The organism is Paenibacillus sp. FSL L8-0644 (assembly GCF_038008165.1).
GTDB lineage: Bacteria > Bacillota > Bacilli > Paenibacillales > Paenibacillaceae > Paenibacillus > Paenibacillus polymyxa_D.
The window spans coordinates 2,363,429-2,421,099 of record NZ_JBBOYN010000001.1 but is presented as its reverse complement, the minus strand read 5'-3'; the positions used below and the strand labels follow the sequence as shown (position 1 = coordinate 2,421,099).

Sequence of the window (57,671 nt, the reverse complement as noted above, 5' to 3'; positions counted from 1 at the left end):
AACGCAACACACGACCCGGACCATTGGAGATTATAACGCATCATCGAGCCAAGGGAGGTAAGGGCATCCGACAGCGGATACTGCCGTTCTATCTCCGCCATCATTTTTAAATTTTCCAATGTATTATAGAGAAAGTGGGAATCAATCTGATGCTTGAGCGCTAGCAGTTCAGCTTCTTGAGCAGTGGCCTGCTTGTGTACTGCCTCGGCAATGAGCCCGTTAATTCGACTCAGCAGACTGCGAAAATATAAAGCCAGCTCAGCCACTTCTCCCCGTCCATATACTGGAATCTTAAGCTGAAAGTCACCCTCCTGCTCTACTTTTTTCATGGATTCACGCAGGGTATGTAGCTGCTTGAGAATGAAGGCATGCAAGGTATAGGAAATGACGGACATAAACAAAATCAGCATACTAATAATGAGCAGCATGGCATTGCGTTTCTGACGGAGATCACCTAGCGGACCGTCCAGCGCCACCACATTTAGCAGGTAGGCGTCCAACCCTTCTATATAACGGTACAAACCAAGATAAGGCTTATTCCCATAGGTAAAGTCAAAAACACCACCCTGTCCCTGAACGCGGGACTGTAACAGATGGTGCACATGGGACAGAGGGATCGAAATTGAATCTGATAGAGAGGAAGCTGTAGCTATTTCGGTAGAATACATTGGTTTGTCAGCGTTCCTTGAGCTGTAATCGTCGCCGTCCAGAATGAACATTTGCCATGCGCGATTACGTTGCGGGATTCCAAATACCCTAGGTGAAAATAGCTCCAGCCTCATATTTGTTTCTACCAACCCCGCGTGTCTTCCTCCAGTAGACTGAATTTCACGTAGCAGTGCCATATACTGCACTGTCTCACTTTCCTGGCGGGATTGTCCCCCAAGTAAGCTTTTCGGCCCCTTGTACATATCCCACCATATTTTCCCTTGTCGGAGTTGAGCCGCTTTCAGCCAGGAAGCCTTAGGCAATCGTGATTCTTTGAAAATCATCGGCCATATTTCATGCGTCTGGGGATTATTGGTATACAGTCGAATGTTCTCTACATTGGGATTACTGTACAGCAAGTGCTGTAAATTTGGAAACACATTCAAGTTGAATTGGACTAGCTCATCGCTGCTTATTTCACGTTCCTCGGTTAGATAATGAAGCACGTTGCGATCTGAGATCGCAAGCTGTGCGGTTCGCTCCATAATTTCCATATTGCTATGAATATGGGCCAGCTCTGTATCCAACACATACTGATTTTGTACGGTAATGTCTTTCATTGTATTCTCGTACAGTTGGTGAAAGGTATATAGCGAGAACAATACCACCGGGATTAAAATGACGCCGATATACGCGACAATGAGCTTAACTTGAAGGGAACAACCGCCAAGCCGATCGGTCGTTCCCGTCATCCACTGCCATATCGTGCGGCGCAGCAGGCTCTTCATCTGTGAACGTGCACGGCCTGGCATGTAATCACATCCTTAGGGGTTCAATAGATTAAGTTATTGAATTAAATCATTTGGTGAACTGTTCAATTTTCTTAAGGTTTTCCTCATAGGCTTTTTGCTGATAAGCCAATACCTTGTCATAGCCTGCTTTTCTGCGGTCTTCCAAAAAGCGGGCAAACAGCCGATCGAACTCCTCATCCGAGGAAGCCAGCAACAGTTTCGGTAATGCCTTGCCCCAAATTTTGTCTATCTGGCCTGACGCAATGCCTTCTGCCGAGGTTCCGGTCGGTTTGATATTCTCATATTGAGAGAAGCTGTGGGTCTTGCCTTTCGTCCAATCTTCAGGCTGCTTATACGGCTCGACACTGGGCGGCGCCCACTGCAAATTCATATTTGTATCCATCAGCATCCAGAAAGTGAAGGAGGCGCCATACTTTTTGTCAAATGCAGACCGATCCTTGTTCAGCAGCTCCAGTACCTCCGGCTTGAAGGCTGGCTTACCGTTAACTGTGTCCCACAGCTTTCCCTGCTCCCCTAGATACAGATCACGATTCCCTTCCTCGCTAATCAGATAAGTCAGAAATTCAATAGCCCGCTCCTTGTCTTTGACATCCTTCGAAATAAGCGTCACCGTCCACCCGGAAATGCCCGGCCCGGCCAGCGTCGGCGGGTCCAGCTTACTGTTGGAAGGTCCATCCACCGCAATGTAGACGGAGTTGGGATCTTTCGCATGCAACGTCACCTGTTGTGTAGCAAAATCAGAGCGCTGATATAGCATGGCAAAATACCGTCCCTGTGCCACCTTCTCCTCCATTTGCGGACGTTTGTCGATAAATACGTCCTTGGCGATCAGACCCTGCTCATTGGCTTGACGGAATGTTTTGAGCCAGCGAATGTACTCTTCGTCCGATCGACGGTCGTACAGCTTTCCGTCCTTCTCATGTGGAACGGCTAAAAAATTAAGTAAATAGTCTTCAAAAGAATAATTTCCGTTATCCGTAAATTCGTGGAACCCTATCGGGATCAGCGGTTGACCGTTTATCTCCGGGAATTTCTCCTTTGCTTTTTGAAGCGCTTTCAGGAATCCCTCTGGTGTTCTCATATCCGGCTTGCCAATCGCCTCGTACATATCCTTCCGAACCATAAACGTTTGATTGGAGACAAAATTTTGGCCGTATTTTTGGTAATCCTGTGGTGAAGAGGACGCGTTAGGATACCCATATACATTCCCGTCCGTTTGACGATACCATGACATTTTAGCTGGGTCTGCCACTTTAATCAGATATGGATCATATTTCTCAGCCAACTTGTTAAGTGGGAGCACCATCTTGCCCTCGATCATTTTTTTGATCGCATCTTCCCCCCAACTGAGCGTGACAAAATCAGGCAGTTTGCCCGAGGCGAGCATGGTATTCAGTTTTTCATTTTCATTCCCTGCGGGTACGATAAAATTAACGCTGACCCCAGTCTTTTGCGTCACATACTTCGAGGTCATATCCGTTCCCCACTTGTTCGGGAACCAGGAAAAATTCAAATACCAGTCAAACGTAATCGGCTCTGTATCCGCCTTCCAGCCTGGCGTATCTGCCGAAGCCTTAGTTTTCTCGTCCTTCAATTCCGTGACAGCGCCACTTCCACCGGACGTACACCCCGCGAGCGGTCCTATCAGCAGCACGACGGCCAACAGCCCTTTCTGCCATTTGCGAATGTTCATCATAAATCTCCCCCTTGGATGATGTGCTAACCCTTGATCGATCCGATCATCAGACCCTTGACAAAATACTTCTGCAGAAAAGGATATACCAGTACAATGGGCAGTGTCGTCACGACCATCGTCGCCAGCTTGATCGATTGCGAAGTGACGGACTGGGCAACGCCCCCCGGTGCAGCAGCCATCATTTGATTAGAGCTGGATTGGGCAACAACCCGGTACAAATACGTCTGAATCGGCTGAAGATCCGTATTATTAATATAGATCATTCCAGTAAAATAATCGTTCCACTGGTATACCCCATGAAACAACGCAATCGTCGCTACTACCGGCATGGATACAGGGAGCACGATTCGGCAGAAGATACCGAAATCATTCGCACCGTCTATTTTCGCCGCCTCTTCCAGTGCATCCGGCAGTTCTCGGAAAAAAGCCATAAAAATAATAAGATCAAAAAAGCTGAACATCGCAGGAATGATGTACACCCAAAAGCTGTCCAGCAGTCCGAGATCACGAATCAGCAAATACGTTGGAATCAATCCCCCACCGAAAAACAGGGTAATGGTACCAATCAGCATATACAGTTTGCGCCCGATCAGCTCCTTACGGGAATATGCATATGCAATCATAGCGGTAAAAAACACATGAACAATCGTGCCGATAAGCGTCTTGGCAATAGTCACTCCCATCGCAGTCATAATACCGTTGTTAGCAAATACGGCCTGATAGCTGCCCAGACTGAAGACTCTCGGCCACCAGTAAATGCCACCCCGCATAGCGTCTGCTCCTTCGTTAAAGGAGTTCACCAGCACATACCACACGGGATACAATGTCACAAAACAAATAATCAGCATGAAGACGTTGTTCATGAAATCGAATATCGCTTCGCCTGCTGTTCTACGTTGCAATAGCTGCATGCACCCGTCCTCCTTCAAAATAGGGATGTATTATTCACCCGTTTGGTCACCGAATTGGCAATTAGCAGCAAAATGAGAGCAAGAACCGATTTCAGCAAACCCACCGCGGTAGAATACGAGAAACGGCCCTGCTGAATGCCCACCTGATATACATAAATATCAACTACATTACTTGCACTTTCATTCAGCGAGTTACGCAGGACGAGAATTTGATCGAAGTTGGAGTTCAATATGCCGCTGACCGCCAAAATAAACAAAATGGATATGGTCCCCTTGATAGCGGGAAGTGTGACGTACCACATTTTCTGAAACCGTCCGGCCCCGTCAATGGTGGCCGCTTCGTACATGTCCGTAGATACCCCCGCCATGGCTGCCAAATAGATAATAGCTGACCATCCAAGCTCTTTCCAGATATCCGAGCTAACGACGATAGCCCAAAAATAGCTCGGCTCTGCCAAATAACTGATCGGCTGGTCAATCCACCCCCAGGCTAGCAACAGTTGATTGATCATCCCGGTATCTGCCAGCCACGTCGTTAAGATCCCGCCAAGAATGACCCAAGATAAAAAGTGCGGAAGGTACGAAATGGTCTGTATAGATTTTTTGAACCGTGTAGACCGAATCTCATTCAGAAACAGAGCAAATACAATAGGTAACGGAAACCCGATCGCCAGCTTGAGCAGGCTAATACCCAGTGTGTTTTTGACAATGTACCAAAAGTTATCATCCTCCAAAAAGGCCCGAAAATGCTCTAATCCCGCCCAAGGTGCGCTTGATATGGTTCCAATGATGTCAAAATGTTTGAACGCAATTAAAATACCGTACATCGGAATGTAATGGAAAATAATCATCCATACCACCCCAAGCAGCGCCATAGTCTGCAAATGTCTTTGTTGAACCCATTTGCGCGCTAGTGATGCTCCTCTTCCCGATCGAACCGGCGGCTGTGGCTGCGGATTCTTCCCTCCTGTACTCATACGAAGACCTCCTTTCTTTGTAATGTAAGCACTTACATTTATTATTTTAAAGGCTTCTGCTTCGTATGAGTAGTACTGGATTTTTTGATTTTGGTATCTAAAGTTCAGGTGGGGATCTGACTATAGGCGAGAATTTTCTTCCATACTTTGGATTTTCATATCTATTAGTTTACGAAAAAGACTATCAGATGGTACGATAAGACTATATGTGATTCCAATCATTACCTATATACCTAGATCAGGAGGATTAAGAATGGAAGAATTGGTTCGTTCGATTCAGAAACAGGTTCGAATTAAAAAGTTTGCTTGCTGGGCGGGGCTCATCATGTTTGGTCTGTGTACTTTAGTTGGCATTGCAGCTCAGGAATGGCTTATGACGCTCCTGTCACTCGGGATGACAGTCTTATCAATCTATGGGTTAACCATGATGCGTGGTATGACGAAGTTTACTAAAGAGTATCAACCGGGAAAGGGCTACGGTTATTATCGCCGTACGGTACAACAAAAGCTGCGCTATCTAACTTGGGGACAGTGGTTAGTAGGCGGCCTTATTGTCCTGATGTTCTTTATATTTAACGTCCGACTTAGTGCTTTTCTCATTGCTATCTTGGGTATCCTGACTATTCAGTTCAGTATCAAAAAACGAATTAAAAATCATCAGGAACCCGATGTCACTGAGCTGGAGGAGTTTGTACGGATGGGGATTGTTTCTCCGCATGAGCAGACTATTGGTGTATATAAAGATTTTCTACACCTGAGTCATACATTTCGGGGTAACCAAATTGTTATCGTTACAGACAAACGCCTGATTTCTGTATTTGTGGAGGAACAGGGGCGTGCGGTGAAGACGGAAATGTTACTCTCGGGTATAAACAAAATACGCGCCATCGGTACGGGTTTTCAAGGTCAAGGTATATTGCTGTCCGTAAGCAACCGTGACCATAACGAGCTTCACATTCATATGGTCGGAAAAAGCATTTTCTTTTCTCCAGAGCAATTTATAGGTTCCTTGCTACGGGCACTGGATGCAGCGTTAAAAAGCAGATCATACAGTACGGAAGAACCATTCCCGGTTTACCAACAGACAAGGATTTCATTGCATCCATCAGAACAGGGTTTACTACATAAACCTACGACAGCTTAAATATTGTTGGGACATGTACCGCGTTATATATACGGTATGATCGGTCTTCATCATACGCCAAATAGCAAGTAAGCCCTGACCTTAATGAGCTTACTTGCTATTGGGTGTACTTCCACATCATATTTTCCAATCAACTACCTACCTGTTAAAACAACTAATTTTCTACTGTACTTCTGCCTTCTTAATGATTGGCTCCATGATAAAACACCGTGATGAGATCATGACTTGTAACAAACACTAGCAAACTAAACAGACTGAGCGACAGAGGGCGTGAAATCAATTTTTTCATCCTTTAACACTCCTTTTAAAATAGTTATATATTGGTCTTGCTGTGTTGCTGTAGCTTGGGATCTGAAAATTTCAAATACAGCGGTACATTTCCTAAACTCATGTTCATGTTCCATACCCAGGGTATCGGACAGCATGAGAGATTGCAGGATATAGCCCAACGCAACCGTAAACTGTTGTTGCTTGATATAGTAAAGAGCCAGTTGATAGCAGAAGCGAAAATAATAAGATACATTCACAGGCTCTTCAAAATATTTAAAACCTTCAATTTGTTCGGCAAATGATTCCAGCACAGCCTCTAAAGAATAGTCGTATCTCGACGCTCCCTCAACGATGGAAAGAAGCCCCGGTAACAGCTCTTCCGGATTGTTACGAAGAAATTGGATATATTCCTGCAACACTTCGGCATGGCCTGACAAAATATCAAGGGCATACAAATTAGCTCTGGCAGCATAGCGGTAATATTCCACCTCTGCTTCCCCATATTGATCAAGACCATTAAACCAGCCCAATTCTGCATATTTTTCGATGCAATCGCGAGCGGCCTCATACTTGCCCTGTTTTTGGAAAGCCATGCCTTTCATGAGATGACTGTAGCCGTAGTAGTAGACTAGCGGCCGTTTGGTATGTATGGGTTGTATAGGTTTCTTGCGCGCTTTGTAGAGCTGCAATTCCTGATACTTTTGGTTGACATGGCTATACAGCCGGTCGCATAAAGCAATCATATTGGCACCGTCCGCAAATGAAAAAGACAGCTTAATCATGTTGACAAGTGTGTCTAGATCTGTGATGTCGGAGTGAACAAGATCATCCACTATTCCCGCCTCCTTGTCTGACTTTTTATATTCACCAAACAAAAGCAAGCTCTAAACCTTAACTAAAAATAACTTAATTACGTATTTATTACGTAATTAAGTTATAACATGAATTCAAACATATGACAAGTGCATTATGATAATATATTCCATTTTTAAAATACCAACGAAAGTAGATCGTTCACTTGTTCAATTCCATGTGAAGCAAAGGAAATGCCCTACCTGATCCATCCAGTGCAGAACGCGCCGTTTGTACAAAGCCGTAATGTCTGTAGAAAGCATACGCTTTCTCGTTCTGCTCATTCACGTCCACTTTGAGGTGTTTCCCTTTTATTTTTTCAGCATGCTGGATGAGTCGGCTGCCTATGCCCTGCCCATGGTGTTCAGGGTCCACAAACAGCATCTCTATTTTTAATCCGTCCAGCCCGATAAAACCTGTTGGTTCTTGACTTGTATTCCATTCCATCCAAACTTCAAGTTCTCTTAAAACACCATTGCGTACGATATGATGATAAAATTGAATGTCCTCTTCCGCCAAAAATGTGTGCGTCCGGCGTACAGCCCGCTGCCAAATATCAACGAGTTGATCATGATTTTCTTCCCGATAAGCAACAATTTCATTTTGCACGGTACTTCCCCCTTATTTAAATATCGATATTGCATGTTTTGCAGTAAGTCTAACATGCCTATTTAGAAGCATACAAACACAAAAAAGGAAGCGGAGTAATTCCGCCTCCCTTAGACTACAGCCTTTTACAACGTAACACCGTTTTTAAAAATAGCGAGCTCCCTGAAATTGTTTTTCTCATTGTTCACCCATGTTCCGCTGGCTACATCGACGATGTAATCGACAAAGTTGCGGAGCGCATCTTCCATACTGACATCCTCCACCAATGAACCGGCGTTATAGTCGATCCAATGAGGTTTAGCCTTATATAACGGCGAGTTGGTTGATACCTTCATCGTCGGAACAAAGGAGCCAAACGGCGTACCGCGTCCAGTTGTGAAAATGACGAGTTGGCAGCCCGCTGCGGCGAGAGCTGAAGATGCCACTAGATCATTGCCCGGCGCGCTGAGCAGGTTGAGTCCCTTGGTCTTGAGACGTTCCCCGTACTGAATGACATCAGTGACCGTGGAAGACCCGGATTTTTGCGTACAGCCCAGTGATTTATCCTCCAGCGTCGTAATGCCCCCTGCTTTATTGCCCGGTGACGGATTTTCGTATACTGGCTGCTTGTAATCCAGAAAATATTGTTTGAAATCGTTAATCAGATGTACGATCTTACCAAATACTTGCTCATCGGCAGCGCGCTCCATTAAAATCGTTTCCGCGCCGAACATTTCAGGTACTTCTGTCAATACCGTTGTTCCACCTTGCGCTGCCATATAATCCGACAATCGTCCGAGTAGTGGGTTGGCAGTAATACCCGATAAGCCATCAGATCCACCGCATTTCAAGCCGATGTTCAGCTCAGACAATGGTACAGGTTCCCGCCGATCTTCTTGCACGGCCGCAAAAATTTCATGAAGCAACCTTACCCCTTCCTCTACTTCATCCGACACATCTTGGGAAAGCAAAAACTTTACCCGCTCCGAATCATATTCCCCGATGGCTTCCTTAAATTCTTTCATTTCATTGTTTTCACAGCCCAAACCCAGTACAAGTACGCCACCTGCGTTCGCATGTTTCACGGCATCGATCAAAATCGTGCGCGTATGTGCATGATCGTCACCCAACTGAGAACAACCATAGTTATGCTTGAGCACAAGTGCATTTTCAAAAGGTGAAATATCTCCCACTTCCTGCTTGAAACGGTTTAAAATAAGTTCAGCGATCCCGTTCACACAGCCGACCGTCGGCACAATCCACAACTCATTGCGAATCCCCACACGACCGTCCTTTCGCCGAAAACCTTGAAACGTACGACTCTCCTGTTCATATAAATGAGGAGCTGGCTTAGGCTTATAAGTGTACTCTTCTACGCCTGTCAGGTTCGTCTTCGTATTATGCGTATGCACATGCTGACCTGCCTGAATGGGCTGAATGGCATGACCGATGGGATATCCGTATTTCAGAACATGCCCACCTACAGGTACATCCTGCAAGGCGATTTTATGCCCACGTGCTACATCCTCGGCTAGCTCCACCCGTTGTTCTTCTTGTGCTCCCCATGCCAGTGTTTCTCCCTGCTTGTAATCACGCAAGGCGACAGCCACGTTATCTTGATTATGAATTTGAATGAATTCCAGCATTCCGGTCTCCTCCTTGCTTATGCTCTGGGCACGCTGTTCCCGGTTAGAGAATCGAGCGTCTCCTTCATTCCTCTGCTTGTAATTTCATACACGTGCTGTGCCGTTTGTTCAGCCAGCCCTTCGATCTGGTTCAAATCTTGACCCCACCATGTTTGCTTGCCGAGTACCCGCTCAGTCAATTGCTTCGCCCCGGCGAGAGTACCGTCATATTTACTCCACAGTTCACCAAACGTGCTCAACACTTCAGCTTCGTCTGCCAACGCAATCGACTCGCCATTTCTATCACCCCGGTAAAATACAAGTAAGGACGCCAGTGAAAACACGATTTTGGCAGGCAGCTCCTTACGTTGTTCCACATACTGGAGCAAGGATGGCAAGTTCCGTGTCTTGAACTTGGACACTGAATTCAGTGCGATACTCATAACATAATGATTTACATATGGATTACGGAACCGCTCAATAACATCGTCGGCATATACATTCAATTCCGCTTCTGGCGAATCCAGCGTCGGTATAATTTCTTCTCGAATCAGCGACTGGATAAAATTGCCCATAATATCATGCTCAACCGCCTGCCCCACTGTGTCCAGGCCATATAAATAAGCTACAGGTGTAAGCGCCGTATGTGCTCCATTCAAAATACGCACTTTCCGTGTACGATATGGCGCCATATCGTCGACAATCAGGACATTCAATCCGGCCAAATGAGCAGGTAATTCCTCTTTAAGCCACTGTGGCCCTTCAATAACCCATAAATGATACTGTTCGCCCACAACAACCAAATCGTCCTTGTAACCCAATTCCGCTTGGATTTCATGAATTCGGTCTTTGGGATAACCAGGTACAATTCGATCCACCAAACTGTTGCAGAACGTATTTGCTTCCTCTATCCATGCAATAAACTCAGCTCCAAGCTTCCATTGGTCCGCATATTTCAGTACGATTTCCTTGAGAGCGTCTCCATTACGGTCGATGAGCTCGCATGGAATGATGACCAATCCCTTGCTCTGATCGCCCCCAAAAAATTGAAAGCGCTTATACAGAAAGGCAGCCAGTTTGCCCGGGAAGCTCTTTTGCGGACGATCTTCTAGCTGATCGTCTGGGGCATAAGCGATCCCCGCTTCCGTCGTATTCGACACAACAAAACGCAGCTCCGGCTTTTGGGATAGTGCTTCATACTCCAAAAAGTCCGAGCCGTACGGATTAATCCCACGAGAGACGCACTCCACAACGGTATGCTCCTTCATGGCCTTCCCATCCTTAATCCCTTCAAGAATAACCGTATACAGGTCATCCTGCTCGTTAAGCTTCTCCACGAGGCCTCCTGGCTGCGGTTGTACAATCACAACTCCCGTATTCCATTCTGCCAGCTTATTCATTTTGTCAAATTGCCAGTCTACAAAAGCACGCAGAAAGTTCCCTTCCCCGAATTGCATCACCCTCACAGGATGCGGGTCTGTAACGATAAAGCTTTTTCTGTTTAATTGATCTAATGCATCTACTTTTTTCATCCGGAGTATCCTCCCACTATTACCATAATGATTTCAACGTTATTTTAGCATAATGCACACGTTAACAAAATAGTTTTCTCAACATTTTTACTTTATAAAAATAATAATGACAATAATATGAACACGTTAACATAAGAGTTTTGCATAACAACCGGCAAGTATATGGACCTCTTTCTGTTGTTTCGCTGCTGAGCCAAGACGGTTAAGGCTAACTATCACCCTATCCGAGACCTTGTCCTTATATACTTTTCAGGAGAATAGACGCAAGAAAGCACGGGCAGGATAACACTACTTACTAGGCAGGAGGAACATCTATGAAGACAATTGCAGATACTATTGTACAAGTTTTGGTCAATGCAGGGGTCAAGCGGATTTATGGCATTGTTGGAGATTCTCTAAATAATATGGTGGATTCCATTCGCAGCAATGGTCAAATCGAATGGATTCATGTAAGGCACGAAGAAGTGGCTGCCTTTGCAGCCGGAGCGGATGCTGACCTTAGTGGCAGCATTGCTGTATGTGCCGGAAGCAGTGGTCCCGGAAATTTGCATCTGATTAATGGTTTATATGATTGTCACCGCAATCGTGTGCCTGTACTGGCTATTGCCGCTCACATTCCAAGCGACGAAATCGGAAGTGAATATTTTCAAGCGACGCATCCTGAACATCTTTTCGGAGAATGCAGTCACTTCTGTGAAGTTATTACGACACCGCGTCAAATTCCCAGAACGGTGACCATGGCCATTCAACAGGCAGTTTCACGTTCAGGTGTCTCCGTCATTGTTCTTCCCGGTGATGTAGCAGCATTGGGGGCGGAAAAGGTACCCGTCCCTGAACATGTCTACCATCCCACTACACCTGTAGTGCATCCGTCAGCTTCCGAAATTTCCCGACTGGCCGAATATTTGAATCAAGGCAAACGAATTACGCTACTATGCGGCGCCGGCTGTTCACAATCTCATGAATTGCTCATGCAGCTATGTGACAAGTTAAAATCCCCCATGGTATCCGCTCTGCGAGGCAAGGAATATCTGGAGTATGACAACCCTTATTATGCTGGATTAACGGGACTGATCGGGTATTCTTCCGGGTACCATGCGATGATGGATTGTGACGTCCTACTTATGCTCGGAACAGACTTCCCTTACAGACAATTTTACCCTGAAGATGCGATTGTCCTACAGGTAGATATAGAGCCAGCCCATCTTGGCAGACGTACTCCGTTAACGTATGGTTTATGTGGGGATGTAAAAGCCACGTTGGAAATGCTGCTACCGCATTTAACATCAGAGCATGATTCCAAGCATCTAGAGAAAACCGTCTCCCACTATACCAAGGTACGCCAGGAGTTGGATGACCTTGCTGTCGGTAAACCAGGTCATACGCCGATCCATCCGCAATATCTCGCCAAGGTCATCAGTGACGCCGCGCAGGAAAATGCTATTTTCACCTGTGATGTCGGTACTCCCACTGTATGGGCGGCGCGTTATTTGCAGATGAACGGTCAGCGCCGGCTTCTCGGATCGTTCAACCATGGTACGATGGCAAATGCGTTACCACAAGCGATTGGAGCACAGGCCACTGAGCCTGACCGACAAGTGATTGCCCTCTCAGGCGATGGCGGACTCACGATGCTGATGGGCGACCTGCTCACCCTGAAGCAGCATCATCTGCCTATCAAAGTCATTGTTTTCAATAATGGCGCTCTCGGTTTTGTCGAGCTGGAAATGAAAGCGGCCGGATTTCTGGAAAACGGTACTGAACTGGTGAATCCTGATTTTGGTGCTGTAGCGCAAGCCATGGGACTCAAGGGCATCCGGGTTGAAGATCCGACCATGCTGGAAGATGCCATTCAGCAAGCATTGGCTCATGATGGCCCTGTTGTGGTAGACGTGGTGGTGAACCGCCAGGAGCTATCCATGCCACCCAAAATTAATCTTAAACAAGCAGAAGGATTTACACTGTGGATGATGAAAGCGATGCTAAACGGACGTGGTGACGAGATTGTAGAACTGGCTAAAACCAATCTCTTTCGTTAAATATAGACGAAGCAGAACGCATTTCAGCCTAAAAGGGGCAGAAACCATATATCTAGCATGGTTTCTGCCCCTTTGGCCTGCCTGTTAATCAAACGAAACTTAGTGTGGTTTGCCTGCCGTTGATTTCCGCTTCATGAGCGCGGTCTCCATAAATATAAGCTCGCCCTCATTGGACGGTGACTGAATTCGTTCCAGAATGCAGGCGGCTCCGCGCTCGCTAATCTGCTCAATCGGTCTTTTGACTGTTGTTAACGGTGGAGTCGTATACATTGAGAACCCGATATCGTCAAAACCAATGACAGAAATATCCTCTGGTACCTTCAAGCCGTTTTCGAATACCGCATTCATTGCCCCAATAGCCATATCATCGTTAGAGCAAAATACCGCTGTCGGCGGCTCCTGCAAGGAAAGCAATTGCTTCATTGCCTGGCTACCACTTTCAGTATCATAATGACCTTGCACGATATATTCATGTCGAATGGGCTTACCACTATCAATCAACGCATTCATAAAACCCTCGCGGCGTTGCTGGGTAGACTTGAAGCCTTCTACCCCTTCGATGATCGCAATGCGTTCATGCCCACTTTCAACGAGAAAGGAGACCGCTTCATAGGACCCTTCTTTATCATTAGAAATCACGTTTACAATCCCCGCCCCGGACACCTGCCGATTCAGAACAACAAGCGGAATGCCTTGACCGAGCACATGATAAATAAAAGGGTTGTCCGCCTCGCTCTGGCTCATCAGAATGATACCATCAAAACGCTTGCGGTGTATGGCCGAAAAATCAGCGTAATCGTCAATTCCTCGCACAAACAGATTGTAATCTACCCCAATGACATGATTAACACCGCGGATGGTATCGGCAAAAAAACTGGAGCTGGTGCCTTCTGAAATACTGGTGAAAAACAGGCCAATCGTATGCGAGCGCTGGAGAACTAGGCTTTTGGCATTAAAATTTGGAATGTAATTGAGTTGCTCTGCCAACTCCATAATTTTGCGTTTCGTATCTTCTTTAATCAGCGGGCTGTTATTGAGCGCCCGGGAGACGGTTGTATGGGAAACATTAGCCAATTTGGCAATGTCTTTAATGGTAGCTGCCATATACGTATCCTTTCCTTAGTGAGGCTCTAAAAAAATTATATACCCACCATACCACAGGAGCCGCCCGGAAAAGAAGACTTTCACAAATTATACGCGGTTGTCCGCATGTCGACGCTGTAATTCTTGAACCATTTCTGCATGTCTGCTGTCCGTCAGCTTGTACATTTTACCGATGACCAGCATGGCCAAAGCCAGGGCAACAGCCGGATAGAGACAAAGTAATGCTTTGATCCCAAGCAGGGTTCCAGAGGACTGAACCACATTCGGAACATACCCGATGAGCGCTAGTCCAATACCCGATAGAAAGCCAGACAAGGATTGAGCCAACTTACGTGAAAAGTTAAATAACGAGTAAGTAATCCCTTCCTTACGCTCCCCGGATGACCATTCGCCATAATCAATAATATCGGACACGAATGCCCAGGTCACCCCGTTAGGAATACTAATACCAATGAACGAAATACTGGCCAGGATTGTGAAAATGTATACATTTGAAGGCATAAAAAAGTTAATGGAGTCGGCAATGACACTAACCAGCATCCCCAGTATGGCTGTTTTTCGTTTACCGAAACGCCGTACCAGCTTGGGCAGGAACAATACACCCAGTAGCGACGAACCGATAATAATAAAATTCATATAAGCCATTAACTCTACATGCCCCAAGTTATATTCGGCAAAATAGATCAGCAGAGCGGACTTAATATTGTACGCGGATATAGTGAAAATCGTCATCAAAACGAGCACCAGCAAAGGCTTGTTATTCGTAAAAGTATGCACAATAACGCCTATAGATAGCTTCTCTTTTGGCCCGGACTGGCTAATAATACGTTCTTTCGTTCCTCGGTAACATATGATGAAAGCGATCACACCAATGAGTGACATAATCCCCATCACAACCGGATAGCCAACATGGTGGTTAGGAAATAGTAAAATAAGCGGCATGACAACGACACTGGTGACGAATAATGCGCCCAGCGATCCCGCCTGACGGAAAGATGACAATGAAGCACGCTGATGAGTATCCTGTGTAATAGCGGCACCTAGCGAGCCGTATGGAATGTTTACAATAGAGTAGCCGATCCCCCAGATCATATAGGACGCATAGGCGTAAATGAGTTTTCCTGTGGGTGTAATATTCGGCGATATAAAGGTTAGAACCGTAAGAATTGCAAGGATAACGCTTCCAACAATAAGAAAAGGTCTAAATTTTCCACGTGTACCGATATGTTTGCGATAATCAACAAAGGACCCGACAATGGGATCACAGACGGCGGCAAATAGCTTGCTGACCAAGAAAATGCCTGCGGCGGCTCCTGCAGAAACCCCTGCTACATCTGTAAAAAATTTCAGCAAATACAACTGCCCCAAATCAAACATGAATCCGTTTCCAAAGTCACCCATACCATACGAAATCTTTTCTTTCAGGCTAATATGCTCGCCTGTCTTGTTGTCAGTTTGGACGTTCTCCTGCACGATAGGCACTCCCATACCTACACACTCCTCTTTGTTTGTAATTAATTTCACAAAAATAGTTCTGGATTTTGCAAAATCCTCAGTTGATAACTATTTTATTTTTAATTGCTCTTACCGGGAGTTTTGAAACAAGCTCCCGGTAAGAGCCCTTTCTTATGAAGTTAGTGAGTCCTCGCCTTAGGGCGTAGTTTCACTTACTATGAACAACCGTTGGGAAATTAAAATATTGCTCGGCGTTGTTGTAGCAAATGTTTTGTACCATGGCTCCGAGCAGCTCCAGATCCTCAGGCGCCTTACCCTCCTGAACCCACGTTCCAATTAAGTCACAGAGTATACGGCGGAAATATTCATGGCGTGTGTAGGAGAGGAAGCTGCGGGAATCCGTCAGCATACCAATAAAGCGGGACAGCACCCCGTAGTTAGCCAGCAACTTCATCTGCTCCTGCATACCTTCGATATGGTCGTTATACCACCATGCCGTGCCAAACTGGATTTTCCCCACATTTCCACCGGATTGGAAACAACCCGCGAGACTTGCCAGTACTGGATAATCAACCGAATTAAGCGAATACAAAATGGTTCTCGGTAATCCTCCTGCCAGCTCCTGTGCGTCCAGCAATGCCGCCAATGGACGAGCGATAGAGCCATCATTTACGGCATCGTAGCCTGTATCCGGTCCCAATTGACGGAACATAGTAGTGTTGTTATTACGCAGTGCGTGGATATGGTATTGCATAGCCCAGCCATGTTCTGCATACTGTTTGCCAAGGAAAACCAGAACGTACGATTTATATTTCGCCTCCTCTAAAGGAGTCACATGGCCTTCCTCCAGCGCCTTATTGAATATGGCTGCAGCTTCCTCCCGTGTCGTTTCTTCATAGACTACAGTATCCAGCGCATGATCAGATACTCGGCCTCCGGCAGCATGGAAATGGCGCACCCGGCTCGCCAGCGCATTCAAAAATCCTTCCAGGCCAGAAACATCCAGTCCGCTGACTTCACCCAACCGAGCCACCCAAGGCCGGAAAGTTTCGCGATTTATCTCCAAAGCCTTGTCGGGACGAAAGCTTGGCAACACTGCGACTGGGAAATCGGTCAGCTTGCTGATTTGTTTGTGGTATTCGAGATGGTCTGTCGGATCATCCGTGGTGCACACCACAGTTACCTTCGAGTTCACAATCAGATCACGTGCGCCAAAGCCTTTTCCCTGCAGCTTTTGGTTTACCTTTTCCCAGATCACTGGTGCGTTCTGTTCATTCAGCAGCTCAAAGACACCAAAAAAGCGTTGAAGCTCCAAATGCGTCCAATGGTACAGCGGATTGCCGATTAGTGTAGGTACGGTTTTGGCCCAAGCCATAAACTTGTCATAATCTTCGCCATCCCCCGTAATCAGGCGTTCCTCAACCCCATTGGCCCGCATAAGTCTCCACTTGTAATGGTCTCCGTACAACCAAGCTTCCGTAATATTCTTGAACGCTTTATTTTCATAAATTTCTTGTGGACTTAAATGACAATGATAGTCAATAATCGGCATATCCTTGGCGTACTGATGATATAAGATTTCAGCCGTTGGATTGCTCAACAAAAAGTTTTCGTCTAAAAACGCTTTAGTCATTACTTTCTCATCCCTTCTATAATCGTGTTTCTCAACAAATTGTTAACGTTAACAAAAATGCTTGTACTGTACTCGTTTTCAATAATAGCATTCTCCACCACATAGCAGATCTCGTGATTAGGCAAGATGATATAGCTGTAATACGATACCTGCACATCATTTCAAGCCGGATTACTTCACTTTAAATTTAATGTTTACGTTAACAACAATTACATTGTAACCGCTATCCTTTGTAGACGAAAGTGATTTTTATCATGTGAGCGAATAAAAAAAATGGCCTACTGCCATTTGGAGCAGATCTGTTCTATATTTTCCCGATAGCTGATACAAAAGAAAATTCTACAATTTTTAATTTTCCCCGATAAATCAAACTTTGAAAACGTTTTATGTGTTTTTCTCTTTTTTTCAGAAAATTTCTTTCTTGAAAATACCAGTTATTGCATTATAATTGTAATATACATCCATTGTTTTACATTGAAAGTATTTCATTGGTTTATTTCAAAGATGAAAAGAAGAGGTGGTAGCATTGAGTACCAAAGTTCAAGCTGTTCAAACTAAAACTAAATCCGATACAAAAGGAGCCGACCTTGTTGTCGATTGTTTGATCAAGCAAGGGGTTACGCATATTTTTGGCATTCCAGGTGCCAAGATCGATTCTGTTTTTGATGTTCTTCAAGATCGGGGTCCAGAATTGATCATATGCCGTCATGAACAAAATGCCGCCTTTATGGCAGCAGCGGTCGGTCGTTTAACAGGTAAACCGGGCGTATGCATTGTTACTTCCGGTCCAGGCGCGTCTAACTTGGCGACAGGACTTGTCACCGCTAATGCAGAGAGTGATCCTGTCGTCGCCATTGCTGGTGCAGTCCCAAGATCAGAACGCCTGAAACGCACGCATCAATCTATGGATAACGCCGGACTTTTCGAACCCATCACCAAGTACAGTGTAGAAGTAGAACATCCTGATAGTGTACCGGAAGCAATTACTAATGCATTTCGGATTGCGACCTCAGCCCAGCCTGGAGCCACATTTGTCAGTCTGCCGCAGGACGTGTTGACTTCGTCATCCGAAGTAACCGCCATTGAGAAGGTTTCCCTTCCCCAGCTTGGAACCGCACCCGCCGAGCTCATCAAACAAGTTGCAGGCCAAATCAAAAAAGCCAAGCTGCCCGTACTCCTTCTCGGTATGAAAGCCAGCACACCCGAAGCTACAGCAGCCATCCGTGCACTGATTCGAAACACGGATTTGCCTGTGGTTGAAACCTTTCAGGCCGCTGGAGCCATTTCCCGGGAGCTGGAAAGCCACTATTTTGGGAGAGTCGGTCTGTTCCATAATCAGCCGGGTGACATGCTTCTTGGAGCGGCAGATCTGGTACTGACGATTGGCTATGATCCTATTGAATATGATCCAAAAAACTGGAATATTCCTGCGAACCGAACCCTTATTCATCTGGATGATCATCAAGCAGATATTGATCATGATTATCAACCTGATCACGAGCTTATCGGGAATATAGCCCTGATTGTGAGTGGCCTTGCAGAAGAATTGCCTACCTTAAAGCTACCTAAAGCCTCCTGCGACCAATTAAATCGTCTTCGTCATGATCTAAACGAGCAAGAAGCTGTTCCTGTACACAGTCACGATTATCTGATTCATCCATTACAATTTATTCGTACACTGCGCAGCCTGATCGACGATAATGTCACTGTCACCTGTGATGTTGGTTCACACTACATTTGGATGGCACGATATTTCCGTTCGTATGAACCGCGGCGCCTTCTATTCAGCAACGGAATGCAGACGTTGGGCGTAGCACTGCCTTGGGGGATTGCTGCCACACTCGTCAACCCCGGTCAAAAAGTCGTTTCTATTTCTGGAGACGGAGGATTTCTGTTTTCATCCATGGAGCTCGAAACCGCTGTACGTCTTAACTCTCCGCTAGTGCATATCGTATGGAGAGATGGTACCTATGACATGGTCGCATTTCAACAACAGATTAAATATGGCAGAACTTCCGGTGTAAAATTTGGAGATGTTGATGTAGTGAAATATGCTGAAAGCTTCGGGGCCACCGGATTACGCGTGCACTCTCCTGAAGAACTGGAAAGTGTATTGCAGCAGGCACTTCATACGGATGGTCCTGTGGTTGTTGATATCCCGATTAATTATCAAGATAATATCCAGTTGGGACGTAAACTGCTGCCAAATCAATTAAACTAACCTTTACCAAGACTTACTCGTGACGTTTTCGTGACAATTATGGAGCAAAACGTTATTTTTTATGATTTTTTTGAGTTATTCTCGTTATTTACTGAAAATTTACGTTTATTATTGAAAAAGAAAGAAAATAAATGCATACAATTACAAAAGGAAGTGTATTACCATGACCGTTGCAGGACTGGAAACCAAGCAAGAAACTGACCATGATATTTACCAAACGTCCACTATGCTCGCTCTATTAGATGGTCTTTATGACGGAGTTGTTGCCTTTGAGGAGTTGCAAAAGCACGGGGATTTTGGGATTGGTACCTTTGATCAACTGAATGGCGAGATGATCGCGTTCGATGGTGAATTCTATCACTTGCTTCCAGACGGTACGGCCCATCGCGTAAAACCGGAAGAAACCACACCTTTTTCCACCGTCACCTTTTTCCATGAAGATTTCACATATACTATTGACCGCCCCATGCATCGTGAAGAGCTGGAAGCTCTGCTGTTAAAGTTGTTTCCAAGCCGTAATCTGTTCTATGCCTTCCGTATGGATGGCACTTTTCGTGAAGTAAAGACACGTACCGTCCCTCACCAGGTGAAGCCTTACAAACCTTTTATCGAAGCGACCAAATCTCAGCCTACGTTCTCTTTTAACGACGCTTCTGGGGTGATTACAGGTTTTTGGACACCTGCCTATGCTCAAGGTATTGGGGTAGCCGGATTTCATCTGCATTTTATTAACGATGAACGCACTGGGGGTGGGCATGTCTTTGATTTTATCGTCGAAAAGTGCACCATCCGCATTTGTCAAAAATCCAATCTGCACCTGGTCCTGCCCGATACCCCGGATTACTTGAAGGCCAACCTGTCCAGAGAAAACCTGGAGAAGGAAATCGCCGTTACTGAAGGTGCGCAGTAATCGCAGCTATTTAACTCATCAATTTACAGACCCTATAGCCAAACAATAAACAGCAAAAGATCACAGTCAGGAAAGAGAATTACTGCTCTCTGACTGTGATCTTTTTATGTACGAGCGTATATATACGTTACTGCTTATGCTCTCACTCCGGTCCACCTATGTCTCGATCTGATCCAGTTTATCTGCATAATATTGAATGGCACGTGAGTACTCCTGTGTAGATAAATCCGAGGTCGTCTCAGCCACCTCCATTAGCAGCTCCTGCATGGCTTTCCCGAATTCCCCCAGATTATATAATACCATCGCGTAAAATACCCGAAACGGTCTGTAATCCGGAAATTCGTCCATTCCTGTGTCCAACCATGCTTTCGCCTTGGCATAATCCCCCAATACACGATATGTACTGCTTAATCCCAGGATGGCTCCTTTCCTTGATTCTGCGGATAATGCCATACCCAGGCTTTTTTCATAATAGGGTACTGCTTCCCTCTCTAAGCCCAATGAATCATGTGTCCAAGCGGTCTGATACCACAATTCTGCATCATTTTGCTGCTGTTCTAATGCCTTCAAAAGAAGCTTTCGTGCTTCCTCTGCTTGCCCTGTTCGTCTAAGCTCGCCAGCTTGCGCCATGATATCGTTCATATTAATCCTCCACTTCTGACTCATGCCTATCTTTGAGATATATGTTACCCGACATTTGAATGCAATGTAAATGGAGTTTTTCCTAAGATTTAAAATCCAAAAAAACGACTCTCCTTACAGGAGAGCCGCTATATATCCGAAGTTACGGTTTATTTAACCTTCAATGATCCTGCAGTTAGTATTCCTGCTACACGCTGTGCGTCGAAAATACGCGAGAGCTCCTCTACTGCCGTCAAGTACAATAGACCGTTGCCTTCCAGCTTAGGAGAATTGCCAAGTGGAATCGTGCGTTTGATGAGTTGTGCATATAATTCCGGTTCGGTGAGATCACGCTCAAAGCTCGCACTTACCAGCTGCTTAATCAACGCCAATGCACCTGCTACGTGCGGAGTAGCCATCGAAGTTCCGCTAAAAGTCGCATATTTGCCGCCCGGAACGGTGGACAAAATATCTTCTCCGGGTGCAACCAAATCCACCTCATTATTAGAATTACTGAATTCTGAGGCGTGCCTGTCAAAATTGATAGCGCCTACGCTAATCACTTCATTATAGCAGCCGGGGTAGCCGAGCTCGTCCGTTCTGTCGTCACCGTCTCCCTCATTTCCAGCTGCACAGATGACCAAGATTTGGCTAGCTACAGCCTTTTTTACTGCTTCATGCAGCTCTGGCACATCTTCAGGACCGCCAAGTGACATCGATATGATATCTGCCTTTTGCTCAATCGCATAATAGATGCCTTGAATAATCCAGTCATATTGACCGGAGCCCTGCTTGTTTAGCACTTTGATGATGAGCAGGTCTGCCTCTGGAGCAACACCCACGACACCATCCGCATTTTCTGCTGCCGCAATGGTTCCTGCCACATGCGTGCCATGACCGTTATAATCCTTGAAAATTTCCGGATCACCTTGATCATCATCCGTGAAATTCCGTCCGCCAATAATGCGCGCCTTCAAATCAGGATGGTCCGAATCACAGCCCGTGTCCAGCACCGCCACCTTCACGCCTTGGCCTCGAGTCTGGTTCCATACCGCAGGAGCCTGAATCAGCTCTACACCTCGCGGTATTTCATTCACTTGTTGCTCCTGCTTGATCACTTGGTAAGGAATGATATGCACTTTACGTTCCATCCTATTCCCTCCTTCATGGATTCAATCGGAAACCACCCGTCTTTGAAACTATGAAACTTTGAAAACCTCTACTACATTCGAGGTTACTATATTCTAGCAATTTTTGAAAACTTTGAACATCCCCATTTTGCTTATTTTTGTAAAAAAACAGACATCCCCCAATTCGCTTGGAGAATGTCTGTTGTAGGTTCTCTATCAGCCTTAGACGGATTCCGCCTGAAGTTCAGCCTTGGATAACAGCGATTTGTGCTGCCATTTCCGGCCCTTCCAGCGTAAATAGTGGAAAATGCCTCGTACCCACTCATCGCAGGCATGTGCAATCCACACACCCAGCACTCCATATCCCATATGAATGCCCAGCACATATGCTAACGGGATTTTAATCCCCCACATTGAAATTATGGCCATCATTAACGGGAACTGAACATCTCCCGCTGCTCGCAAGGAGTTAATGACAACATGATTAAACACTCGGCCCGGCTCCAGCAATATACAGAAAAGCAAAATCGCTGCCCCTAATTGAATGATCGCCGGCTCATCTGTAAAGATCGCCATCACTTCATATCGGAAAAAGGATACTACCACGATTACAGCAATCGTAATGATCAAAGACCATTTCAGGCTCCGTAAAAGTTGATGATAGGCCTTTTCCTTGTCTCCTGCTCCAATCAGGCGGGCAACAATAATTTCCGTCCCCTCCCCTACAGCCATTCCAAATACCATAAAAAAGTACACAATTGTATTCGAATAAAAATGGGTTGCGATTGCCGTTGTACCCATAAAGCTGACAAACCGGGTCACCATCATTTGGCTAAGCTGATAAGACAACCATTCCAGCCCGGCAGGAATACCAATCTTCAGAATGGCTACCAGCTTACTCCATTGTAGCTGTACATAATACCGGATGCGAATCGGCGCACTTACACGCTTGTACAGCAGTAGAAAAATCCAGACACATGCTACAACACGGCTAATAACCGTTGAAATCGCTGCTCCCGCCACTCCCATCTGCGGCAGACCAAACCAGCCATAAATGAGCAATGCATTTCCTGTAATATGTAAAATATTCATACCAATGCCCACGATCATCGTATCTTTAGTAAAACCATGCGATCGAATAACCGGACCCGCGGTTAGCATGAGCGCTTCCAGAAACAGCGAACCCCCTGCCAGCATCATATAAATCTCTGCATTTTCCTTAATCGTCGGAGTAATATGGTAAAAGGATAGCAAAAAATCCCGACTGACAATAAACATCAAGCTCAATGCCAGACCAAACACCAGATTAAAGGTTAGTGCCGAAGCCGTAACACGGCTTGCATCCACATGCTTTTGCGCCCCCAATAGCTGAGCAATGATCACACCTACACCAAGACCAAGCAGATTGAAAAGTATAATCGTAAATTCAATCAACTGTCTGGACACACCCACAGCCGATACAACCTCATCAGAAACATGGCTTAGCATGAACGTATCCACGCTACCCATCAAAATGTGAAACAACATCTCTATAAAGATCGGCCAAGTGATTGCAAAAACCGTCATCGTTTTAACGACTTGCGCTTGCTTGGAAGCGTTTTCCTGAGACAGTGACATCCTTTCGTATTCCTCCTAAATGCGAACCCAATCATTACTTACTTATTACTTATATCATTTATATCGATAACAATTACTCATTCAAAAAAAGTCATATGCTTTTTCATTTTATAATATTCCAGGCGGTCCCGCAATTGTCCTGTGTGGAATTCATACTTATGTCCGTCTGGATCTGTAAAATAGACTGGCCTTTTGTCCTGTTCATTCCTTTCTCGTCCGGACAAAATGATGACATTAAAAGTTCTCAGCTTGATAAGCGTGGTATTCAACATGATTCGATTGTCCATTGCAGAACGTCCTTCTTGTGGTTTTCGTTCAGGTAGACCTCGTTAAAATAATAATTTCTTATCAAAAAAAGACTATAACATCATCAAGATTGATGTTATAGTCCTTTTTTTAAAACTGGTCAAGAAAAAAACATCTTGGTTTTCATAGTTAAATTCTAGACTACCGCTCTTTAATTCAGCTAACGTTTCCTAAGCCTAAAGTATGGGCTTCTCAGACAATGAGCTTCATAAACTTAGTTGACCTACCTTGTAGTTCTGATAAATATGAGATTCAAAGAATAGAAACTGAAAAGGAAGCAAAGAATTCAGGAAAAATTTTAGTGGATAATGGTTTGAATACGGCTTCTTTCCACCATTTCTTCTCCATTTGCTTTCCTCTCCTTATTTAGCGTTTTTTAAGAATTCAAGCTCTTTGACAATACCGGGAAATAATTTATCTAGGTTGTAAAATGCCAGCAATACAATTTGCAGGGCAGCCAAGATAATTGGAACGTAGATAAACATGAAATGAATAGACGCTAGCGCTGTGGCACTGATTGTAGCTTGTCCACCAGCATATCCTCCCAATGCCAGTCCCCAACCGATGAGTGCCGCTCCGAAACCGCCTCCCGCTTTTGTGCCGAAACTACCCGCACTGTACACCAGTCCTTCGGTGCGCATCCCTGTCTTCCATTCGCCATACTCAATGGTATCTGACAACATGGCAAAGAAGGTTCCGAGAATAGCGGCATGTCCAAGCGCTTTAATAACGAGTCCCAGGCAGACCGCCATAAGACTTGCGGGACTGACGGCAATAACAAGCGATCCCACAATCAGGAGGATACTTCCGATAATGGATGAATTTCGTTTCCCGATCCGCTTGACGACGGGTGGCAATAACAGATAACCAAGCAGGGAAGGAAGGAGTAAGGATATGCCGAGCACCCCAATCAGATTGGCGTCTTTTAACACATAACGTGCGTAGTAAATATTCATACCTGTGCCCAGTGAGTTATTTATGAAATAGACCACAGCAAACCCAAGAATCAATTTCCAATACTTATTACGCATCAGCGCTCCAAAAGCACGTCCAAACGGAATTGGCTTCTGTACAACAGATGGAGTAACCCTTTCTTTGGTACTGAAGAAGGTAACGAGAAATAAGAAGGTTCCGAGCAAACCAAACAGAATAAAGGTGAAAATCCACCCCTTTTGACCGCCGCCGAACGACTTCACTAACGGAAGGGTGAAATAATTAATTAACAAGGCACCAATATTCGCCAGAGACATACGAAAAATATTAAGAAGAGAGCGCTGGTAAGAATCCTGCGTTATCATGGAATTAAGCACACCATAAGGGACATTAATGCTGGAATAGATAATGTTCATCAGCAGATAGGTAACGTAAATGTATAGAATAGTGATCGTCATATTTCCACTTGGAACCGTGAACAAGAGAATTCCAGACAACGCAAATGGCCCGGACATCCACAGTAACCAAGGACGGGCTTTCCCGTGTCTGCTCTTCGTTTTATCGATCAAAGCCCCAATCGCGACATCAATAAACGCATCCAGTACACGCGCAACTAGCATTAAAGTACCAATGACCCCGGCGCTGATCCCGATTACATCTGTGTAAAAGTAGGACAGAAAAGTCATTGCGGCGGCAAACAGCAACTGGCTGGCAAAATCACCGAATCCATAACCCATCTTTTCTTTCAGCGTAATATTTGAATCGGTTTGCTTTGAAGCCTCATTTCCCATTACAACAATATCGCTCGAACTTCTCATGCTCATGCTCCTTTTCCCTTGTTATTCTCTACAATCCCAAGCCATAAGGAAAACGTTTTCTTGATAATCAAAAAAACAAGCCGAAATACCTTGAATTCAGCTAGTTATTTGGTAAAAACAATCATTTATCTCCAGAAAATACTAGAAAACGTTTTCCGGAGTTGATTATACTCCCCCTATAAACCAAGGTCAAGCGCTTTCTTTGCTCTGGAATCTTTGTTAAACTCAATAAACTGATATAATAAATTCAATTGACTTTGAGAACCTTTTTCTAAATAAATACTTGCTTGAAAGTCGGTGTGTACAATGAAAATGACTATAAAAGATGTGGCTCGAATGGCCAACGTCTCCATTTCAACGGTTTCCAGAGTGATCAATAACAGCCAGACGGTGAACAGTGAAATACGCAAACGAGTTCTAGATGTCCTTGAAGCCACTCAATTCCGTCCAAATGCCATAGCGCGGACACTGGTAAAGAATAATACATCTCTGATTGGAGTACTTCTGCCCGAGATTAAAAACAATGTCTTTGATAACATGGTTGAAGGCATCAATCAAGTAGCGCATCTATACGGCTTCGATGTCATAATCGCCTTGTCAGGGGGGGACGCGGACTCTGAAATACACTATTACAATATGTTCCGTGAAATGCAGGCGAGCGGAATTATCATATCGGTAGACGGAATCCGGGATGCGCTATACGCGCTCATTGAAGCGGCGGGAATTCCCTGCATCCTTGTCGGACGGGATTTTCGAGACAAATCCATTCCTTCCGTACATGTTGACAACATAACGGCTGCTTTCGAAGCGGTAACTTATCTAATTCAGCAGGGACATCAGGATATCGCGATGCTGCGGGGAGCTGCGGGAGATATTTCAGTGGGCAGTCAGCGTTTTTTGGGCTATGAACAGGCATTGAAGGCCGCTCACCTGCCAGTACGTCCTGAACGTGTGTTGGAAAGCGGCTTTTCAGTTGAAGACGGCGTAACCTCTATGAGAAAACTTTATCATTCAGGCCCATTGCCCAGTGCGGTGTTCTGCGCGACGGACCGAATTGCCATAGGCGCTATGAACTTTCTGACCGAGAATGGGGTGAAAATACCTGAACAGGTCTCTTTCTTGGGATTTGACGACATTGATATGGCTACAATAATCCGGCCTAAATTGTCAACTGTCCGATATTCAGCATCCGAACTGGGCATGGTCGCCGCCCGCAATCTCATTAAGCTTATTAAAGGAGAGGAATTGGCGGCTGTCCACTGGTCCATATCGCATCAGTTAGAAATTCGGGACAGCAGTGTAAAACATGGGGTATCCTAATCTTTGCATGTTCCTACGCGGTTGCTGGAAGTGCTTCACCGGCTAGGATGGATTTTGTCAGCTCCGACGCTGAATAATGGAAACGTTCTCTTGCAAAGTTTTTCCCAAAAGAGCTTACTACATTCCCATGATTATAATAATAATTATATGGGGGGCTTTTTTTACCGGCGGCCTGATTGTAAGTCAAACTTGGTTAACTTCGGAGGCCTCAGAAGCACCTGAATTTGCTAATAGCTTGTTTGTCTCCTTTGCAAATTTAGGTGTCACGATTGGCACCACCTTAGGCGGATGGTTTCTATCACAGATGGGAACACACCTGATTACCTGGAGTGGAGTATTATTTCTGTGCTTGCATCTATCTGCATTGGGTTAAAAATCAAGTTTTTTGATGTACCGAAAAGAAAATATGATCCTTCCTTGTATGCTTTTATCCCTCTTCCTTACAGCAAATCCTGTTCAGCCAATAGGCCCACGCTTCTGTATATTGATCGAGATCTTCCGGATGATGACGAATGCAGGTGGCTATACGAAAATATAGTCCCAGTAACACTTCCCTGTTTAGCTCGTATTCCCCTGTCATCTCCGGCTCAAGCTTCTCTAAGGAAGGCAAAATGGTATCGATGGTCAGCCTATCCGGTGAAGAACAAAAGGCGTATATCAGATCATATAGGGGTTCTCCCACCACGGGATCAGGATCAATAATACCCGTCAATGTGCCATTTTCGTTAAACACAAAATTATGTACTCCACAGTCGCCATGAAGCAAATATTTAATATTCCGTTGCGGCGATCCAGCCACAAGGGTATGAACGAAACGATGATCCTCACGGGGTAAAATGTCTTGTATGATCTTTCCAGATTCCTTCGTTCTGTGCAGCAGAAAATCTTTCCATTCCACAAACGGGTGGTCCGGATAACCATAATGACGTTCCTCACCAAAAGGCTTATAGTGCGAGATCACCTCCGTCGCCAGATGAAGCAACAAATTGCTTTTGTTTCGTCCATGATACTGTGTGAGCCCTGACCTGAACGTGTATACCAAATAACGGTGCAACGGATCTACATAAACCAAACGCGATAGTTTCTCAATCTGTACATAGGTATGTAAAAACTCCGCCTCGGCTTTTACAATCGCATGATCATTTTGCTTAATCACATATCGAGGCCTGGTACCATCCATGACAACAACCACTTCGCTCGAAGTACCGCCGGTCAGCGGTTTGAGATTTTGCATATGGCCTTCAAGCACGCCTGCTGCATAAAGCTCATTCAGGATTAGTTGAACGTCCATTTCACGCCTCCCTCCGTGCGTCTGATCCACAATGCGGCTGGCGATTTTTTGGATAATTTCATTAAGATAATCCCACACGTTCGCCAGCCGCTCTTCTTTTAAAAATAAATCTTTTCATGCTCCGTATAGATTTCAAGCGCCCGCTCCATCTTACGCACATAGGCCTCATCCTGACTAGAACATAGAAATGTAATGTGTCCCGCCTGCGATGGACTGGATTTTGGCGAAGGTTCCAGCAAATTACGCTCAGACAACACCTGTTTCAACCGTCTAACTGTTCCCTGGCTCCCGTCAATTAACTGAATATGAGAAGGCAGTAGTTCCCTTAGAATTTCCTTATAAAAAGGATAATGAGTACATCCCAATACCACCGTACCATATATGTCGAGATTGAACGAAGACAACTCACGGTTAAAATATGCGGACATTTCTGCCCGGTCAAAATTCAACTGTTCGCAATAATGTACTAGCTCCGGCAGAGGTAGTGAGTCCACGCTCCCATGATCGTCAACTCTGGATACGAGTGCTGCATAACAAGATTGTTTCAACGTCAATGGTGTGGCTAACACCAGAACTCTTTTACCATTAGCCCGGTTCATCTCGACCGCTGGCTTCACAGCTGGCTCCATACCAATAATCGGAATAGGATATTCCTTCCTTAGCTCCGCAACCGCGATACTTGTAGCCGTATTGCAGGCAATCACCAGTGCCTTAACATCTTCTTTTAGAATCGTTTGCACTGAAGCCTTGACATAACCAAGCACCTCTTGGGGAGTTTTCGTCCCGTAAGGCACATGAAGGGTATCCGCCATGTATACAAAATTTTCGTTTGGCAAACGTCTTAGTGCCTCGGACAATACTGTAATTCCACCCAATCCTGAATCAAAAAAACCTATCTTCAAGCTACTCACCTTTTTTCATTCAACTATGGTGCCAAATCTTGCTGGCACCATGTTCATTTCCTTCTTCGCCTACATAAACTATTCTCTTCATTAGACTTTACATTTAAATTTTACCGCAAAACTGATATTTTGCAAAAGAAACACTTGAATTTTACAGTGTAAAAAATAAAGTAGCTTTTCAAAGTAAATTTAATATAAAAGCGTTGACAGATATTATCTTTATATTGTAATATTACATGGTAACTTACTAACTTAACTTACTTATTCAACTTACTTAGGGGGAAATAAATTATGTCTAAAGTATTATTTGTCAAAGCTAATGATCGTACAGCTGAAGAATCTGCAACAGTTAAATTGTATAACGCATTCGTGGAAAGCTACAAATCTTCCCACCCATCTGATGAAATCACTGAGCTGGACCTGTTCTCCGTCGAGCTTCCTTATTTGAACGCTAACATGATCAACGGCACGTTCAAATCCGCTAGAGGCATGGAGCTGAACGCAGAAGAAGCTCGCCTGGCAAACATCGCTAATGGCTACCTGGATCAATTCCTGGCAGCAGACAAAGTCGTATTTGCTTTCCCGCTCTGGAACATGACGATTCCAGCTGTACTGCATACGTACATTGACTACCTGAACCAAGCTGGTAAAACATTCAAATACACTGCTGAGGGTCCTGTGGGTCTTGTAACTGAAACTAAAGTAGCCCTGTTGAATGCAAGAGGCGGCGTTTATTCCGAAGGACCAGCTGCTGCAGCTGAAATGTCCTTGAACTTCATGAGTAACATTTTAACCTTCTTCGGCGTGAAAGACATCGTGAAGGTTGTACTGGAAGGACATAACCAAGCTCCAGATCAAGCACAAGAAATCGTTGCTTCTGCTGTACAACGTGCAGTAGACACAGCAAAATCGTTCTAATCATATATTATGAAGGGAAGAGGATATCCGCGCCCTATATGGGCTGGATATCCTCTTTTTTGTTATAAAATATAAAAACACGTGCTCCCCTGATCTGTAATCAAGTGAAGCACGTGTTTGTGATATGAGATTACGATTACTTCTATTTTAAGGAATGAATTGCTGCACGATTTTTACAACTTTACCGTCACGAAGCGTAACATGGTATGGAAATTGACTGAGGTCTAGAACGTCCTTTTTTGCAAAATCCTTCTCAAACTGTGTCAGCGGAATCGATTCGTTCCATTGTACGTCTGTATCTTCTATGTTACCCGTGTGATCATAAATCTGCACCTCTACCGAAGCATCTGGTGCAACCTGATACACGTCATTTTGCACGGAATTGTTTACGATGTAGTAGCCATCCGGCGCTCCATCCAATCCTGTATTTCCTTCATGCTCCACAAATGCTTTGTCTGCCGCCGCGCCTTCATACCATTCAATCGGGTCTGCCGACAAATAAATTTGTCCGTCACGAATCTCCATTTGGTTTATATATACGGTCTCCTGATTTTCAGCAGCTGCGACAGGCGTGTAGCCTTGCGCTGTTGCTCCTGCCGTCGTAATCAGCATCATCATTAAAGCCAATACGGTCCATTTCGAAGCTAGTTTCATCATGTCTGATCTCTCCTTGCCGTTTGGGTATGTACACGGTGTCTGTAAGCTTCATTACCCTTGTGTACTTATCATAAACGTTGCACGGTTAAAAAGTGTATCAGATACATAAAAAAGAAGTTACGATTTTTTAAGACTTGGTCTTAAAACTTGATAACATGTCCTATTTATCTTTGCTATCTTAATAACCCGACCTGACGTGCCTGTTCTTCGGTGAGAATAAACTCCTCATTTTGCCATACTTCGTCCTCTTTGGTTACAGCAAACATCCCCATGATCTCTGTCCATATTCCTTTGTCGACGGCTTCCTTTTGTGTAATGATAATTTTCATGAGAATTCCTCCTCCTGTAGAAATACATGCAATCCAACGCTGTCGATTTGTGTGGCCCACTACGCGAACAGATGGTAGGTCAAATATAATACTTTTATTTAAAGCCTCTACCTCTTATATGGAACTCACAATGCTTGTCCTAGATTTACATTATCGGAGTGCTTGAGGGCTTCTTGTCCCGCTTATAACATATGTACCCTTTTCCTACCGATATTATTCGTATCTTATTTGTAACCTTAAAATTTTAGTTTATTTTCGTAGTTAGTGACTTCTTTAGAAATGACTAAGCCCTAAAATAAAAACGGCTGTAGGTTATCCTACGAGCCGTTTTCACTAACAATTTTTCTATGCTTGGTTAATCTATTAGTACCATCAACATATACATATTCAATGGCTGTCAAAGCATTAAAGCAGCGGAGCGTTCGCCTTTGCCCCTGGATTTCTACCCTTGAACATACAAACAAGAAATCTGGGGGCATTTCCTAATTTTTATACAGAAAAGTAAAAAGGCTGTACGCATACTGGCTTGGACACGGTTACTTGTTGCCCGGTGTAGGTCAAGCGTCCACTTGCCTTGTCCACTTTGAACGTAACGATGTTATTGGTGTCGCGGTTGGCCACGAGCATATGGTTACCATTTGGAGTCAATGCAAAATGGCGTGGATGCTCTCCTTCGGCAGATACATGCTCCACCAAGCTCAGCTTGCCAGTTGCTCCGTCTACAGCGTATACCACAATGCTGTCATGCCCACGGTTGGAACCGTACAGATAAGCTCCATCCTCCGAAATTGCAACTTCAGCAGTTGTGTTTTCACCTGTAAAGTCAGACGGCAATGTCGGTACGCTCTCAAGCTCAGTGAGCTTACCAGCCTCTGCATCATATGCAAAAGAAGTAATGGAAGAATCCACTTCGTTAATGACAAAAGCAAATTTACCATTTGGGTGGAACGTCAAATGACGTGGACCTGCACCTGCATGGGTTTTCGTTTCACCATGAAGCACCAGTTGTCCTTTGCTGTCATCAATGGTATAAACACGGATCAGATCCAGACCGAGATCTTGTACGAACAGGAAGCGACCATCTGGACTAAAGAAACTGGAATGTGGATGTGGACGATCCTGACGTTCAGGGTGCGCTCCTTTGCCCTCGTGCTGTTTAACATCCAGCAACTCACCAATACGTCCGTCCTCAGTCAGAGACACCAGTCCCACCATACCTCCGTGGTAGCTGACTACAATAAGGTAACGATCAGATGGATCACGCTGAATGTGGCAAGTTGTTGCACCCACGTTTTCCGCACGATTCAGCAATGTAAATGTTCCTTTAACTGGATCAATTTCGAAAGCAGAAGCTTCGCCTACTTTTGCTCCTGCAGCAGAAGTCGTCTCCCCAATGGAATACAGCTTCCGATTTTTGACGTCCACATTCAGGAATGTAGGATTTTTCAAGCCGGAGAACTCATCCTGTAGTGTAAGTGCTCCTGTCTGTTCATTAAAAGTATACGAATAAACTCCGTTACCTTCCAATTCGGCGTAAGAGCCTGCGAATACGAGCAATTTTTGTTGCGCTGTCATGGTTGTGTCCTCCTTGGATTAAAAAAATGATGGGCAATTAGAATGATTGCTCCTGTTACAGATATCGCTTTAAGAGGCGCGCTCCACCACGGGCTCTGTGGACAACGTCACATTTCCCGCTACAGCACGCGAGATCATGCATGAGGTTTCTGCCTGCTCTGCCAGTCGCAATGCTTGTTCGATCTGCGATTCTGTCGCATCGGCGGCCAATTGAACCTGCGGACGATGCACAATTCGGCGATATGTAAAAATATTGTTCGTTACATCGACAATCCCTTCGGATTTCAGCGCCAGTGACGCCACCGGGAGACTCGCGCGCTCCATCATCGCCGCCAAAGTAATCAAATAGCAGGTAGCGGCGGCACCGAGCAGCATTTCATCTGGATTGGTGCCCACACCAGGGCCTCCCATCTCGGCCGGGATCGAAATTGCAGTCCGCAACTGTCCAGCCTCAATACGACCGTCACTGTTGCGCCCCCCGTTCCAGTCTGCCTTGAGCAGAAAGGTATGCTCCATTTCAGGTCACTCCTCTCTCTTATATTATGAATCTTCACACAGGTGAATGTAAAGGTTAGTCAATCTCTTGATTTTTGGTTTCCGTACCCAGCAACCATACAGCCGCTGCTCCGATCAAGATAGCTACGAAGAAAATCACAAAGATAGATGGTAACGCTACGCCCTGTCCTACGAGTATACCGACTGCAAAAGGCCCGATAACGCCTCCAATACGACCAAACGCAGCCGCCATACCCACACCGGTTGAACGGACGGATGTCGGGTACAATTCTGGTGTATAGGCGTACATGGCTCCCCATGCACCGAGATTAAAAAAGGACAAGCAGATACCAGCAGCTAGCAGCATTCCCGCCGTTTCCGAGGTGCCAAACCAAATGGCAGACACGGCTGTGAGCAGCAAGTAGATGATCAGTACGAATTTGCGGCCCAGCTTTTCAATTAGATAGGCGGCGGTAAAGTAACCTGGGAGTTGGGCAAGCGTCATGATCAGCACATACTCAAAGCTTTTAACCAGTTCGAAGCCTTTCATAAACATAATGCTAGGTAGCCACAGGAACATGCCGTAGTATGAAAATACAACTGTGAACCATAAAATCCACAGCATCAGCGTAGACTTGCGATTAGGTCCCGACCAAATCGAAGCCAATCGTGCACGCAGCGGAAGTTTAACGCTTTGCAGCTTGTAACGCGGTGAATCATCAATAGCTCTACGCAGATAAAGAGCGTACAGCGCAGGTACTGCGCCGAGAATAAATGCCATTTGCCAACCATACTTTGGAATAACAAAATAAGCAATAAGAGCCGAAAGGATCCAGCCTGCCGCCCAGAAGCTTTCCAGCAGCACAACCGCTCTCCCTCGTTCTTTCACAGGCACTGATTCTGACACCAGCGTCGAAGCAACCGGCAATTCCCCGCCCAAGCCTGCACCAGCAATAAAACGCAGCACCAGCAGCATTCCGAGGCCTGTCGCCAAAGCTGATAAGCCGCTGGCAATAGAAAAGATCAACAATGTCCACACTAAAATGGCGCGTCTGCCGTAACGATCAGCCAAAATCCCCGCCATAGCGGCTCCGAACACCATTCCTATCGAATTCATTGCAGTCAGCAGTCCAATTTGCTCAGATCCCAGATGCCACTCCTTTGCCAACGCTGCGACTATAAATGAAAGCAGCCCTACATCCATAGCATCAAACAGCCAGCTAAGCCCTGCACTGAACAGCAATTTTCTTTTTTTGGCTGGTGGTAATGAAGTTAAGTCACTCATGATTCGCTCTCCCTTAAAAATATATCGTATGTAGACGTATATTCAGGTGTCTTGTCACCTGTATCCTAGCATCTATTGTACCGTAAGCTTCCTTAATCTGCGAGCTTTTTAACACAGAAAAAAACGGAAGATTGCCTACGGCAATTCTCCCGCCTTCTGGAACCTGCCACTTACCGGTTTTGGACCAGACCGATGATCGTCACCATGAGCACCAGCAGCTGGATGAGTGTATCGTTACTCATTCCAATCGCCTCCATCCCATATGAGATACTCCTTCGGCCGTTTCCCCTCTCCCCGGATCATGACGCTTGTTCCCCAATACATACCTATGCAGGTGGCGGGAAGCTTATGATCAATAATGGATGAAAATCTCCATACATTTAAGGTTTAATCCAGGACCACTGCAAATCCATTTCCTGAATACATTCACGGTTATCATGTTCATCATTGGCCACCAGCGGGGTCACTGGATAGATGTTCATGTCGCCTTGCTCATACGTGCGCAATAGAGGCAGCAGCTCATCTATGTTCTGGACAGACGGATCCAGCCATGAATCTATATGATCAGCTTCCAAAATAGCTGGCATGCGGGTATCGAATTCACGTATATCCGTATTAGCATGAACTGTCATCATCGTACAGGTGCGTAAAGGCTCCTTACGACTATCATGCCATACTTCATATAGCCCCGCGACCGCAAACATCTTCTGTTCCGGCAGTACCACCCTTACAGCACACATGCGTTTGCCTAATTTTCGCCAATAATAAAATCCATTGCATGGAATGATACAGCGTCGGGTTTCCGCCATCTTGCGATAACTCGGATTTACCCGAACCGTATTCAAATCTGCATTGACACAATCCTTGCCCCAGTAGGGAATAAATCCCCAGCGAAATTCATCAAGTACCCGTTCTCCATCCTGATGCAGCACAATTGGTACATGCTGAGTAGGACTCATGTTATAGCGTGTTTTGTAATAATACATCACCCGTTGTATACCAAAGTGATCCCTCACCTCATCTAAATCAGCCGATAACGAAAACCTTTTGCACATATGCTATTCACCCTTCCGCCTTTTTCACCTATTGTGCGGATATACAAGGAAAAATATGCATATGCAGGTTATGCAAAAATCCAATAAACGCCAAAACATATAGCAATATCCCCGCAGTTGTGAAGCTACGGGGATAGATACTAACTTATATTGTTATTACTTCTTTTCTACCGCGTGACCGCCAAATTCATTACGCAGTGCAGCAACCACTTTCCCGTTGAACGTGTCCGCATCAAGAGACCGGTAGCGCATCAGCAGGGACAAGGCAATAACTGGTGTAGCAGCCTGAATGTCCAACGCTTCTTCAACCGTCCATTTTCCTTCACCAGAAGAGTGCATAACCCCACGGATTTCGTCCAGGTTTGCATCTTTGGAGAATGCACGTTCAGTTAAGCCCATCAACCAAGAGCGGATAACAGAACCGTTGTTCCACACACGCGCTACTTGTTCATAATCAAAGTCAAAGCTGCTTTTTTCCAGCACTTCAAATCCTTCACCGATGGAAGCCATCATGCCGTATTCCACACCGTTATGAACCATTTTCAGAAAATGTCCGCTTCCGGATTTACCTGCGTACAAATATCCATTTTCCACTGCTGTGTCGCGGAAAACAGGCTCAACAACCGCCCAAGCTTCCGGATCGCCACCGATCATATAACAAGCGCCATTGCGTGCGCCTTCCATCCCGCCTGAAGTTCCAGCATCCATGAAGCTGATACCATGTTCTTTTAGACGGGCATGACGAGCAATAGACTCTTTGTAATGAGAATTACCACCTTCAATAATGATGTCCCCTTTGGACAACATCGGTTGAAGCTGATCCAGCACAGAATCAACAATTTGGTGAGGAACCATGATCCATAATACTCTAGGGGATTGAGTTGCCTGTACAAGCTCTTCCAATGTAGAAGCCCCTTTAGCTCCATAATCCTTCATTTCTTGGATTGCGGCTGCATTGACGTCGTAAGCGACAAGTTCATGCTTATGATCAATCAAATTTTTCCCGAGATTCAAACCCATTTTTCCCAAACCAATTAATCCTACTTGCATAGTAAAGGCCTCCTGCCATAGAAACATATTTTGTATATACTTTCTTAAAGTGTTAAGAACGAACGACTGCTTTCTCAGAGCTTTCGGACTTTTCATCCAACCACCATGTAAAGCCTTGCTCCTCTAACAATTGATCTGAAGCTTCTGGACCGTAAGAGCCTGCTGCATACGTGTGAAGTGGAACCTCACCACGAGCAAAAGCTTCCAGTACAGGTTGAACCCACACCCACGAAAGCTCAACTTCGTTCCAATGAGCAAAAAAGGTGGAATCGCCGCGTAGCGCATCAAAGATGAGGCGCTCATAGGCTTCTGGTACATCCTTGGCCTCGGAATGATAATTCATCAGAACCGTCTCCAGTTGACCATTGTTCAGCGGGTCTCTACTGTTCAGACGCAGCGTTACCTTTTCATCCGGGTTAACATGGATGATCAGCAGGTTCGGGTCAGTCGGTTGCCCTTGAGCGGCATAAGGATCTGTGCTGTCCTTTTTGAATTCCACGACGATACGAGTAGATTTTTCTTTCATGCGTTTGCCGGTACGAATATAGAACGGCACACCCGACCATTGTTCGTTGTCAATCCATAGGCGAGCTGAAATGAAAGTATCATTTTGCGAATCAGGTCCGATATTCGGCTCTTCTTTATAGGAAGGAACTGCTTTTCCGTTGATCTCACCGTTGGTATATTGGCCTCTAATCACGCTGGAAGCAATATCAGAAGGATCAAGTGCACGAAGCGCGTCCATAACCTTGCTTTTTTCGTCACGCACCTGGTCAGCCGTGACATGTCCCGGCTTGTTCATAGCCGCCATCATCAATACCTGCAGCATGTGATTTTGTACCATATCACGAATAGCGCCAGAGTGATCATAATATCCTGCTCGCTCCTCTACTCCTACAGTCTCAGAAGCGGTAATTTGCACATTGGCGATGTACTGATTGTTCCATATCCCTTGAAGCAACGGATTAGCGAATTTTAAGGCTTCAAGGTTTTGAACCATGGGCTTGCCTAAGTAATGGTCAATACGATAAATCTCATCCTCAGCAAAGGTTCTGCTCAGGCGATCATTCAGCTCACGTGCCGATTCCAAATCATGCCCAAATGGTTTTTCGATAATGAGCCGTTTCCAACCCTTTGTTTCAGCTAAACCACTCTCCCGAATATTGAGGGCAATCACATCAAAAAATTCCGGTGCCACCGATAAGTAAAACATGCGGTTCCCCGGAATTCCCAAGTCATTTTCACGTTGCTCAGCAAGCTGTAGCAGCTTTTTATAATCTTCCGGGTGGTTGACGTTCAATGCGCTGTAACGGAAAGCACTTAAGAACTGATCCATCTGTGCACGGTCTTCATTTACGTGTCTGGAAAAATCCTTAATGGATTGCTCTACATTACTTTGAAATTGCTCGTCTGCCACTTCACGACGCCCCATCCCAATTACAGAAAAGGAAGCCGGAATTTTACCTTCTACAAACAAATTATACAAGGCAGGGTAAATTTTGCGTTTAGCCAAATCCCCTGTCGCTCCAAATAAGACAAATGTCATTGAATCCATGAAATATTCCTTCTTCCCATTATAAAGATGAGGTTATTAAAAGTTACCTGAGGAATTAACGTAACCCATAATACACCCAAAATAAGGGGCAAGTCAATCAAATTTTAGCGAAATCGTGAACATTCGATATATCCTGTAATGATAACGTTTTCTGTGGTATGATTGACGAAAGGAAAGAGAAAAAAATGTTAAATTTGTCACAGTTGACACAAAGCGTTATAGTTACTATTGGTATACAGAGTTACTTTTAGTATACTGTTTAAAACAACAATGAAATTGAGGGGATTCAGATGAGCGACGACAGGCAGCCTAAGCTTTTGTGCGGTAAGGTGGAACAGTCCTTTCAGATCATCAGCAAAAAATGGACCGCTCTCATCATTCATACTTTGATGGAACATCCCAAACGATTTAGTGAAATTCACGTCTCCATACCCGATCTTAGCAAACGCATGCTGAACGAACGCATCAAGGAACTAGAGCTTTCCGGCCTGATCCTTCGCAATGTCATCACAGAGCGGCCTGTGCGTACCGAGTATTCGCTGACACGCAAGGGTAAAGAGCTAGGTGATGCATTGAATGGTGTGGAGAGCTGGGCCGAGAGATGGCTTTAACTTCTAACAGGAGATCGTCACACATGGTCTCCTGTTATTGTGTTACCCCATGTGGATCATAATACAGACTACAGTACGAAAATAATGGAACAACCACGCAGCAGCTCATGATTTCAGTCTGAGCCAAGGAAGGAAGAGAACGATGGCATTTGGCATTACCCGGCAGGAGCTTATGGCCTGGAAAAGAGAGGTCAGTCGTGGTGAAATTGCTTTTCTGACACATTACTGGCTGGATGATCGCTTTCCAGGCATTACAACCGTCACCAAGGTGGGATGTTCTGATTTGGACAAGCTGCGCTTATGGTGCAACCATAACGGATTGGACCCCCAATATATTCATCAACGTCAGGCCTATCCGCATTTTGATCTTATCGGCAACAAACAGACAGAAATTTTACGTAAGTACGGCATGAGCGATCAATTAAAACGCTTTGAACTTCATCTCCCAACGAGTACACGCCCATCGTTCTAAACCGCAGCTCTCAGAGCTGCGGTACTTTTGTTTTCATACCCGTTAATACCTTGTGTATCCAAATCGCTGACATAGCTCCTTCTCCCATCGCCACAGTCGCTTGCTCGGCATGAACTCCTAAGTCCCCGGCTACCCACACATTTTCCACATTTGTCATTTTGCTGCGAGGATGAGTTTCAATGTGCTTATTATGCAGCAGATGTACACCCAGTTGCTCTGCCAGCTCTGAATGAACATGATTGCTGCCAAAAGCTAAAAAGCCCCGCTCTGCTCGAACTACTTGTCCATCAGCCAGTCGCACTCCTTCAAAACAGCCCGGTTCTCCGGTTATAATCTCAGAAATAGCGGCTTCCTTATAGCCAATCCCTTTTTCCCACAGCTTTTCGCTCAGCTCGTCCGGCACCTCTGAACGCTCATGATTGACATATACAAGTTGATCGGTGCGCGCTGATAAAATCAGAGCCATGGAAGCTCCTGCTTTGCCTGCCCCCATGACGACCGTACTGCGATCCTGAACCTCATAACCGTCACAATCCGGGCACACATATACACCGTTGCCCAAGCAGGCTTGTAACCCATCCAGTTTTGGAAAACGGTCCGTTAGCCCTGTCGCCAACAGCAGCGTCTTTGACGAATACACGGAGCCTTCCTCCACTTGAATGTCAAAAAGCTCATCCCTTTTGGCGGCTTTTACCGCCTTCCCTACAATAAACTCAGTACCTAGTTTTGTGGCTTCATTACGTCCAAGCCGTCGCAGCTCTTCACCAGAAATTCCCTCAGGAAATCCCAAAATATTATGATATTGATGACACAGCGTAGACCGACCATAGCCGGAATCTATTACCAGCACCCGATGACTGCTGTATCTTCCCAATTGAATGGCTGCTTGCAAACCGGCAATTCCCCCGCCAACAATAATGCAATCATAGTTCATCACTTTTCCTCCTTTGAATGCGCGTTATCCTAGACAGCTGCATAAAACCGCAATCACATCTATGTAAACTTCTCATCCAATTTTAAACATAATATCACCCACTAACGGATGAATTAACCGCTGTGTCTGTATATATCAAAGCTTACATATCTTAAAAATGGAATGGCAAAGAGCACTGTAGATACCCACAGTGCTCTAATCAGGCTGAACTTGAAACGTCATTTTATCGTGAAAATTATTTAAATGTTTTTACACGTTCTTCAATAGGCTGGAATTCTTTTTCACCTGGTTGGAATGTCGGTTTACCAAATGGCATTTCAGCAATCAGTTTCCAGTGCTCAGGAATGTTCCATTCGTTTTTCACTTTTTCATCAATCAAAGGGTTGTAATGCTGAAGGGATGCGCCCAATCCTTCTTGTTCCAGAGCTGTCCATACAACCAATTGCAACATACCATTAGATTGGTTAGCCCAGATTGGAAAATTGTCCGCATAGGCTTCGAATTGTTGTTGCAGACCAGCTATCACGTTATTGTCTTCAAAGAACAAGACCGTTCCGTAACCGCTGCGGAAACCGTTCATTTTCTCAGCAGTAGATTTGAATTGTTCTTCATTGCCTACCACTTCCCGCAAAATATCTTCTGTAATATTCCACAGTTTGTCATGATGTTCTCCAAGCAACACTACGGCGCGTGAAGTTTGGGAGTTGAACGAGGTAGGTGTGTACTTTACAGCTTCCTCTACAATCTCTTGAATTCGTTGGTCAGAAATGACCTGTTCTTTGCTAATACCATAATAGGAGCGTCTGTCTTTCAGAGCTGTGAAGAAATCTTTAGTCATTTTGTTACCTCCTGAGAAAAATCAATTACTTTTCGTAACTTAATATACATTGCATATATCTTAAAGTCAAGAGTTTTCTTTTTGAATATTACCAGTTAGTTGATAATTATACGCCACCATTGTATTTTTTCTCACTGGAAGAGGTGTGCTTGGTTGCATCCTTGTCTCTCTCCTCCTGTCTTTCCATCTTCAAATCCTCTACAGGAATGGCGTCTACTGTCTGCTCGATCTCAAAACGGTCGAACAAGCTTTCCTGCTCTGTTGGATACTGCTCTGCATGATCTCGATTGATCGACTGTTCCTGATGTTGAGACTCCGTTGTTCCTTTCCCCGTCTGTCCTTTCTGCTCATTCTGATCGTGCAGGTTATCTTCAAATGGGGCCATTTTACTTCCCTCCCTATCGGATTGGTGTCCACAGTATACTTTTACCTTTCACATCGGGGATTAAACGCAAAAAAGAGAAAATCTCTACAAAGATTTTCTCTACTCATATTCTTATAGATGGTCGATTGGATTATTTCGAGTTGGATTGACCTGTACACTCATAAAAAAGATGAGGTACCAGCCTCTCTCCTGTTACGAGCTTCTGTACCAGTTGAGTCCCCGAGTCGGGGGTCATTTGACCATACCAGTCCCCTTGAGGATAGACGATCACAACCGCAGCATCATGACAACGCCCATTACAGCGAGTTCTGGTCGTGTGGATATATGCCTCTGCATTTTGTTTACGAATTTCATCCCGAATTGCCTGTGTAACTTCTTCACCCTCATGTCGCATACATGTGCCTCCATTGCAAATCAATACATGATGCTTCATTGGTTCTAATTCAAAAATAGCCATAGCTTCCCCTTTAATCAACAGTTGTTGGTTTTAAATCAATGTTTATCTGGATAAAGAACAAGCTGTGCTTCCATCTGACCAGCTTCAATCATCAGCACGATAAATGAATATTCGTCTTGACCGCGTTTGTCCGTCGGAGACCCCGGATTAAGGACAAGCTGACCGTCAATCGTTTTGAGCACCGGAATATGAGAATGTCCATAAATCAGGCAATCCAGCGTTTCTCCCTTAAACGTATTCAATGCGATATTTTCTGTCGTGCCTCGCCAGCCGTGACCGTGAACCATGCCGATTCGCTTGCCTTGGGCTTCAACGATTCGCTGATAGCCTAGACGCTCCACGATGTCCACTCCATCATTGTTTCCGGCAATGCCTTGCACAGGCGCAAATTCAGCTAGACGTTCATATACGAACCAATCCGTCCAGTCTCCGGCATGGAGAATGAGGTCACTGCCTTTTAACTCCTGTACCAGTCGACTAGGCAGTGTTTTGCCTCGGTGCGGCATATGAGTGTCTGAAAGTACGATGATTTTCATATTAATTGCTCCTTACCAGCGTCTTTACACAGATGAACTTTGTTGCCCCACGCGCTGCTGAAGCGCCTGCTCCAAATCTCGCAGCGTAACGGTCTCGAAAAACGCCTGTATTTTCTGCTCTGCCACGGTATATAAACCATCCAACAATGCGTCTATGTTCCTGCCTACCTCACAATTAAGATTGCTATCGGTGTGGATGGCGAACAACGGACCTTCATCCTTAGTCGCTTCATAGATCATTTTCAGATTGATGTTTGAACTGGACATGCTTAGACGAAAGCCGCGTGCTCCAGGCGATGAATCAACCAAACCCGCTTGCTTGAGTCGGCTCATAATCCTTCTCACAACTACCGGGTTTGTATTGATGCTGGAAGCTATAAGTGACGATGTCATTCGCTCCGGTGCCCCTTCAGCCAGAAGAAGCAGACAATGGATACTAACGGAAAAATGGGTACTCATGTTAACCACCTTTATGTGTGTGCCTCATTAAATGTTTGATAAAATACTTGTTTCCATCATACCACAATAGAGGCACCAACACAGTGCTAACTGCACCTTACTCCGGAAAATAGTCATTTTCAGGACGTACTCGCACCTTTAATTGGCGCACACTATATTCCAACTGTTTTACGATATCCTCCAGTTGACGACGGTCAAGTCCATTAAGGTCGGCCGCTGGCTTGGGTGCATTTTTCAAATCACGTATGGTTGCCTGCTGCTCCTGCCACTTGTCCATCAGGTCGGCTATATTCGCATAAAAGCGTTCATAATCCTTGATCACTTCATCCAGAAAGGCATCTACCTCGTCCGGATCATAGCCGCGCATTTTATTCTTAAACTGTTTCTCATGAATGGAGAGCGCGTCCAGCTGAATGCCCAGTTGTTTAAACAACTGCTTTTGCTTATCCAGACGACGCTTCATATGTTCATCCATCGGTTATTCCCTCCTTAACACACTATTCTTTTTATATCACATTCTAGGCTGGGAATAAAAGTCTCTGCTGATTGCCCGGCCCTATGAACGGGTATAAAAGAGCATACGTGTCACTTATACAGACCACGAAGGGGAGAGATGATCATGAATCATTTGAACGATTCGCAGCTTGCAGAGCTGAAACATATGTTGTTGGAGCAGAAAAAGGATTTAGAAAAGCATTTTGAACAAAACGGTCAGGCAAACGCTCAATTGGGAGAAACACTGACAGATTCCACAGGTGAGCTCTCGTCCTATGACAATCACCCCGCTGATATAGGGACAGAAACCTTTGAACGGTCCCGTGATATGGCGATTAATGATTCGCTGCAAGACGAGCTGGAGCAAGTCAATGCAGCCCTTCAGCGGATAAAGGAGGGGACGTATGGAATTTGTGTGGAGAGCGGGGAAGAAATTCCTTTTGAACGGTTACAAGCCATTCCATATACAGCCTATACCGTCGAGCACACGCCAACTCGAGAATTATCGAATGACCGTCCGGTAGAGGAACAGGTCATGACTCCGCCGCCCAAGGGTGCAGGTGAGGTTCGCCAACGGAATGCAGGACGATTTGATGATGCGGGCGCATGGGACGCCGTGGAAAAATACGGTACATCGAACTCACCTGCAACTGCCGCCAAGCGTGATGTCACAGATTATGATGAAAATATGTGATGCTCGAATGCCCAAAGACTTATTGAAATACCTATGTATTTGTCATCTAAAAAAGCAGCTTGTCCTTTTGACAAGGCTGCTTTTTTAGATCTTCTAGGAATACGGTACACCGCTTATCCAATTTCTATCCGTTTCCGACTGCGAGCTGACTCAATACAAGCATCGATCACCTTCATATTGCTCACCGCATCTTCTGGCTCATACGGCAACGGGACACCGTCAAGCACTGCTTTAGCAAAAGCATCCGCTTGCAGTTCAAAAGAATTAAAACCTTTCAGACGTTCCTCACGCGTAACCGAACCGACGTGGACGAAAATTTGCGGTACCACAGACGTTCTTTCCCAGCCGAACATTTTGGGCATCGCAATCGTACCCTTGCTACCGAGAATTTCCATGTTGGAACGATTGGCTGCCCACATGCCACAATCGAAAGTAAGATTGATTCCACCCGGAAATTCCAGCAAGCCGGAAGCCATCATATCGACGTTGTCATGCTCCGGGGAAAATAAGGCATGTACCGTCACTGCCTCCGGCTCCCGATCCAAATACATACGAGCGGCTGATATCGGATAGACACCCACATCATATAGCGAGCCGCCGCCCATGTTTTTATTAAAGCGCACATTATCTGCCTGATCGGTATTGTTAAACGTAAACGTGCAATGGATGCCGCGAATGTCACCAATTTCCCCACTATTGATAATTTCTTTAATTCTTCGATGTTTGGGATGATAGCGATACATAAAAGCCTCTGCAAAGATCACTCCTGCACGTTGACATGCTTCAATCATGCGGCTTGTACCGGCCGAGCTAAGAGAAGATGGTTTTTCACACAAAACGTGCTTCCCAGCCTCCGCCGCCCGAATGGTCCACTCCTCATGCAGATGGTTTGGCAACGGAATGTACACCGCTCCGATTTCGGGATCAGCCAACAGTTCATCATAGCTTCCATAACTTTTTGGAATATCGAACTCCCGGGCGGCCTCAGCGGCTTTATCCGCATTACGACTAGCAATCCCAAGCACTTCTCCGCGTTCGGATTGCTGAATCGCAGGAATTACAGCGATTTGGGCGATCTCCGCAGTGCCTAAAATTCCCCATTTCAGCTTTCTACCCATCATTCTCATCCTTTCGTGGTTAGGAATAGTTGTCTTGTTCCGCTTTGTGCAGCATACCTAAGCAACGGTCCAAATCAGCTTTGACCTGCTTCTTGTACAGTCGGGCTTTCTCCTCCCCATCATCTGTAAAGTGATAGAGTACAATCTCCTGAAAATCCACGCGCGGGTCTGTTCCTTTCAATCGCTTGGTACGGTAAAAAACGCCTTCCTGTACCAGCTCATGCAGCGCCCGGTAAACTTCGCTCTGAGGCGGAACATATCCAAACCCACTAAACTCATCCTTCATCGATTCGAGCATCTGATATCCATAACCGCGATGCCTCTCCACCATTGTGATCAGATAAATTTTGATAAAAGCCCGCTGGGATATCATAAACGCCATTTCACAGCCTCCTCCACACCTTATTCATACACCTTACCTTCCATTATAAACCACTCTGCGTCCATAGACTATTTCCTTTGATGATATGAGAGCTTATGAGAACTCTCCATCCCTTGTGACCTGTTTTAAGATGGCGAGAGATATAGAATGAGGCGATATAGAGTAGTGTGCGAAGTGCTGAGAAATGAGTTTATGGTTTACTATTATGAACTTTTCATATGTTGAAATAATATAATATAAGTTAAAAAAGTATCCCTTGGCCTTATTTCTTGGCTTTGGGATACTCTTGTGAACATATGTGATTGGATTATCAAATCAAGCTTGCTTTTGTACGGCTGGCGGACTCCCAGTCGGGCGAGGACGAACCCGAAGCCCCACGATCCATTTGCCCAGAGGCAAACGTGCCAGCAGCCATGTTCCGGCAACGGAAAAGATCATACAGAGAACGAATGAAGCCAGCATACGAAGAACGTGGCTCCAGTCTGCAAACAACGTCTCGTCAAAATAATAGGTCACACGCAGCATAAAGGCATGCATGAGATACGCTCCATAGGACAACGTTCCGATGGCCGTCAGCATACTCGCCGTACGTCCCCCCTTATGAGCAATCCACGTCGCTACCCGATAAGCTACAAAAATAGACGCGACGCAATATACAGCCATGACCGGACGCAGCAGAGACAAATAGTTAAAGGAAAGAACTGTACCTTGCGGTGTCTGGAACTGACCGATCATCTCATACAGCAAGTAGCCAGTAATTACGATAAACAACGGCCAGTATATCATTTGTGCTTTGGTTACCCATGCATTCCAACGCTTGACGTTCATCCCGGCTGCCGCTCCCAGCACAAAATAAAAGAAAAAGTAGATCACATTCCGGTCAGCGTACAGGGTAAACCAAGAGGTAATGACCGGAAGCTGGAGCTTATCCATCGCTTGGTATACGGGTCCAACGGCGAACATGAGCAAAATATATAGCACGCCGAATACAGCCAATGCAGCGGGTCGCCATGTTGATGGCAGTAGCGCAGACAAACGACGGACAGCATAACGAAACACAGGAAATAACACATAACATTGAATAATCATTACGATGTACCACAGATGATAGCTACTTTTCCCGTTCAACAGCTTCTGGAAAAAATCCAGCGGGTGAATATATCCTCCACTTTGAGCAAGCTGATTTCCCAATTCGTATAAAAGAGACCATATGATATAAGGAACGATGATGTCCAGGAATCTTTTACGTAAAAACGTTCCGTACTTTAAGGCTCCATCATAATTGTAAAATAGCACCATTCCAGTGATAAATACAAACACAGGAACTGCAAATTTGGAACACAGCAGTAAAAGTGTCATCAATACCCCGTCCTGGACGCGCGCCCCCTGCGCAACCGCATAGTGTGCGACGGAATGCTGAAGAACAACGGCCGCAAAAGCCAGCCCTCTCAGCAAAGCGACTTCGGAAATTCTCTCTTTTTGACTCATGCCACTCTCCTGTTACATCTAGCAATTTATAAATCCAGGATTTTTTCAAAATCCTCAATCTATTATAACGACAATTCTGTAAAAATATATAGAAGGTTAAACGTGCCAACGGCAAGCTTAGCATCATTTATCTCAGATTTATTCTATGATCCACAAATATGTAAAAACAGCAGTCCTCCCTCTCGGGGAGACTGCTGCTGTAGAAACAACCCATATACAAAGGAGATAGGAAAGCCTGTTAAATCACGTTCTCAACTAGCCGTTAGGTTTTTACAGGTTCCTTCTCGTATCTGTGTATGCATCTGTACGCGGCGTGTCTGCCAACGTATCATCATACGTTCTGTAACGATCCGCATTCAGCGAACGGTTGGTGCGGAAAATATCATAAACATCCCTGTTATGGTCAGCGGAGTCCACCAGCACTAAAATCTTGCCCTGATCGACGTAAGTCTCGTATTGACGTGCATCATCTTCCGGAATACCCAGCCCGACCAGTCCACCGACCAAGCCACCTGCTCCCGCTCCGACAGCTGCTCCGGTAAGGGTAGCCGCGATAGGTCCAGCAGCGAGGATTGGTCCGATACCTGGAATAGCCAAGGCCCCGATGCCCGCCAGCAACCCAGCAACGCCGCCTACAACGCCGCCGGTAGCCGCACCGGTCGCTACACCCTCCGGTGCTTTGGTGCCTGTCTCTTCACTAATCGTCCTCAACTCGTCACGGTCACGGGTGATCACAGAAATTTCACTGCTTGGGATTCCTTTGCTCTGCAATTGTCCTATCGCACGAGATGCTTCCTGCTCTGTATCAAAAACACCAACAATCTTCTTTTCATTATAATCGTTTAAGTTATTAGCCATGATAGTTGCCTCCCAATATTTTAGTGTTGAGTGGTTCGTTTTTCATTACCCCGCTATTATGACGTTTAAACGATTTTACAAAAATTCAAAAAGTCGATTAGCATAAAACAGCTTCTATTTAACGCTTTGGCTTTGCTCTGTTGGTCGCCACAGCTTCCAGTGGATCATCCGGCCAATAATGCTTGGGATATCTGCCTTTCAGGTCCTTTTTGACTTCAAAATAAGCCTCCCTCCAGAAGCTAGACAAGTCGGATGTCACTTGGACAGGTCGCTGGGCAGGTGACAGTAAATGCAATACAATGGGCACACGTCCGCGTCCAATACGAGGCGTATCCCTCATACCGAACAATTCTTGTAGTCGTACGGCCAGCGCTGGTGCCTCAGGATTCGAATAATCGACAGGAATGTGGGAACCGCTGGGTACACGGATATGCGTCGGCGCTTCCTGATCAAGCTGCTGCCGCTGTTCCCAGTCCAGCCTGCCAAGCAGCAATGCAGCACTGTCCAGCCGTTGCAGATCGGATACGTTTTTGGCTCCTAGAGCAAAAGGCAACAGCCACGATTCCAGTGAATCCAGCAATGCCAATTCCGTGCAGTCCGGCCAGTCTTCAGGCGCTGAGAAGTGCATAAAAATCAAACGAGCCTGCAACTGGAGGTTTTGCCGATTCCATGACAACAGCTTCAGACCGCGTTCACGGACACCCTGCATCAAGGCGGCAGCAACTTCCTCTGCCGGAGGTCGCTCATAGGACGTTTCCTTTAAGACGAGTGAGCCCAGTCGCAGTACCTTGCGGGCTCTCACTGCTGAGGCGGAGCTATCCCAGTATACGCTGGCTTGTTCCAGCAACAAATCGCTGCAATGCTGGGTCAGCTCTTGCAGTTCAACCGGTGCCGCCAACTGAATGGCACCATCTGCTCCCTCGTCGTCCACTTCGGCGGCGACGAGATAGGATGAACGCGACATCCACTCCACTTGTCGGAGTCGCGTCCCTCGGCCGCCGCTAAGCAAAAAGCGGCCATCCCCCCGGCCCTGCGCAATCCGGTCCGGATACGCAAAGGCCAGCAGCAGCCCGCAGGCCGAGGAGCCGTCAGGCTCGTCCTGCGCTGCGGCTGCTGTCGGCAGCGAGGCTAGCAACTGCCGGCTCTCTTGCACGATACGGCGAATCACCGTATCGTCTGCCGTTCGCAGCAGGCTGTGCGTGCTGCGGGCATGGGTCGCCTCGCGCAGGGCATCCAGCCGCGGGCGCAAATCCGTTCCGCCATGGGCGCGGAACGGGTCCCGCTCTTGCAGCAGCGCAGCCAGACGGCTGGCGGTTGGTGCCAGGCAGAGTGCCGCAGCACGCAACAGCATGTGCCCGAGGCGCGGGTGCGTGCCCAGGGCGGACACCTCGCGCCCATGCGCGGTAATGCCGCCTGTAGTGCCATCGGCTGCTGCATCCAGACAGCCGAGCTGGTGCAGCAGACCTGTGGCCTGGCCGTACGCGGCCTCAAGTGGGGCATCCAGCCAGGCCAGCTCGGCGGGCTCGCGCACGCCCCAGGCCGCCAGCTCCAGCGCGAGCGGGGCCAGATCCGCTGCCGCGATTTCCGGGCGGCTGGCATCGGGGAGCGCTGCATGCTCCTGCGCGCTCCACAGCCGGTAGCATACGCCCGGCTGGAGACGCCCCGCCCGTCCGCGCCGCTGGTCGGCTGAGGCCTTGGACACCTTGACGGTAGTCAAACGGCTCATGCCAGTTCGCGCGGAAAACACCGATTCCCGCGACAGTCCGCTATCGATCACCACCGTGATCCCGGCGATGGTCAAGCTGGACTCGGCAATCGCGGTGGCCAATACAACTTTTCGACTGCCCGAAGCCGATGGTCGTATTGCCTCATCCTGCTGCTCCAGCTTCATGCTGCCGTACAGCGGAATTACTTTGACGTGTGCTGGTAAATGCTTTGAAGCCAATTCTCGTTCCGTTCTATGAATTTCTCTGGCCCCTGGTAAAAACACCAGCAGATCGCCTTCATGAGCATGAAGCGCCTTTTCTACTGTCTCAGCCGTAAAGGACTCTAATGAGGTTGACGAAGGCTTGGACATATGGAAGGTTTCTACCGGAAATACGGTGCCTGGACATTCCAGTAATGGCGCATCCCCTAATAGTCTACATACAGGCTCTGCCTCCAAGGTGGCAGACATGATCAATATCTTCAAATCCGGTCGCAGCAGCGCCTGGCTTTGCAGGGCAAGTGCCAATCCCAAGTCTGCATGCAGGCTGCGCTCATGAAACTCATCAAACATAATCAGCCCGACTCCCTCCAACGCCTGATCATGTTGCAACATCCGGGTGAGTACGCCTTCCGTAACCACCTCAATCCGCGTGTTTGGCCCTACTTTTGTATCCATGCGAACCCGGTAGCCCACGGTCTTTCCGGTGGGCTCTCCCAGCGTTTTTGCCATTTGTGCTGCTGCTGCACGTGCTGCCAAACGCCTCGGCTCCAGCATAATTATCTTTTGCCCTACCAGCCACGGCTCATGCAGTAGCTCCAGCGGTGTTACCGTCGTTTTCCCCGCTCCCGGCTGTGCAATCAGTACCGCCGCCGAATGAGATTGCAGTGTATGTTTAAGCTCGGGGATCACTTGCATAATAGGCAGTTGTTTATCTGTCAATGAAATCTCTCCAATGATACGCTTGATGCGTAGAATCTAAGTTTTAGTTCTTTTATTATTGTGAATTTTTCATTACCTGTAATTATTGAATAGAAAAGGTTAAGCTGCCCTCTGGAACTTCTCCTCGGTCTGCCATACATAATTCTTCTAAATCTATTATACAGATATTTAAATTTCCCGTCTGATCATCGCGGCTATGTATGCTTCGTCTTTAGCTTCTATACCTATCGGGATGCACTCACGGCAAGATCGTTTTATAATATAGTTGATATGGATTGCTGAAGGACGGAACACAGAATCGAGGTCACTTTCGTATGGAATTACAGGCCCAACCCATCAGAGGGCGATTTGCCCCAACACCATCGGGATGGATACACTTAGGAAATGCTCGTACCGCCTTATTATCCTGGCTGCACGTTCGTTCCCTGGGCGGAACCTATATTTTGCGCATGGAAGATATTGATATGACGCGAGCTCGCAGCCAGTTGGCGCAAGGGATAATGGAAGATTTGCGCTGGATCGGTCTGAACTGGGACGAAGGACCCGACGTAGGCGGTGCCTACGGTCCCTACACTCAAAGCCAGCGGCTGGATCGCTTCCAATCTGCATTGGAGAAGCTACAGGGGCATGATTTGCTATATCCTTGTTTTTGCAGTCGGGCTGACATTCTGGCTGCCTCTCATGCTCCACATGGACTGTCTGGTGAAGGACCCGCATATTCAGGGGCATGTCGTAATCTTAGCTCTCAAGATGCCGTAGCCAAAGCACAGCATAAACTCCCTTCACTTCGCTTTAAAGTACCGCAAAGTCCAGATGCCGTTATTTCGTTTCATGATCAGGTAGCAGGTCATGTGACCTTCGGTGCGGCAGAAGGCGGCGATTTTATCGTCAAACGAGCGGACGGCATGTTTTCCTATCAGCTGGCTGTCGTTGTCGATGATGCGGATATGCATATGACCGACGTACTCCGCGGGTATGATCTTCTCGATTCAACGCCCCGTCAGCTATTGCTGTACCAAGCTTTGGGCTTGCAGCCGCCACGTTTCGCACACGTTCCCCTTGTCCTAGGCCCTGATGGACGAAGGCTGGCCAAACGACATGGTGGCGTAGCACTCCGAGCCATGCGTCGACAAGGGGTCTCACCGGAAGCAGTCATTGGCTGGCTCGCCTATTTTTCAGGGCTGCTGGATTCACCCGAGCCTGTGAAGGCAGTAGATTTAATCGATGACTTTCATTTAGACAAACTGCCCAAAGAATCCGTCATCCTGACGAAGCAATGCCTCACGAGATTATCTGCACTGCAACGGTAATGAGGTAAAGCACGGAAATCAAAGTGTACGGGCAAGGGCATTCCGTCCTTTGCTCCGCTCGTCTCTATTCCTCCAGTCGCTTACGCATAGCGGACTCATATTCATAAAATACAGATGACGTATTCAGCCCTCTTTCCTCCAGCAGCATACGGAGACGAAGTGATTTTTCAGTCAGCCTGCGACTGATCCGCTGTTGCTCTCCTGCCTCATGGCAAGCGTGAAGCAAATCACGTAGCTGGACACATTCCTTTTGTAACTGAAGCTCTTCCGGTAAAATGCCTGCATTCTTCAACAGCTTGTACGACATCCGCAGCTCCTCTGGAACATGTGACAAATCCTCGATCACCAGTGGCTTGCCCTCTCCCGGTAAATGATCAAACTCACCTTTGGCCATCGCCTCGGCAATCTTCTGCTCTGCCATTCTGGAGAACATCCCCATCGCCCCTTTCCACTCCTTGTATTAAACATCCTATGTACAATCTATATTAAAGAAACCTGGAGTCCTTTGCCACTGTAGCTTACATATCATTAGGATGTCCTGTATCCATAAAGGAGAAAGAGGGTTATTCTTCGATCCCAAGCAATTGACATACTTGTACTCTATATTTTTTGGCCTTACGTGTTCCATGAATGAGATTAGACAAGCGACTAGCAGGAATATGGTAGGTATCACAAAATGTTCTCTGATCCATTTGAATTTCAACTAGCTTTTGTTTGATTCTCCAGCCGAAAGGAGTTACAGGATTTCGTTTGTTCAACAACGCTACCACCTCTTCATAGTATAGGATTTAGGATTTAGAATTTTGATTGGGGTTTGGAGATTGGAGATTGGATTTCACGCTCTTCCTTCAGCAACATGTCATGAACTCATTTGTTAAGATTTCATTTTGTATATTTGGTATTGATTCAATAGTTCATCCAGTTTCATGGATTGTTCAATCACTTTGGGATGCGTTAAAAATCCGTATTTCTTCTGGACTTGGTACAGTTTTTTTCTGGCCCGTTCGACACGAAGTAAAGTCACACCTGGATTCATCAGCATGATTCCCCCTTCTGTGTCATATCTTAATGCAAAACGTAAATTTTTGGTTTTTTTTAAAATACGCTTAACAAAAAAAGTGCTTCTGGAATATTCCAGAGGCACTTTTTGTCGGTATATGTTTATTTTTAGTTGGTTTCAAGTTGTTCACAGGGTAGTTTCAATCAACAACACCACCCATTAACAAAAAAGTTTAGTGAATGTTAATTCTTATTTTACCTTTAAGCACCTCCAATAGTATCGTTAAGCTGAATAATATGGTGTTGGTTATAATCATGATTAGGTACAGCCACGATAAATAAAAAGCTAGCTGCGACGATCAGAAGAACCATTTTTCTTAACATTGTCTAACCACACCTTTTCAATGAAATTTAAAAACTGCGTCTTTGTTTCATGTGCTGCATTCATTCTGAAATGTAAGAATAATCCCATGCAGTTTATAAAATAAGTTTCATTATTTATTATATGTGACTTTAGCATTGCATACATCAAGTGTTTAAAACCATCGTTATACCTCCCTTGATGCAAATAGTAATAAGCTAACTCGTATCCAAGACGTGCAAACTGTTCTGGTATCACTTGTTGGGTATACATATCAGATGACGGATTGTGTTGGGCAAATAAGTCAATTTTCTTTTTAAACCTTCGAAGTATATGATCTACATCTATACTATACTGGTTTGCCGCCGACATAACATTCAACACTTTTGTAACCATTTCTTTTTCAGAAGCATCTGGCGATGCAGCAATATATTCAACATAATTGTTTAGTACACTTATATCTCCAGATAATAGTTTATAGGTGTAGATATTACCTTCTGCCCAATCTTGAAACTGTTTAATCCAATGCAGAGTATCCTCGTCAGTCTCTTTGACCCAATCTAAATTAGCATAGGCGTATGTATATTCTAATGCCTGCTCATAATCGCCTTTGGCCTCATATACACTGGCACACAGTAAATCAGAATATGTAATGTACACAAACAATGGACGGCTCAGCCTCTTTTCAATTTCCGCAGGCTTTCGTTTTTTCTGCTGATGCTCTAATGTATATTGGATTTCCGCTTTATCTCTCATTTTTCGAGCAGTCACATCAAGCCGATCCCATAAACGCAAAGAACGATACACATTCGCCAAATCTTTTAGCGCATCAAGTTGGTCTATTTCATCCAGGCGTTCCACGAAGGGTTCAAATAGCGTTGCTGCCTTGAGATTACGGCTTTGGTCGTCTCCAACTTGAATCGAGAATATACGATATTGGCAGGTGGCCAAGCGTTCAGAATGCTGATATTTCTCCACTTCTGCGACATTCTCATAGAGAGGCAGCGCAGCAGCATGTCGTCCCTGTTCAAATAATGCTTCTGCAACATCAAATAGCCTGGACGCATACAGCGGATTATCCATGATATGCCCTACCATTCGACGGATTGCATCCAGCTTGTCCAGTTCTGCACAACGATACAATAATGGCTCGATTCGCCTAAAATTCGGGGAAAGATCAATGATGTAATTTTCTATGTATAGGTCATAAAAATAGCCTTCTGGCAAATCCATAGCCACAGTAATTCGGTCCAGCTGCTGTACGGAAACAGGACGATGCTGAGTAATCCAATTACTAAGCGTTCTTTGATGTACCCCTGAATATTCGGCAAATTGACTCAACGTCATATCATTTTGTTTTAGATAATACTCAAACTCCGCTGAAATCGTAGGTGTATGCTTCAAGTCATAACCACCCTTCACATAAAAATTCCATTATTTTAAAAATCACCCTCTATTCTTCTCTATAATTAACCATCTGTCAATATATTATGCAACTAATGTTTATAACGAAAATTCAGCATAACTTACACATATTGGGACATGTAGGACGAGTGGCATCCTGAAATGATTGGGTTGATCCAAGTAAAAGGTTTCACAGAGTTGACATGACTAATTCATTTCCCCATGTGGATTCTCACCAGTAATGATATAGAGGTCCCATGCAGAAACTCTGTTGGACCTTTTAATTACATGAAAAATCCCCTGATGTAGATGCAATCAGGGGATACCTAGGTTCATTTCTCTCGCTTTGATAATACGAAGTTGATTATTTCTCCAGTCACAATTCCTGTCAAAATTGCATAGATTCCCATAGCGCTCATCTTATATCCCAAAGCGTAAAATAACCCTATAACTATTGCGTAGCCCAACAAAATCGCTGCATAGCGTTTTAGTAACTTACTCATGGAAATTCTCATAAGCAACTCCCACCTAAATTTATACTTCAACCATTGTAAAAGTCTGGTATCAATTATCAACACAAACTGAACAACATAAGATTTTGTTCGGTTTGTACAAGAGCGACGCCGTCTTCCTTGGATCGCTTTAAAACGATCATTTCTTGGTTGAAGAGGTCGCATATAAGCATAACGTAGCAACATTCTCTTTAAGCCCTTTGTTGGCCACAAGCAATCATTAAATATTCAAAAGTAAATCTATAATGTTGATAGAGTGCATTAAAGTCGAAAAAAAGTGGAGTTTAAAATTATGACTATATAGATGATACGGTTTCAAAATACTCTCTCTGTATATGTCAATCAAGATTTCGGTGTTAATTGAGATATCTTCTGCTCATCATTCTTAGTTAAAGAACCCTTCTTTAAAATTGATTTTTTTGTTTCTGAGTAAGTATAGAGTACTGCTAGTGGAGAATCGTCACCTTTACTTACAAAGTCAAAACTTTTCCCATCTTTATGCCAAACTATAGATGAGATCAATGTAAAGTCCTTATCGGACACATGCATATAGCTGTTACGCTCAACATTGTATAGTCCGATATAACTTGAACCTAGATCACCGATTCCAAACGCAATCTTTTTTCCATCAGGCGACCAGTTATAGGCATCAATCTTTTCGCTCCCGGCTCCGTCACTATTCATCTCAAACATGTTTACAATAGTTTGAGTCCCATCGGATAAATTAATTAAAATAAGTCTACTCCCCTCGTGATCGCTTACATGAAGAGCTACCTGGTTGCTTTTAGATAAGGAAAGTGAGTTAACTCTCAAAGGTCGTGGGTTGAGCTTAACGAGTTGCTCTCCACGCTTACCTTTTATTTTCATAGAATTCACAACTTCATTGGCTTCGGCGGCTTCTTCCCCTTTAGCGTTAGTTAATTTTGCGGTAAAAGTAACGTCTTTATTTTTCCATACAATCTGTTTCCCCGAAACTACAACCTTAGATTTGTCTTGGTTATTATCATACTGAGAATAATCTAAGGTATTCACCTTTTTAACAGTTGCTCTAGATGTTTCTACAGTTGCTTTTTCGTCTACTTTTTTTACACCTTCCTTTGTGCTGTTTACCCCGGTATTATTCACTTCGGTCTGAGGTAGTTGATGATTTGAGCTTGCCTTACCACTACACCCTGAAATCACTAACATCACTATCGCACCTACAGACATAATCTGCACGAATTTCATAGTTTCCTCCTTACAATACAATGTGTCGTTATCCCTGCGTTCCCTTTTATAGTTGTTCTTCTTCTGGAATAGAGAAAAACATTTGCTTCGCCTGATCTTCAGTCGCTTCCCCCAGACGAGTTTTTTTGCCAGCTTTATCAATAGTCCCGAACGTGGTGCCACCCGGAACGCTATAATTATAATAAACTACGCCCTTTTGGATCGTTGGCATTTTGCCGCTTTGTTCAACAATTTTGTTGGTGAGGAACGGCAGGCTTGCATTTTTAGCTTCCTGTTGCAGGTTCAGCCTTGCAGACCAGAGCAGTTCTACATGTGTGTCAATGATACGATAGTAATTCACACTGTCCATGTGTTGTTCAAAAAATTCACTGGATTGGTTTTTTTGGAAGTAGCGAATATAAGCCATACTATCCCCTTCTTTACCTGACAGTACATTAACTTTGGCAATACGTGGAAGACTGTATGCACCATGACGAGCTACAGAAATATCGCTAGATTGGATTTCTTTCTGCATCTCTTCTGTCGGCTTAGCTACGTAAACTGTACGATCTGGGGCATCCCAGTACACTTGAGAACCGGACGCATCTGCAATGAAACGCAGCGGTACCATAACACGACCATTTTTCATTGCAGAAGAGGTAGACAGCGTTACTTTTTTATCACCTACCATTGTCTCTTTTTTACCAGCCACCAGTGTTGATTTTGTTCCGTTATTATCTACAGTTACCGTTTTAGAAGTATTGTTCCAGTTGATCGTTACACCAGGAATCGATCTTATCATATTCAATGCTACTAATGTGGAACCATTCTGAACATAGGGGTCTACATCCCCTGGCATGGGTACGTTATTCACTTGCACAATAATGGACTTGGAGGCTGCTCCAGAAACACCGCTAGCAAGCATACTAAAAGATATTGTTGATGCAAAAGCCGCTTTGAAAAATGTATTCATAATTATATTCACCTCAATAGTGTCTTCTTGTCATCATTTCAAACTAAATTGAGCTTAGTAGTATTAATACATCGATTCAGTATTAGCTAGTGTTTTCTCGTCTCATTAGGAATAGGTTGGATAATATCTGTATAGGATTTCGCCTTTGCAGTGAGATCTTTTTGTTGACCTTTATCATCTTTGTATACAGCTTTGATATTCCCATGCTCATCATTAAACATCAAGATATCAGTCACCCATCCGACGTAATTATAACTT

55 protein-coding genes and 2 pseudogenes (2 of these 57 running past the window's edge) are annotated in these 57,671 nt (G+C 45.3%); 11 read left to right on the top strand and 46 right to left on the bottom strand.

Annotated elements, in window-relative coordinates; all coding sequences use genetic code 11:
* The 4 genes in view from NSS94_RS11155 to NSS94_RS11140 are tightly spaced (at most 46 nt apart) and all read right to left on the bottom strand, a layout consistent with a single transcriptional unit that may run on beyond the window.
* Positions 1-1,460 carry the 5' portion of a sensor histidine kinase gene (locus tag NSS94_RS11155; protein ID WP_165147351.1) on the bottom strand. 505 nt of this gene lie to the left of the window's left edge, so 1,460 of the gene's 1,965 nt are visible here — the first part of the coding sequence; it begins with the start codon at positions 1,458-1,460; its stop codon lies off the left edge, out of view.
* Between the two features lie 46 nt (positions 1,461-1,506).
* Positions 1,507-3,153 (bottom strand): extracellular solute-binding protein, encoded by a 1,647-nt coding sequence (locus tag NSS94_RS11150; protein WP_029519090.1) that lies wholly within the window; start codon positions 3,151-3,153, stop codon positions 1,507-1,509.
* A gap of 26 nt (positions 3,154-3,179) precedes the next feature.
* Complete coding sequence (locus NSS94_RS11145) at positions 3,180-4,067, bottom strand: carbohydrate ABC transporter permease (RefSeq protein ID WP_029519089.1); 888 nt, start codon at positions 4,065-4,067, stop codon at positions 3,180-3,182.
* Between the two features lie 14 nt (positions 4,068-4,081).
* Positions 4,082-5,044 (bottom strand): ABC transporter permease, encoded by a 963-nt coding sequence (locus NSS94_RS11140; RefSeq protein ID WP_029519088.1) that lies wholly within the window; start codon positions 5,042-5,044, stop codon positions 4,082-4,084.
* Between the two features lie 253 nt (positions 5,045-5,297).
* On the opposite strand from NSS94_RS11140, the gene NSS94_RS11135 reads away from it, so the two are divergent.
* A complete protein-coding gene (locus tag NSS94_RS11135; RefSeq protein WP_029519087.1) occupies positions 5,298-6,188 on the top strand; it encodes a hypothetical protein in 891 nt (296 codons plus the stop codon).
* Positions 6,189-6,433: 245 nt separating this feature from the next.
* Here the strand turns inward: NSS94_RS11135 and NSS94_RS11130 are convergent, their stop codons facing one another.
* From NSS94_RS11130 to NSS94_RS11115, 4 genes are all read right to left on the bottom strand, one after another.
* Positions 6,434-7,291, bottom strand: a complete 858-nt coding sequence (locus NSS94_RS11130; protein WP_165147354.1) for a DNA-binding protein — start codon at positions 7,289-7,291, stop codon at positions 6,434-6,436.
* 181 nt (positions 7,292-7,472) lie between these two features.
* Positions 7,473-7,919 carry an acetyltransferase gene (locus tag NSS94_RS11125; RefSeq protein WP_029519084.1) on the bottom strand — a complete coding sequence of 149 codons (447 nt, stop codon included), beginning with the start codon at positions 7,917-7,919 and terminating at the stop codon, positions 7,473-7,475.
* A gap of 125 nt (positions 7,920-8,044) precedes the next feature.
* Positions 8,045-9,544: a UxaA family hydrolase gene (locus NSS94_RS11120; RefSeq protein WP_029519082.1), complete on the bottom strand. Its 1,500-nt coding sequence runs from the start codon at positions 9,542-9,544 to the stop codon at positions 8,045-8,047.
* Between the two features lie 17 nt (positions 9,545-9,561).
* Positions 9,562-11,055, bottom strand: coding sequence for a tagaturonate reductase (locus NSS94_RS11115; protein ID WP_341039289.1), 1,494 nt, complete (start codon positions 11,053-11,055; stop codon positions 9,562-9,564).
* Between the two features lie 314 nt (positions 11,056-11,369).
* Between NSS94_RS11115 and poxB the strand changes: the two genes are divergently transcribed.
* Positions 11,370-13,094 carry a ubiquinone-dependent pyruvate dehydrogenase gene (gene poxB, locus NSS94_RS11110; RefSeq protein ID WP_029519080.1) on the top strand — a complete coding sequence of 575 codons (1,725 nt, stop codon included), beginning with the start codon at positions 11,370-11,372 and terminating at the stop codon, positions 13,092-13,094.
* A 99-nt stretch (positions 13,095-13,193) separates the two neighbouring features.
* Here the strand turns inward: poxB and NSS94_RS11105 are convergent, their stop codons facing one another.
* The 3 genes from NSS94_RS11105 to uxaC all read right to left on the bottom strand — a co-directional run bounded on the left by NSS94_RS11105 (position 13,194) and on the right by uxaC (position 17,286).
* Positions 13,194-14,198 (bottom strand): LacI family DNA-binding transcriptional regulator, encoded by a 1,005-nt coding sequence (locus tag NSS94_RS11105; protein ID WP_069010228.1) that lies wholly within the window; start codon positions 14,196-14,198, stop codon positions 13,194-13,196.
* A gap of 87 nt (positions 14,199-14,285) precedes the next feature.
* Positions 14,286-15,686, bottom strand: a complete 1,401-nt coding sequence (locus NSS94_RS11100; RefSeq protein ID WP_341039288.1) for an MFS transporter — start codon at positions 15,684-15,686, stop codon at positions 14,286-14,288.
* 175 nt (positions 15,687-15,861) lie between these two features.
* Complete coding sequence (uxaC, locus tag NSS94_RS11095; protein WP_029519075.1) at positions 15,862-17,286, bottom strand: glucuronate isomerase; 1,425 nt, start codon at positions 17,284-17,286, stop codon at positions 15,862-15,864.
* A 517-nt stretch (positions 17,287-17,803) separates the two neighbouring features.
* Here uxaC and alsS point away from each other — a divergent pair.
* The gene (gene alsS / locus NSS94_RS11090) at positions 17,804-19,507 is read left to right on the top strand and encodes an acetolactate synthase AlsS (RefSeq protein WP_341039287.1); all 1,704 of its coding nucleotides are present in this window, start codon (positions 17,804-17,806) and stop codon (positions 19,505-19,507) included.
* Positions 19,508-19,670: 163 nt separating this feature from the next.
* Positions 19,671-20,417 (top strand): acetolactate decarboxylase, encoded by a 747-nt coding sequence (budA, locus tag NSS94_RS11085; RefSeq protein WP_029519072.1) that lies wholly within the window; start codon positions 19,671-19,673, stop codon positions 20,415-20,417.
* Positions 20,418-20,573: 156 nt separating this feature from the next.
* Here budA and NSS94_RS11080 read toward each other — a convergent pair whose 3' ends face one another.
* The 5 genes and pseudogenes from NSS94_RS11080 to NSS94_RS11060 all read right to left on the bottom strand — a co-directional run bounded on the left by NSS94_RS11080 (position 20,574) and on the right by NSS94_RS11060 (position 25,842).
* A complete protein-coding gene (locus NSS94_RS11080; RefSeq protein WP_039273453.1) occupies positions 20,574-21,059 on the bottom strand; it encodes a tetratricopeptide repeat protein in 486 nt (161 codons plus the stop codon).
* A gap of 149 nt (positions 21,060-21,208) precedes the next feature.
* A complete protein-coding gene (locus NSS94_RS11075) occupies positions 21,209-22,189 on the bottom strand; it encodes a S8 family peptidase (protein ID WP_029519069.1) in 981 nt (326 codons plus the stop codon).
* A 201-nt stretch (positions 22,190-22,390) separates the two neighbouring features.
* Positions 22,391-23,785, bottom strand: coding sequence for an MATE family efflux transporter (locus tag NSS94_RS11070; protein ID WP_069010230.1), 1,395 nt, complete (start codon positions 23,783-23,785; stop codon positions 22,391-22,393).
* A 77-nt stretch (positions 23,786-23,862) separates the two neighbouring features.
* Positions 23,863-24,021 (bottom strand): annotated as a pseudogene (locus NSS94_RS11065) (metallothiol transferase FosB); the annotation flags it as partial.
* Between the two features lie 432 nt (positions 24,022-24,453).
* A complete protein-coding gene (locus tag NSS94_RS11060; RefSeq protein WP_039273459.1) occupies positions 24,454-25,842 on the bottom strand; it encodes an MFS transporter in 1,389 nt (462 codons plus the stop codon).
* Between the two features lie 306 nt (positions 25,843-26,148).
* Here NSS94_RS11060 and NSS94_RS11055 point away from each other — a divergent pair, with 306 nt between their 5' ends.
* Positions 26,149-27,162, top strand: coding sequence for a LacI family DNA-binding transcriptional regulator (locus tag NSS94_RS11055; protein WP_165147398.1), 1,014 nt, complete (start codon positions 26,149-26,151; stop codon positions 27,160-27,162).
* Positions 27,163-27,274: 112 nt separating this feature from the next.
* Positions 27,275-27,552, top strand: a pseudogene (locus tag NSS94_RS11050) (MFS transporter); the annotation flags it as partial.
* A 37-nt stretch (positions 27,553-27,589) separates the two neighbouring features.
* Here NSS94_RS11050 and NSS94_RS11045 read toward each other — a convergent pair.
* Positions 27,590-28,453 carry an aminoglycoside phosphotransferase family protein gene (locus tag NSS94_RS11045; protein ID WP_341039286.1) on the bottom strand — a complete coding sequence of 288 codons (864 nt, stop codon included), beginning with the start codon at positions 28,451-28,453 and terminating at the stop codon, positions 27,590-27,592.
* A 98-nt stretch (positions 28,454-28,551) separates the two neighbouring features.
* Positions 28,552-29,355, bottom strand: coding sequence for a glutamate racemase (gene murI, locus NSS94_RS11040; protein ID WP_029519057.1), 804 nt, complete (start codon positions 29,353-29,355; stop codon positions 28,552-28,554).
* Between the two features lie 291 nt (positions 29,356-29,646).
* Between murI and NSS94_RS11035 the strand changes: the two genes are divergently transcribed.
* Complete coding sequence (locus NSS94_RS11035) at positions 29,647-30,273, top strand: FMN-dependent NADH-azoreductase (protein ID WP_029519056.1); 627 nt, start codon at positions 29,647-29,649, stop codon at positions 30,271-30,273.
* Positions 30,274-30,420: 147 nt separating this feature from the next.
* Here NSS94_RS11035 and NSS94_RS11030 read toward each other — a convergent pair whose 3' ends face one another.
* The 8 genes from NSS94_RS11030 to zwf form a co-directional block, all read right to left on the bottom strand.
* Positions 30,421-30,930 (bottom strand): hypothetical protein, encoded by a 510-nt coding sequence (locus NSS94_RS11030; RefSeq protein WP_029519055.1) that lies wholly within the window; start codon positions 30,928-30,930, stop codon positions 30,421-30,423.
* Positions 30,931-31,103: 173 nt separating this feature from the next.
* Positions 31,104-31,259 carry a hypothetical protein gene (locus NSS94_RS11025; RefSeq protein WP_023988309.1) on the bottom strand — a complete coding sequence of 52 codons (156 nt, stop codon included), beginning with the start codon at positions 31,257-31,259 and terminating at the stop codon, positions 31,104-31,106.
* Positions 31,260-31,748: 489 nt separating this feature from the next.
* Positions 31,749-32,834 (bottom strand): lactonase family protein, encoded by a 1,086-nt coding sequence (locus NSS94_RS11020; protein ID WP_039273468.1) that lies wholly within the window; start codon positions 32,832-32,834, stop codon positions 31,749-31,751.
* A 69-nt stretch (positions 32,835-32,903) separates the two neighbouring features.
* The gene (locus tag NSS94_RS11015; RefSeq protein ID WP_069010234.1) at positions 32,904-33,350 is read right to left on the bottom strand and encodes an OsmC family protein; all 447 of its coding nucleotides are present in this window, start codon (positions 33,348-33,350) and stop codon (positions 32,904-32,906) included.
* Between the two features lie 55 nt (positions 33,351-33,405).
* Positions 33,406-34,614, bottom strand: coding sequence for an MFS transporter (locus NSS94_RS11010; protein WP_039273470.1), 1,209 nt, complete (start codon positions 34,612-34,614; stop codon positions 33,406-33,408).
* Positions 34,615-34,994: 380 nt separating this feature from the next.
* The gene (locus NSS94_RS11005; RefSeq protein WP_029519050.1) at positions 34,995-35,669 is read right to left on the bottom strand and encodes an SOS response-associated peptidase; all 675 of its coding nucleotides are present in this window, start codon (positions 35,667-35,669) and stop codon (positions 34,995-34,997) included.
* A gap of 156 nt (positions 35,670-35,825) precedes the next feature.
* Positions 35,826-36,719, bottom strand: coding sequence for a phosphogluconate dehydrogenase (NAD(+)-dependent, decarboxylating) (gene gnd, locus NSS94_RS11000; protein WP_341039285.1), 894 nt, complete (start codon positions 36,717-36,719; stop codon positions 35,826-35,828).
* Between the two features lie 52 nt (positions 36,720-36,771).
* Positions 36,772-38,274, bottom strand: a complete 1,503-nt coding sequence (gene zwf, locus NSS94_RS10995) for a glucose-6-phosphate dehydrogenase (RefSeq protein WP_341039283.1) — start codon at positions 38,272-38,274, stop codon at positions 36,772-36,774.
* 290 nt (positions 38,275-38,564) lie between these two features.
* Between zwf and NSS94_RS10990 the strand changes: the two genes are divergently transcribed.
* Positions 38,565-38,885, top strand: a complete 321-nt coding sequence (locus NSS94_RS10990) for a winged helix-turn-helix transcriptional regulator (protein WP_007430161.1) — start codon at positions 38,565-38,567, stop codon at positions 38,883-38,885.
* A gap of 142 nt (positions 38,886-39,027) precedes the next feature.
* Entirely contained in the window at positions 39,028-39,357 is a 330-nt protein-coding gene (locus tag NSS94_RS10985) for a hypothetical protein (protein WP_069010239.1), read from the top strand.
* Positions 39,358-39,367: 10 nt separating this feature from the next.
* On the opposite strand, the gene NSS94_RS10980 is transcribed toward NSS94_RS10985, so the two are convergent.
* The 7 genes from NSS94_RS10980 to NSS94_RS10950 form a co-directional block, all read right to left on the bottom strand.
* Positions 39,368-40,291 carry an NAD(P)/FAD-dependent oxidoreductase gene (locus tag NSS94_RS10980; RefSeq protein ID WP_341039282.1) on the bottom strand — a complete coding sequence of 308 codons (924 nt, stop codon included), beginning with the start codon at positions 40,289-40,291 and terminating at the stop codon, positions 39,368-39,370.
* 235 nt (positions 40,292-40,526) lie between these two features.
* Entirely contained in the window at positions 40,527-41,129 is a 603-nt protein-coding gene (locus tag NSS94_RS10975) for a nitroreductase family protein (RefSeq protein WP_029519044.1), read from the bottom strand.
* Positions 41,130-41,235: 106 nt separating this feature from the next.
* A complete protein-coding gene (locus tag NSS94_RS10970; protein ID WP_318626614.1) occupies positions 41,236-41,514 on the bottom strand; it encodes a hypothetical protein in 279 nt (92 codons plus the stop codon).
* A gap of 130 nt (positions 41,515-41,644) precedes the next feature.
* Positions 41,645-41,971, bottom strand: a complete 327-nt coding sequence (locus NSS94_RS10965) for a (2Fe-2S) ferredoxin domain-containing protein (protein WP_341039281.1) — start codon at positions 41,969-41,971, stop codon at positions 41,645-41,647.
* 35 nt (positions 41,972-42,006) lie between these two features.
* Positions 42,007-42,507, bottom strand: coding sequence for a metallophosphoesterase family protein (locus NSS94_RS10960; protein WP_341039280.1), 501 nt, complete (start codon positions 42,505-42,507; stop codon positions 42,007-42,009).
* 24 nt (positions 42,508-42,531) lie between these two features.
* Positions 42,532-42,966: an Rrf2 family transcriptional regulator gene (locus NSS94_RS10955; protein WP_341039279.1), complete on the bottom strand. Its 435-nt coding sequence runs from the start codon at positions 42,964-42,966 to the stop codon at positions 42,532-42,534.
* A gap of 97 nt (positions 42,967-43,063) precedes the next feature.
* On the bottom strand, positions 43,064-43,441 hold the full coding sequence (locus tag NSS94_RS10950; RefSeq protein WP_023988297.1) for a DivIVA domain-containing protein: 378 nt from the start codon (positions 43,439-43,441) through the stop codon (positions 43,064-43,066).
* Positions 43,442-43,585: 144 nt separating this feature from the next.
* Between NSS94_RS10950 and NSS94_RS10945 the strand changes: the two genes are divergently transcribed.
* Positions 43,586-44,155: a TraR/DksA C4-type zinc finger protein gene (locus tag NSS94_RS10945; protein ID WP_341039278.1), complete on the top strand. Its 570-nt coding sequence runs from the start codon at positions 43,586-43,588 to the stop codon at positions 44,153-44,155.
* 113 nt (positions 44,156-44,268) lie between these two features.
* Here NSS94_RS10945 and NSS94_RS10940 read toward each other — a convergent pair whose 3' ends face one another.
* From NSS94_RS10940 to hrpB, 5 genes are all read right to left on the bottom strand, one after another.
* Positions 44,269-45,273 carry a Gfo/Idh/MocA family protein gene (locus tag NSS94_RS10940; RefSeq protein ID WP_029519037.1) on the bottom strand — a complete coding sequence of 335 codons (1,005 nt, stop codon included), beginning with the start codon at positions 45,271-45,273 and terminating at the stop codon, positions 44,269-44,271.
* Between the two features lie 19 nt (positions 45,274-45,292).
* Positions 45,293-45,655 (bottom strand): helix-turn-helix transcriptional regulator, encoded by a 363-nt coding sequence (locus NSS94_RS10935; RefSeq protein WP_013310011.1) that lies wholly within the window; start codon positions 45,653-45,655, stop codon positions 45,293-45,295.
* Between the two features lie 315 nt (positions 45,656-45,970).
* Positions 45,971-47,143, bottom strand: a complete 1,173-nt coding sequence (locus NSS94_RS10930) for an acyltransferase (protein ID WP_341039277.1) — start codon at positions 47,141-47,143, stop codon at positions 45,971-45,973.
* A gap of 270 nt (positions 47,144-47,413) precedes the next feature.
* Positions 47,414-48,001 carry a general stress protein gene (locus NSS94_RS10925; protein ID WP_029519034.1) on the bottom strand — a complete coding sequence of 196 codons (588 nt, stop codon included), beginning with the start codon at positions 47,999-48,001 and terminating at the stop codon, positions 47,414-47,416.
* Positions 48,002-48,119: 118 nt separating this feature from the next.
* Positions 48,120-50,648 carry an ATP-dependent helicase HrpB gene (gene hrpB, locus NSS94_RS10920; RefSeq protein ID WP_341039276.1) on the bottom strand — a complete coding sequence of 843 codons (2,529 nt, stop codon included), beginning with the start codon at positions 50,646-50,648 and terminating at the stop codon, positions 48,120-48,122.
* A gap of 314 nt (positions 50,649-50,962) precedes the next feature.
* Between hrpB and gluQRS the strand changes: the two genes are divergently transcribed.
* Positions 50,963-51,958, top strand: a complete 996-nt coding sequence (gluQRS, locus tag NSS94_RS10915) for a tRNA glutamyl-Q(34) synthetase GluQRS (RefSeq protein WP_341039275.1) — start codon at positions 50,963-50,965, stop codon at positions 51,956-51,958.
* Between the two features lie 64 nt (positions 51,959-52,022).
* On the opposite strand, the gene NSS94_RS10910 is transcribed toward gluQRS, so the two are convergent.
* From NSS94_RS10910 to NSS94_RS10875, 8 genes are all read right to left on the bottom strand, one after another.
* The gene (locus NSS94_RS10910) at positions 52,023-52,397 is read right to left on the bottom strand and encodes a DnaJ family domain-containing protein (RefSeq protein WP_076264218.1); all 375 of its coding nucleotides are present in this window, start codon (positions 52,395-52,397) and stop codon (positions 52,023-52,025) included.
* 124 nt (positions 52,398-52,521) lie between these two features.
* Positions 52,522-52,716, bottom strand: a complete 195-nt coding sequence (locus NSS94_RS10905) for an XRE family transcriptional regulator (protein WP_341039274.1) — start codon at positions 52,714-52,716, stop codon at positions 52,522-52,524.
* Positions 52,717-52,832: 116 nt separating this feature from the next.
* Positions 52,833-53,000: an aspartyl-phosphate phosphatase Spo0E family protein gene (locus tag NSS94_RS10900; protein ID WP_340885134.1), complete on the bottom strand. Its 168-nt coding sequence runs from the start codon at positions 52,998-53,000 to the stop codon at positions 52,833-52,835.
* 303 nt (positions 53,001-53,303) lie between these two features.
* Positions 53,304-54,722 carry a helix-turn-helix domain-containing protein gene (locus NSS94_RS10895; RefSeq protein WP_208332492.1) on the bottom strand — a complete coding sequence of 473 codons (1,419 nt, stop codon included), beginning with the start codon at positions 54,720-54,722 and terminating at the stop codon, positions 53,304-53,306.
* Positions 54,723-55,054: 332 nt separating this feature from the next.
* On the bottom strand, positions 55,055-55,237 hold the full coding sequence (locus NSS94_RS10890; RefSeq protein ID WP_318626624.1) for a hypothetical protein: 183 nt from the start codon (positions 55,235-55,237) through the stop codon (positions 55,055-55,057).
* Positions 55,238-55,576: 339 nt separating this feature from the next.
* A complete protein-coding gene (locus tag NSS94_RS10885) occupies positions 55,577-56,461 on the bottom strand; it encodes a protein tolB (protein ID WP_341039273.1) in 885 nt (294 codons plus the stop codon).
* Positions 56,462-56,507: 46 nt separating this feature from the next.
* Positions 56,508-57,413, bottom strand: coding sequence for a copper amine oxidase N-terminal domain-containing protein (locus NSS94_RS10880; RefSeq protein WP_341039272.1), 906 nt, complete (start codon positions 57,411-57,413; stop codon positions 56,508-56,510).
* Between the two features lie 86 nt (positions 57,414-57,499).
* On the bottom strand, positions 57,500-57,671 hold the 3' end of the coding sequence (locus NSS94_RS10875) for a copper amine oxidase N-terminal domain-containing protein (protein ID WP_341039271.1). 719 nt of this gene lie beyond the right edge of the window; 172 of the gene's 891 nt are visible here — the last part of the coding sequence; the start codon falls outside the window, past its right edge; its stop codon occupies positions 57,500-57,502.

What these genes read in the sequence shown, in the direction of transcription:
- NSS94_RS11150 (WP_029519090.1), bottom strand. Translation starts at nt 3,153, where the DNA reads ATGAACATTCGCAAATGGCAGAAAGGGCTGTTGGCCGTCGTGCTGCTG.
- NSS94_RS11145 (WP_029519089.1), bottom strand. Translation starts at nt 4,067, where the DNA reads ATGCAGCTATTGCAACGTAGAACAGCAGGCGAAGCGATATTCGATTTC.
- NSS94_RS11140 (WP_029519088.1), bottom strand. Translation starts at nt 5,044, where the DNA reads ATGAGTACAGGAGGGAAGAATCCGCAGCCACAGCCGCCGGTTCGATCG.
- NSS94_RS11135 (WP_029519087.1), top strand. Translation starts at nt 5,298, where the DNA reads ATGGAAGAATTGGTTCGTTCGATTCAGAAACAGGTTCGAATTAAAAAG.
- NSS94_RS11120 (WP_029519082.1), bottom strand. Translation starts at nt 9,544, where the DNA reads ATGCTGGAATTCATTCAAATTCATAATCAAGATAACGTGGCTGTCGCC.
- NSS94_RS11115 (WP_341039289.1), bottom strand. Translation starts at nt 11,055, where the DNA reads ATGAAAAAAGTAGATGCATTAGATCAATTAAACAGAAAAAGCTTTATC.
- poxB (WP_029519080.1), top strand. Translation starts at nt 11,370, where the DNA reads ATGAAGACAATTGCAGATACTATTGTACAAGTTTTGGTCAATGCAGGG.
- NSS94_RS11105 (WP_069010228.1), bottom strand. Translation starts at nt 14,198, where the DNA reads ATGGCAGCTACCATTAAAGACATTGCCAAATTGGCTAATGTTTCCCAT.
- NSS94_RS11100 (WP_341039288.1), bottom strand. Translation starts at nt 15,686, where the DNA reads ATGGGAGTGCCTATCGTGCAGGAGAACGTCCAAACTGACAACAAGACA.
- uxaC (WP_029519075.1), bottom strand. Translation starts at nt 17,286, where the DNA reads ATGACTAAAGCGTTTTTAGACGAAAACTTTTTGTTGAGCAATCCAACG.
- budA (WP_029519072.1), top strand. Translation starts at nt 19,671, where the DNA reads ATGACCGTTGCAGGACTGGAAACCAAGCAAGAAACTGACCATGATATT.
- NSS94_RS11080 (WP_039273453.1), bottom strand. Translation starts at nt 21,059, where the DNA reads ATGAACGATATCATGGCGCAAGCTGGCGAGCTTAGACGAACAGGGCAA.
- NSS94_RS11075 (WP_029519069.1), bottom strand. Translation starts at nt 22,189, where the DNA reads ATGGAACGTAAAGTGCATATCATTCCTTACCAAGTGATCAAGCAGGAG.
- NSS94_RS11070 (WP_069010230.1), bottom strand. Translation starts at nt 23,785, where the DNA reads ATGTCACTGTCTCAGGAAAACGCTTCCAAGCAAGCGCAAGTCGTTAAA.
- NSS94_RS11060 (WP_039273459.1), bottom strand. Translation starts at nt 25,842, where the DNA reads ATGAGAAGTTCGAGCGATATTGTTGTAATGGGAAATGAGGCTTCAAAG.
- NSS94_RS11055 (WP_165147398.1), top strand. Translation starts at nt 26,149, where the DNA reads ATGAAAATGACTATAAAAGATGTGGCTCGAATGGCCAACGTCTCCATT.
- NSS94_RS11045 (WP_341039286.1), bottom strand. Translation starts at nt 28,453, where the DNA reads ATGGACGTTCAACTAATCCTGAATGAGCTTTATGCAGCAGGCGTGCTT.
- NSS94_RS11035 (WP_029519056.1), top strand. Translation starts at nt 29,647, where the DNA reads ATGTCTAAAGTATTATTTGTCAAAGCTAATGATCGTACAGCTGAAGAA.
- NSS94_RS11030 (WP_029519055.1), bottom strand. Translation starts at nt 30,930, where the DNA reads ATGATGAAACTAGCTTCGAAATGGACCGTATTGGCTTTAATGATGATG.
- NSS94_RS11025 (WP_023988309.1), bottom strand. Translation starts at nt 31,259, where the DNA reads ATGAAAATTATCATTACACAAAAGGAAGCCGTCGACAAAGGAATATGG.
- NSS94_RS11020 (WP_039273468.1), bottom strand. Translation starts at nt 32,834, where the DNA reads ATGACAGCGCAACAAAAATTGCTCGTATTCGCAGGCTCTTACGCCGAA.
- NSS94_RS11015 (WP_069010234.1), bottom strand. Translation starts at nt 33,350, where the DNA reads ATGGAGCATACCTTTCTGCTCAAGGCAGACTGGAACGGGGGGCGCAAC.
- NSS94_RS11010 (WP_039273470.1), bottom strand. Translation starts at nt 34,614, where the DNA reads ATGAGTGACTTAACTTCATTACCACCAGCCAAAAAAAGAAAATTGCTG.
- NSS94_RS11005 (WP_029519050.1), bottom strand. Translation starts at nt 35,669, where the DNA reads ATGTGCAAAAGGTTTTCGTTATCGGCTGATTTAGATGAGGTGAGGGAT.
- gnd (WP_341039285.1), bottom strand. Translation starts at nt 36,719, where the DNA reads ATGCAAGTAGGATTAATTGGTTTGGGAAAAATGGGTTTGAATCTCGGG.
- zwf (WP_341039283.1), bottom strand. Translation starts at nt 38,274, where the DNA reads ATGGATTCAATGACATTTGTCTTATTTGGAGCGACAGGGGATTTGGCT.
- NSS94_RS10990 (WP_007430161.1), top strand. Translation starts at nt 38,565, where the DNA reads ATGAGCGACGACAGGCAGCCTAAGCTTTTGTGCGGTAAGGTGGAACAG.
- NSS94_RS10985 (WP_069010239.1), top strand. Translation starts at nt 39,028, where the DNA reads ATGGCATTTGGCATTACCCGGCAGGAGCTTATGGCCTGGAAAAGAGAG.
- NSS94_RS10980 (WP_341039282.1), bottom strand. Translation starts at nt 40,291, where the DNA reads ATGAACTATGATTGCATTATTGTTGGCGGGGGAATTGCCGGTTTGCAA.
- NSS94_RS10975 (WP_029519044.1), bottom strand. Translation starts at nt 41,129, where the DNA reads ATGACTAAAGATTTCTTCACAGCTCTGAAAGACAGACGCTCCTATTAT.
- NSS94_RS10970 (WP_318626614.1), bottom strand. Translation starts at nt 41,514, where the DNA reads ATGGCCCCATTTGAAGATAACCTGCACGATCAGAATGAGCAGAAAGGA.
- NSS94_RS10965 (WP_341039281.1), bottom strand. Translation starts at nt 41,971, where the DNA reads ATGGCTATTTTTGAATTAGAACCAATGAAGCATCATGTATTGATTTGC.
- NSS94_RS10960 (WP_341039280.1), bottom strand. Translation starts at nt 42,507, where the DNA reads ATGAAAATCATCGTACTTTCAGACACTCATATGCCGCACCGAGGCAAA.
- NSS94_RS10955 (WP_341039279.1), bottom strand. Translation starts at nt 42,966, where the DNA reads ATGAGTACCCATTTTTCCGTTAGTATCCATTGTCTGCTTCTTCTGGCT.
- NSS94_RS10950 (WP_023988297.1), bottom strand. Translation starts at nt 43,441, where the DNA reads ATGGATGAACATATGAAGCGTCGTCTGGATAAGCAAAAGCAGTTGTTT.
- NSS94_RS10945 (WP_341039278.1), top strand. Translation starts at nt 43,586, where the DNA reads ATGAATCATTTGAACGATTCGCAGCTTGCAGAGCTGAAACATATGTTG.
- NSS94_RS10940 (WP_029519037.1), bottom strand. Translation starts at nt 45,273, where the DNA reads ATGGGTAGAAAGCTGAAATGGGGAATTTTAGGCACTGCGGAGATCGCC.
- NSS94_RS10935 (WP_013310011.1), bottom strand. Translation starts at nt 45,655, where the DNA reads ATGGCGTTTATGATATCCCAGCGGGCTTTTATCAAAATTTATCTGATC.
- NSS94_RS10930 (WP_341039277.1), bottom strand. Translation starts at nt 47,143, where the DNA reads ATGAGTCAAAAAGAGAGAATTTCCGAAGTCGCTTTGCTGAGAGGGCTG.
- NSS94_RS10925 (WP_029519034.1), bottom strand. Translation starts at nt 48,001, where the DNA reads ATGGCTAATAACTTAAACGATTATAATGAAAAGAAGATTGTTGGTGTT.
- gluQRS (WP_341039275.1), top strand. Translation starts at nt 50,963, where the DNA reads ATGGAATTACAGGCCCAACCCATCAGAGGGCGATTTGCCCCAACACCA.
- NSS94_RS10910 (WP_076264218.1), bottom strand. Translation starts at nt 52,397, where the DNA reads ATGGGGATGTTCTCCAGAATGGCAGAGCAGAAGATTGCCGAGGCGATG.
- NSS94_RS10900 (WP_340885134.1), bottom strand. Translation starts at nt 53,000, where the DNA reads ATGCTGATGAATCCAGGTGTGACTTTACTTCGTGTCGAACGGGCCAGA.
- NSS94_RS10890 (WP_318626624.1), bottom strand. Translation starts at nt 55,237, where the DNA reads ATGAGAATTTCCATGAGTAAGTTACTAAAACGCTATGCAGCGATTTTG.
- NSS94_RS10885 (WP_341039273.1), bottom strand. Translation starts at nt 56,461, where the DNA reads ATGAAATTCGTGCAGATTATGTCTGTAGGTGCGATAGTGATGTTAGTG.
- NSS94_RS10880 (WP_341039272.1), bottom strand. Translation starts at nt 57,413, where the DNA reads ATGAATACATTTTTCAAAGCGGCTTTTGCATCAACAATATCTTTTAGT.